The sequence below is a fragment of the Pedobacter africanus genome (genome assembly GCF_040548825.1).
GTDB lineage: Bacteria > Bacteroidota > Bacteroidia > Sphingobacteriales > Sphingobacteriaceae > Pedobacter > Pedobacter africanus_A.
Genome location: NZ_JBEPSL010000002.1, coordinates 865,074 through 922,744, shown reverse-complemented (window position 1 = coordinate 922,744; position 57,671 = coordinate 865,074). Strand labels below are relative to the sequence as shown.

Annotated in this window: 45 protein-coding genes and 1 tRNA gene (2 of these 46 cut by a window edge); 32 read left to right on the top strand and 14 right to left on the bottom strand. The window is 43.7% G+C overall.

The features are described from left to right. The 5 genes from ABIE26_RS13945 to ABIE26_RS13925 form a co-directional block, all read left to right on the top strand. A protein-coding gene (locus tag ABIE26_RS13945) for an Rpn family recombination-promoting nuclease/putative transposase (RefSeq protein WP_310142024.1) crosses the window boundary here: on the top strand, positions 1–639 show its 3' portion. It extends 309 nt beyond the left edge of the window; 639 of the gene's 948 nt are visible here — the last part of the coding sequence; its start codon lies off the left edge, out of view; the stop codon is at positions 637–639. A 255-nt stretch (positions 640–894) separates the two neighbouring features. Beyond that, complete coding sequence (locus ABIE26_RS13940; RefSeq protein WP_310142025.1) at positions 895–1,110, top strand: DUF2683 family protein; 216 nt, start codon at positions 895–897, stop codon at positions 1,108–1,110. 80 nt (positions 1,111–1,190) lie between these two features. Next, on the top strand, positions 1,191–1,550 hold the full coding sequence (locus ABIE26_RS13935) for a DUF1016 N-terminal domain-containing protein (RefSeq protein ID WP_310142026.1): 360 nt from the start codon (positions 1,191–1,193) through the stop codon (positions 1,548–1,550). 6 nt (positions 1,551–1,556) lie between these two features. Further along, the gene (locus ABIE26_RS13930; protein ID WP_310142027.1) at positions 1,557–1,853 is read left to right on the top strand and encodes a GIY-YIG nuclease family protein; all 297 of its coding nucleotides are present in this window, start codon (positions 1,557–1,559) and stop codon (positions 1,851–1,853) included. A 39-nt stretch (positions 1,854–1,892) separates the two neighbouring features. Continuing rightward, a complete protein-coding gene (locus ABIE26_RS13925; RefSeq protein WP_436410405.1) occupies positions 1,893–2,048 on the top strand; it encodes a hypothetical protein in 156 nt (51 codons plus the stop codon). 39 nt (positions 2,049–2,087) lie between these two features. Here the strand turns inward: ABIE26_RS13925 and ABIE26_RS13920 are convergent, their stop codons facing one another. The 3 genes from ABIE26_RS13920 to ABIE26_RS13910 form a co-directional block, all read right to left on the bottom strand. After that, complete coding sequence (locus ABIE26_RS13920; RefSeq protein ID WP_310142029.1) at positions 2,088–3,149, bottom strand: DUF418 domain-containing protein; 1,062 nt, start codon at positions 3,147–3,149, stop codon at positions 2,088–2,090. A 68-nt stretch (positions 3,150–3,217) separates the two neighbouring features. After that, entirely contained in the window at positions 3,218–3,784 is a 567-nt protein-coding gene (locus ABIE26_RS13915; protein ID WP_310142030.1) for a Crp/Fnr family transcriptional regulator, read from the bottom strand. Between the two features lie 11 nt (positions 3,785–3,795). Beyond that, positions 3,796–4,542 (bottom strand): DeoR/GlpR family DNA-binding transcription regulator, encoded by a 747-nt coding sequence (locus tag ABIE26_RS13910; RefSeq protein WP_310142031.1) that lies wholly within the window; start codon positions 4,540–4,542, stop codon positions 3,796–3,798. Between the two features lie 280 nt (positions 4,543–4,822). Between ABIE26_RS13910 and ABIE26_RS13905 the strand changes: the two genes are divergently transcribed. The 14 genes from ABIE26_RS13905 to ABIE26_RS13840 all read left to right on the top strand — a co-directional run bounded on the left by ABIE26_RS13905 (position 4,823) and on the right by ABIE26_RS13840 (position 27,011). After that, positions 4,823–7,903 (top strand): SusC/RagA family TonB-linked outer membrane protein, encoded by a 3,081-nt coding sequence (locus tag ABIE26_RS13905; protein ID WP_310142032.1) that lies wholly within the window; start codon positions 4,823–4,825, stop codon positions 7,901–7,903. A gap of 12 nt (positions 7,904–7,915) precedes the next feature. After that, positions 7,916–9,559 carry a SusD/RagB family nutrient-binding outer membrane lipoprotein gene (locus ABIE26_RS13900; RefSeq protein ID WP_310142033.1) on the top strand — a complete coding sequence of 548 codons (1,644 nt, stop codon included), beginning with the start codon at positions 7,916–7,918 and terminating at the stop codon, positions 9,557–9,559. Between the two features lie 25 nt (positions 9,560–9,584). After that, positions 9,585–10,385: a DUF4397 domain-containing protein gene (locus tag ABIE26_RS13895; protein ID WP_310142034.1), complete on the top strand. Its 801-nt coding sequence runs from the start codon at positions 9,585–9,587 to the stop codon at positions 10,383–10,385. A gap of 40 nt (positions 10,386–10,425) precedes the next feature. Continuing rightward, positions 10,426–11,382, top strand: coding sequence for a phosphodiester glycosidase family protein (locus ABIE26_RS13890; RefSeq protein ID WP_310142035.1), 957 nt, complete (start codon positions 10,426–10,428; stop codon positions 11,380–11,382). A 267-nt stretch (positions 11,383–11,649) separates the two neighbouring features. After that, a complete protein-coding gene (locus ABIE26_RS13885) occupies positions 11,650–14,667 on the top strand; it encodes a SusC/RagA family TonB-linked outer membrane protein (RefSeq protein WP_310142036.1) in 3,018 nt (1,005 codons plus the stop codon). An 11-nt stretch (positions 14,668–14,678) separates the two neighbouring features. After that, entirely contained in the window at positions 14,679–16,220 is a 1,542-nt protein-coding gene (locus tag ABIE26_RS13880; RefSeq protein WP_310142037.1) for a SusD/RagB family nutrient-binding outer membrane lipoprotein, read from the top strand. Positions 16,221–16,224: 4 nt separating this feature from the next. Beyond that, positions 16,225–16,998 (top strand): hypothetical protein, encoded by a 774-nt coding sequence (locus tag ABIE26_RS13875; protein WP_310142038.1) that lies wholly within the window; start codon positions 16,225–16,227, stop codon positions 16,996–16,998. Positions 16,999–17,002: 4 nt separating this feature from the next. Then, positions 17,003–18,625 (top strand): PKD domain-containing protein, encoded by a 1,623-nt coding sequence (locus ABIE26_RS13870; protein WP_310142039.1) that lies wholly within the window; start codon positions 17,003–17,005, stop codon positions 18,623–18,625. A gap of 53 nt (positions 18,626–18,678) precedes the next feature. After that, positions 18,679–19,707: a glycosyl hydrolase family 18 protein gene (locus tag ABIE26_RS13865; protein WP_310142040.1), complete on the top strand. Its 1,029-nt coding sequence runs from the start codon at positions 18,679–18,681 to the stop codon at positions 19,705–19,707. Between the two features lie 243 nt (positions 19,708–19,950). Next, complete coding sequence (locus tag ABIE26_RS13860; protein ID WP_310142041.1) at positions 19,951–22,998, top strand: SusC/RagA family TonB-linked outer membrane protein; 3,048 nt, start codon at positions 19,951–19,953, stop codon at positions 22,996–22,998. Position 22,999: 1 nt separating this feature from the next. Next, a complete protein-coding gene (locus tag ABIE26_RS13855) occupies positions 23,000–24,460 on the top strand; it encodes a SusD/RagB family nutrient-binding outer membrane lipoprotein (protein WP_310142042.1) in 1,461 nt (486 codons plus the stop codon). 12 nt (positions 24,461–24,472) lie between these two features. Then, positions 24,473–24,922: a hypothetical protein gene (locus ABIE26_RS13850; RefSeq protein WP_310142044.1), complete on the top strand. Its 450-nt coding sequence runs from the start codon at positions 24,473–24,475 to the stop codon at positions 24,920–24,922. A gap of 95 nt (positions 24,923–25,017) precedes the next feature. After that, on the top strand, positions 25,018–25,233 hold the full coding sequence (locus ABIE26_RS13845; RefSeq protein WP_310142045.1) for a hypothetical protein: 216 nt from the start codon (positions 25,018–25,020) through the stop codon (positions 25,231–25,233). A 77-nt stretch (positions 25,234–25,310) separates the two neighbouring features. After that, on the top strand, positions 25,311–27,011 hold the full coding sequence (locus ABIE26_RS13840) for a S41 family peptidase (RefSeq protein WP_310142046.1): 1,701 nt from the start codon (positions 25,311–25,313) through the stop codon (positions 27,009–27,011). Between the two features lie 10 nt (positions 27,012–27,021). Here ABIE26_RS13840 and ABIE26_RS13835 read toward each other — a convergent pair whose 3' ends face one another. Further along, entirely contained in the window at positions 27,022–27,351 is a 330-nt protein-coding gene (locus tag ABIE26_RS13835) for a 2Fe-2S iron-sulfur cluster-binding protein (protein ID WP_310142048.1), read from the bottom strand. A gap of 2 nt (positions 27,352–27,353) precedes the next feature. After that, the gene (locus tag ABIE26_RS13830) at positions 27,354–28,364 is read right to left on the bottom strand and encodes an NAD(P)/FAD-dependent oxidoreductase (RefSeq protein ID WP_310142049.1); all 1,011 of its coding nucleotides are present in this window, start codon (positions 28,362–28,364) and stop codon (positions 27,354–27,356) included. A 129-nt stretch (positions 28,365–28,493) separates the two neighbouring features. Between ABIE26_RS13830 and ABIE26_RS13825 the strand changes: the two genes are divergently transcribed. The 3 genes from ABIE26_RS13825 (at position 28,494) to ABIE26_RS13815 (ending at position 30,605) form a co-directional block, all read left to right on the top strand. Further along, a complete protein-coding gene (locus ABIE26_RS13825) occupies positions 28,494–29,240 on the top strand; it encodes a UDP-2,3-diacylglucosamine diphosphatase (RefSeq protein WP_310142051.1) in 747 nt (248 codons plus the stop codon). A 120-nt stretch (positions 29,241–29,360) separates the two neighbouring features. Then, entirely contained in the window at positions 29,361–30,434 is a 1,074-nt protein-coding gene (gene prfA / locus ABIE26_RS13820) for a peptide chain release factor 1 (protein ID WP_084239657.1), read from the top strand. A gap of 97 nt (positions 30,435–30,531) precedes the next feature. Beyond that, positions 30,532–30,605, top strand: a tRNA-Asp gene (locus ABIE26_RS13815). A gap of 56 nt (positions 30,606–30,661) precedes the next feature. Here the strand turns inward: ABIE26_RS13815 and ABIE26_RS13810 are convergent. Genes ABIE26_RS13810 through ABIE26_RS13780 form a run of 7 tightly spaced genes read right to left on the bottom strand, consistent with a single transcriptional unit; the run spans position 30,662 to position 41,861 of the window. Then, complete coding sequence (locus tag ABIE26_RS13810; protein ID WP_310142053.1) at positions 30,662–31,825, bottom strand: AGE family epimerase/isomerase; 1,164 nt, start codon at positions 31,823–31,825, stop codon at positions 30,662–30,664. Beyond that, positions 31,807–32,997, bottom strand: a complete 1,191-nt coding sequence (locus tag ABIE26_RS13805) for a glycoside hydrolase family 130 protein (RefSeq protein WP_310142054.1) — start codon at positions 32,995–32,997, stop codon at positions 31,807–31,809. Before ABIE26_RS13805 ends, ABIE26_RS13810 begins: the two co-directional genes overlap by 19 nt. A 9-nt stretch (positions 32,998–33,006) precedes the next feature. Further along, on the bottom strand, positions 33,007–34,833 hold the full coding sequence (locus ABIE26_RS13800) for a sodium:solute symporter family protein (RefSeq protein ID WP_310142055.1): 1,827 nt from the start codon (positions 34,831–34,833) through the stop codon (positions 33,007–33,009). Between the two features lies 1 nt (position 34,834). After that, entirely contained in the window at positions 34,835–35,965 is a 1,131-nt protein-coding gene (locus ABIE26_RS13795; RefSeq protein WP_310142056.1) for a glycoside hydrolase family 26 protein, read from the bottom strand. After that, positions 35,949–36,983, bottom strand: coding sequence for an IPT/TIG domain-containing protein (locus ABIE26_RS13790; RefSeq protein WP_310142057.1), 1,035 nt, complete (start codon positions 36,981–36,983; stop codon positions 35,949–35,951). Before ABIE26_RS13790 ends, ABIE26_RS13795 begins: the two co-directional genes overlap by 17 nt. A gap of 38 nt (positions 36,984–37,021) precedes the next feature. Further along, positions 37,022–38,671, bottom strand: a complete 1,650-nt coding sequence (locus tag ABIE26_RS13785; RefSeq protein WP_310142058.1) for a RagB/SusD family nutrient uptake outer membrane protein — start codon at positions 38,669–38,671, stop codon at positions 37,022–37,024. A gap of 16 nt (positions 38,672–38,687) precedes the next feature. Next, positions 38,688–41,861: a SusC/RagA family TonB-linked outer membrane protein gene (locus ABIE26_RS13780; protein ID WP_310142059.1), complete on the bottom strand. Its 3,174-nt coding sequence runs from the start codon at positions 41,859–41,861 to the stop codon at positions 38,688–38,690. Between the two features lie 228 nt (positions 41,862–42,089). Between ABIE26_RS13780 and ABIE26_RS13775 the strand changes: the two genes are divergently transcribed. Together ABIE26_RS13775 and ABIE26_RS13770 are read left to right on the top strand one after the other, a co-directional pair. After that, positions 42,090–42,965: a helix-turn-helix domain-containing protein gene (locus tag ABIE26_RS13775; RefSeq protein ID WP_310142060.1), complete on the top strand. Its 876-nt coding sequence runs from the start codon at positions 42,090–42,092 to the stop codon at positions 42,963–42,965. 24 nt (positions 42,966–42,989) lie between these two features. Beyond that, the gene (locus tag ABIE26_RS13770; RefSeq protein ID WP_310142061.1) at positions 42,990–43,643 is read left to right on the top strand and encodes a GDSL-type esterase/lipase family protein; all 654 of its coding nucleotides are present in this window, start codon (positions 42,990–42,992) and stop codon (positions 43,641–43,643) included. Between the two features lie 95 nt (positions 43,644–43,738). On the opposite strand, the gene ABIE26_RS13765 is transcribed toward ABIE26_RS13770, so the two are convergent. Further along, entirely contained in the window at positions 43,739–44,068 is a 330-nt protein-coding gene (locus ABIE26_RS13765) for a hypothetical protein (protein WP_310142062.1), read from the bottom strand. A 27-nt stretch (positions 44,069–44,095) separates the two neighbouring features. Continuing rightward, positions 44,096–44,413: a hypothetical protein gene (locus ABIE26_RS13760; protein ID WP_310142063.1), complete on the bottom strand. Its 318-nt coding sequence runs from the start codon at positions 44,411–44,413 to the stop codon at positions 44,096–44,098. Positions 44,414–45,160: 747 nt separating this feature from the next. Between ABIE26_RS13760 and ABIE26_RS13755 the strand changes: the two genes are divergently transcribed. The 8 genes from ABIE26_RS13755 to ABIE26_RS13720 all read left to right on the top strand — a co-directional run. Beyond that, a complete protein-coding gene (locus ABIE26_RS13755; RefSeq protein ID WP_310142065.1) occupies positions 45,161–45,760 on the top strand; it encodes an RNA polymerase sigma factor in 600 nt (199 codons plus the stop codon). A gap of 67 nt (positions 45,761–45,827) precedes the next feature. Next, positions 45,828–46,964, top strand: a complete 1,137-nt coding sequence (locus ABIE26_RS13750; protein WP_310142066.1) for a FecR family protein — start codon at positions 45,828–45,830, stop codon at positions 46,962–46,964. Positions 46,965–47,201: 237 nt separating this feature from the next. Continuing rightward, entirely contained in the window at positions 47,202–50,570 is a 3,369-nt protein-coding gene (locus tag ABIE26_RS13745) for a SusC/RagA family TonB-linked outer membrane protein (RefSeq protein WP_310142067.1), read from the top strand. 10 nt (positions 50,571–50,580) lie between these two features. Continuing rightward, positions 50,581–52,020, top strand: coding sequence for a RagB/SusD family nutrient uptake outer membrane protein (locus tag ABIE26_RS13740; protein WP_310142070.1), 1,440 nt, complete (start codon positions 50,581–50,583; stop codon positions 52,018–52,020). Positions 52,021–52,050: 30 nt separating this feature from the next. Continuing rightward, positions 52,051–52,809 (top strand): hypothetical protein, encoded by a 759-nt coding sequence (locus ABIE26_RS13735; protein ID WP_310142072.1) that lies wholly within the window; start codon positions 52,051–52,053, stop codon positions 52,807–52,809. 114 nt (positions 52,810–52,923) lie between these two features. Continuing rightward, complete coding sequence (locus ABIE26_RS13730) at positions 52,924–53,847, top strand: ABC transporter ATP-binding protein (protein ID WP_310142073.1); 924 nt, start codon at positions 52,924–52,926, stop codon at positions 53,845–53,847. 15 nt (positions 53,848–53,862) lie between these two features. After that, positions 53,863–56,172: a Gldg family protein gene (locus ABIE26_RS13725; RefSeq protein WP_310142075.1), complete on the top strand. Its 2,310-nt coding sequence runs from the start codon at positions 53,863–53,865 to the stop codon at positions 56,170–56,172. Between the two features lie 2 nt (positions 56,173–56,174). Next, positions 56,175–57,671: the 5' portion of a MutS-related protein gene (locus tag ABIE26_RS13720; RefSeq protein WP_310142078.1), read on the top strand. Its footprint extends 1,173 nt past the window's final position; 1,497 of the gene's 2,670 nt are visible here — the first part of the coding sequence; the start codon lies at positions 56,175–56,177; its stop codon lies off the right edge, out of view.

Genomic DNA, 57,671 nt, shown 5'->3' with positions numbered 1-57,671 from the left:
CAAAGGAACAGGCACCGGAATTTTAAGGAGCGATCTTTATTTTATGCTTCCAGGCTCATTACTGAGCAGGCCCCACATGGCAACCGCAAAGAATGGGGCTATGCGCTTAAAGACGTATATATAATTGCAGTGCTGGAAAATTTTACTGTACAATCCGACAATACAGCGCAGTGGTTACACGATGTAGCGCTAGTTAATACGGCTACAGCAAAGATTTTTAGCGAGCGGCTGCACTTTACTTATATAGAACTGCCCTTCTTTAACAAAAAGGAGGACCAGTTGGAAAACGGACTTGAAAACTGGGTTTATGCCCTCAAAAACTTGAAACGCTTAAAACAAATACCGACAGTCTTTACTGAACCAGATTTAATTCAGTTTTGCCAGGCTGCCAGATACATTAATTTAACAAAGGAGGAGAAGAATATGATTAGTGCAAAAACAAAAGCCAGATGGGATTATTATGCCGCCATTGGAGGTGCAAAAGACGAGGGGGAAGAAATAGGAGAGGCGCGTGGTGAGGCACGTGGAATTTACAAGAAGGCTGTTGAAATGGCGAGTCGGCTTAAAGCTGAAGGTTTCAATATTGATAAAATAGCTGAATATACTGGCCTCAGTGTTAATGAGGTTGAGGACCTGTAAAACGAAGTTTCTTACCTCTATCAGCCCCAAATTTTCCCGGGGTTTTTACTGAATACTCCTGTTGATTTTATTGCGTACTCGGTTTTTTGTTTTCAAAAGTAGTTTATGTAGGTAGCAGGTTCAGATGTATTCGAAGGAATCTTGTAGGTGATGGTAAGGTGATGGTAAGTTGGTTCCTCAAAAAGGAATGCGCAGGGAAGGAAATGGGAAGAAGACCTGATTGACTTTAATTATTATAATATGTATTCTAGTAACATGCAAACATTAATTGTTCAACCGAAAGACCCCAAGGAGCTGGACGCTGTAAAAGCTGCGCTAAAAGCCTTGGATGTTTCCTTTAAGATGAAAGAGGTCGAACCGTACGATCCTGAGTTTGTGGCTAAGATTGAAAGAAGCCGTCAGGAAGTAAAAGGAGGAAAGTTTAGCAGGGTAAAAGAAGAAGCCCTGCAAACTTTCCTTGGCCTTAAATGAGTTTTCAATTAAATTTCTACACCCACCTCATAACGGTTTCCAACAGCCCGTTTTTAGAAACAAAACTAACTTAAGATTTTATGATGTTAAACCCTACCGTCCTGTCGGACATTAAAACAATTATTCATTCAGCACGCGAAAAGGCTATTCGTACGGTAGACACCGAACGTGTACTCATGTACTGGCACATTGGCCAGCGTATTTTCCTGGAAGAACAGGAAGGAAAAGACCGTGCCGATTACGGGAAATTTGTGATTAAAACGCTTTCAGAACAGCTGCAGCCTGAGTTTGGAAGTGGTTATTCAATCCGGCAATTAGAGCGTTACAGGCAGTTTTATCGATTTTTTCCAATTACGTCGACACTGTGGACGCAATTGAGTTGGAGCCATTTTTCTTATCGTCATTGCGAGGAGTCTTTCACGACAAAGCAATCTCATTAAATTACTATGGAAAAAGGTGGATGGGTTTATATTCTAACAAATAAATATCATACTGTACTTTATACAGGTGTTACATCAGATTTAAGGCAAAGGACTTACGACCATCAAAATGGCACGTATCCCGGTAGCTTTACCAGCAGGTACAAAGCCGCAAAATTGGTTTATTACTATTTCTATGATTCAATTGAAGACGCTATAAATGAGGAAAAAAGGATCAAAGCCGGAAGCAGACAAAAAAAGATTCTTCTGATAAACCAGATGAATTTATCATGGCGTGATTTAACACCGGACATACAGGATTGAGATTGCTTCGTCGTACCTTCTCGCAATGACGATAAGGCCATTCTGCTTTGTGCCAGTAAAAACGATGCCGTAGTGAAATTCACTCTACCGGAAAACAATCAAACTATCGTTGCCAGCAAATATCAATTGTACCTGCCAACAGAACAGCAGTTAATTGACGAAATCAACAAAGAGATCAAAAACCGAAATGAGTAAGTTGGATAAGGCCGGAGAACCTCCGGCCTTTAAAATCGTCTACACCCACCTCATAACCGTTTCCAACGGTCCGTTTTTAAAAGCCCGAGACCATATTTTACTAAAGTAGTAACTGAAAACGAAGTAAGCCACAGAAAAGAGCAGAACGAAAACAGGTTTAACTGGCGCTGGATGCCCTGCATAGCCATTAACAGATATAAAACCAAATACCAGCAAGCCAATAGTTAAGTGACTTACATAATGGGTCAGTGTCATCTTGCCGGTTTGCGCCAAATGTTTTGCGAAGGGTATATCAGCAACCTTGTTCCCAATAAACATAAAAGCAGCAATCAGCATAAATCCGGATCCCATCGTGCTGATCAGAAAAGGCAAAAATGGGGGCAGGTAATCTGCAGAGAAGAAAAACAGAATTTCCTGGGATACTGTGAGCCGCTCAACGCAGTATTGCAATAAATTTACTCCCAGAAACAGGCAAAGCCCTAAACTGAACATCTGAAGCTGAACTTTTCTTTGCGTCCAATCCAGCCTCCCCAGGTACATTCCGATGGCAAAGTAGGCCAGCCATGGAAAAATGGAATTCCATCCGTTGTAAAATGTGCTTCTGATAAAACCATTGAATGTCCAGAAATCTTGGTATTCCAGGGTTTCAAAATTCCATCCTGTTTCATAGGGAACAAAGAAAAGGAGCAGATGAAAAACCAATACAGAAAATAGGGCAGCCAGGATATAGTAACGCTTGTCAATAAACAGCAGGCAGGCTGCGAGCAGCATATAACCGCCATAAAAATGAAGGATATCGGCCGGCCACCAGATCGCCAGCAGTAGGCCTGCGGCAAACAGGAAACCGGCGCGTTTGAGCACGGTATTTCTCAGGCCTCGTTTTTCCTCCGGGCTATAACTTGTTCTGTTGCTCATCAGCGCTATTCCCATTCCGGCAAGCATTACAAATACAGTACTGGAATTCCCACTGAAAAGGGAAAGGAAGCCGTTTAGCAAGCTTTGGTCTTGATGGTTGCCAAAAACCATATTGAAATTTACAATGTACATTCCTAAAATGGCATAAGCTCTTGCCAGGTCAAACCCGATGATGCGTTGTTTCATTCTTTGTTTTACTTTGTGCAAAGGTGGGTTAGGGTAATCACAAAGCATTTGACCTAAGGTCAAATAAATCAGATTTTGGCTCTTATCCGGCTTAGTGTTTCCAGCGAAACGTTAAGGTAAGACGCGATATGCGTAAGTGGCACATGTCGGATGATATGGGCAGATTTGGCACACAGGTTTTGGTAGCGCTGTGTTGCGTTTTGGGTATGGAGCTCAAAAACCTTTTCTTCAAGCCATAAGGCGTAAAATTCGGTCATCAGAAAATCGAGTTCCTGGAGTTCGGTGTATTTTTTCTTTAAATCCTGAAATGATGCATAGTCTGTGGTGTTTACCTTAAGTTCAGTGAGCGCCTGAATATACTCGCGGCCAGGCTTTTGTAGGGTATAACTTTCATACGCTATAGCCAGATCGTCTTTGAAGTAAAATTCAGTGGTTATTTCACGGTCTTTATTGGTGTAAAACTTTCGGGCAATACCTTCCTCTATCCAAAAACTCTTGCTGCAAACATCCCCTTCTTTTAATAGAAAGTCGCTCTTGTTGTATGTTTTGGTTATACTTATAGCATTTAAGGCCGCTAATACCGGGGCATCGAGGCTGTTGGTTAATTTTTCGATTTTAAGCTGGTGGGAGGTCATTTGAATTCGACCTATAATATCTGCAACGTTTTTACCCTATAAGCATTCAACGCTGCCGCTTCAGGTTCCAGCTCTGTAATTAAATAATCTATATTTTCCAGGGAAGCCACTTTTAACCTTAACGAGGTATCCAGTTTTTCAGAAATACACAAAATAGCGGCCTTTTTCGAGGAACTCAGCATTGCTTTTTTAAGCTGATTAATCTCCCAGTCGGTATCGGTTAAGCCGTCGGTTGGATGTATGGCACTGGTTCCCAGCAAACACAGATCGGCATTGATCTCTGAGAGTTGGTTGATGACATGCCCGCCATAGGTTACCTGCGAATTTTTGGAGAATAGCCCGCCGATAAGGATTACCTCAACCCTGGCGTATTTGGCCAGTTCTATAGCTACAAAGGGGCTGATGGTAAAAAAGGTTGCATTCAGGTTTTCAGGTAGCTGCTTTGCCAGCTCTATAATAGAGGTTCCACCCCCGGTTAAAACTACCATGCCATCTTTTATTAGCGGAATTGCCTTTCTGGCGATGCCGATCTTGGCATCTTTGGCATATACCTCGCTGTCGTCAAAGGTAGACTGATAAGACTTTGAAAGTGCACCTCCATGTACTTTGGAAAGCTGACCCTTATCGGCCAGCTCCTGAAGGTCGCGGCGAATGGTATCTTCAGAAACATTCAGCAGTTGTACAAGGTCGGAAGTCAGCACACGGTTGTGCAGGTTAATTTGGCGCATTACAAAGTCGTGCCTTTCCTTTTTCAGCATAAAATATTTTTTAGCTAATGTAAATAAAATATCATAAAAACAAAATGCCGGTATTTGCGGATTTGTGCAAGAACGTTAGCGGTAAATTTTAAAAATAGTTAATAATTGTTTGTGTTTTATTAAAAACATTTGTGATATTTACTAAAGGATTATAATTGTGCGGGTTAGTGCGTGTTTTATAATCCTAAAAAACCAAACAAAACCAACCAATAAAACCATTACCTAACAAACCATTACCACCAACCAACACATTTTAGATTTTTATTAAAAATTGGCGTTTATGAAAAAAAAATTACTCCTATTTATTGTAGGTTGTTTTTTTCTGTTTATGCAAACGTTTGCGCAGCAAAAGACAATTACCGGTAAGGTCACCTCTTCCGATGATGGATTGCCTATTCCGGGTGTTTCTGTTAAAGTAAAAGGAACGCAGACAGTAACACAAACAAGGTCGACGGGGCAGTATGTCATTGAGGCCAAAGCGGGTGATATACTCGTTTTTAGCTATATCGGGATGAATCCGCAGGAAAAGAAAGTAGAGGCTGCCGTTGTCAATGTGGTGCTGAAGCCGGATGATAAATCCTTAAACGAGGTTATTGTAACAGCCTACGGTATTGACAGGGACAAAAAAAGTTTGGGTTATTCTACACCGAAAGTAAATGGCGATGAGGTGAGTGATACCCAAAGAGAGTCTTTTTTTGGTGGGCTGCAAGGGCGTGTGCCGGGGCTTTCCATCAACCCATCGAGTGGCGACCCAGGAGCTTCGTCCCAAATCGTTTTGAGAGGCTTTGTCTCTATAAGCGGGAATAACAGTCCACTTATTGTGGTAGACGGCATGCCGATAGATAACTCGGTAATTAACCAGACCAATGACCTTGTTGGTGGAGGGTCCAACAACAACGCCGACTACTCTAACAGGGGTATAGATTTAAACTCTGCTGATATTGAAAGTTATGTAATCATGAAGGGGCCGGAAGCTACTGCACTTTATGGTAACCTGGGGGCCAGTGGTGCTATTTTGATTACGACAAAAAAAGGTAAAGCTGGAAAAGCGTCTATAACCTATAGCAATGCTTTTAACGTCACTACCCAGGTAAACATGCCTGAAATACAGCAGAAGTACAATCAAGGTGCTGCTAATGGAATTTACAGTTCTAATACCTCGCTGTTTTTTGGTCCTGCTTACCCGGCAGGAACGAAGTTATATGACAATTTGAATGAGTTTTTTAGAAATGCTTTTTCGCAAACCCATAATTTAAATTTTGAGGGCGGAACGGAGAAATTTACCTATCGTTGGTCAAACCAGTATGCACAATTTAACAGCCCTATACCCAATACAAGGCTCAATAAATTTTCTACCAAGCTTACTGCAGAGGCAGAGATTTCTCCTTTGCTAAAGCTAACCACCACATTAAACTACCTGAATAACTCCAACTATAAGCCAGCAAGGGGTTTGTCTGGATACTTGCTTTCGCTGATGCGTTTTCCTTCTGCATATGACATTAACGACTGGCAGGATGAGCAGGGAAACAGGGTGTTGCACGTGGGGTCTATTTTTGCCGAATACGACAACCCGTTATGGAGTGTTTATAAAAATACAAGCCGCGATAACACACATCGTTTTATTATGAACAACCATTTTCGTTTTACGCCAAATAAATGGTTAAATGTTCTGGCTATACTTGGTGCGGATATTTATACCACCAACGGCCTTATGGTTTTTCATCCCCAGTCTTATGCGGGTTCGGGTACCGCTCTTGAGCCAACTGGAGGTAGTGTAAGTGTTTATGATAAACTGAACCGCAATCTGGGCGCCTCGATAACCGCTACTGCGAAGCATAAGTTTGGTGATTTTTCGGGTACGTATGTATTGGGTGGGAATGTGGCCGATAATTATTTTACCATCAACTCTATGCGTGGTGAAAAAATGTACGATCCTAATTTCTACAACATCAATAATACCTTGCCTACTACCCAGAGGTCGAGGAACAATATCAATAATTTTAGAACAATCGGTGCCTTTGCGCAGGCAATTATGGGCTACAAATCGATACTCTATTTGACCTTGTCTGGAAGGGTTGATGGTGCATCACGTTTGATGCCGAATGATCCATATTTTGCCTATCCATCTGCCAGTGTGGCTTTCAACTTCTCCGATATGGAGTATTTCAAAAAGTTCAGCTGGCTTAGCGGGGGTAAATTGAGGGCTTCGGCAGGTATTACTGGAAAGGAGCCATGGAGGGTTTACGGTATATTGTCCAACCTGGTGCCCAGACAGTCAAGTGGCGGCGGTTTCTCGTATGACTATTATGGTGGAAACCGCCTGTTGAAACCGGAAACAACCACCAATATTGAAGGTGGGTTTGAAATGCAGTTTCTGGAAAACCGCTTGGGGGTAGATTTTACTTATTACAGTTTGCGCAGTAAAGACCAGATTATACAGCCCCGCACCAGTTATGCTACAGGATACGTTTTGAGACTGATCAATGGAGGCGAGGTAGAGAATAAAGGAACGGAGATTCAGCTGAACGCAAATCCAATCCGGTCAAAAAAAGTAAACTGGGATCTTACGCTCAATTATACCAGGAACAGGGGGACTGTGATTTCCATAGCTGATGAACTGCCGGAGTTGTATGAATCGGATACCTGGCTGGCCCCAGCCAGAAGTGCTGTTTTTCCTGGTAAAAGTACCGGCTCTTTGTCTGGTCAGAAATTAGACCGGAACATCAACGGCGATGTATTGATAGATCCTGCAACAGGACTGCCGTTAACGACTAATGAAGATTATGTATTGATTGGCGACCGTACACCTAATTTTACCCTTGGGGTGGTTAACCGGTTTAAGATATTTGATTTCTCCTTATCGTTTTTGTGGGATTTTAGCTTTGGAGGGGATGTTTTTAATGGTACGGAACGGGCAAAATATGTAAGAGGGATCAGCATGAAAACGCTCGATCGCGAGGAGCCTCGTGTGGTTAAGGGAGTATTGAAAGATGGTCTGGAAAACACAGCAAACCCAACACCTAATGCCATTGCAATTACACCTTACTACAACTCCAGGTTCTATGAAATTACGGTTGCATCAGATATGTTCGTTGAAAAGGATATCAATACCATCAGGCTCAGGGATATTACACTGAGCTATAGGTTCAACGAAAGAATGATGAAAAGGATGCCCTTCCTTAAAAACCTAAGTATATACACTACCCTGACAGACGTGTTTCTGTTTACGAATTATTCCGGGATAGATCCGGAAAGTAACTCAAATACTGCCGCGCTTGGAGGTGTTGGGGGGTATAGAATGGATTTGGGTAATATGGGGAGGCCATTGACCATTAATTTCGGTTTAAATATTAGACTCTAAAAGTTGCGTAAGATGAATACGATAAGAAAAAATATATCAGTATTGTTGTTTATGATGGCATTGCTGACTTTTTCCGGATGTAAAAAGTTTCTGGATATCAATAAAAACCCGTCAAATCCACAGGAGCCTAAGGCAGAGATCATGATCTCGAGGGCTATATTTCAAATGGCCAATGGTACGTCCCAGGATTATATGCAATTGTTTAAGGTAATTCAGTTTTGGACCAGTGCAGTAAAGGACGATACTTTTGAAAAACATGGAATGCCGGGGTCAGGATCTGACGTTACGGGTGTAGTATGGCGCATGAACTATGCTGATCTTGGCCTGAACCTGGAAGCGATTATTGAGGATGGTATTGCAAATAAAAAATATGAATATGTAGGAATTGCCTATGCGATTAAAGCCTGGTCGTTTCAGATGACTACAGATATGTATGGTGAAATTATTCTGGACGAAGCTTTTACAGATCCAAATAAACTTACTTTTCGCTATCAATACCAGCGGGATGTGTACGAGCGTGTGAGAGAATGGAGTAACCTGGCTATAAAGTACCTGGAGATGAAAAGCCCATTAGATTATAGCGCTGCATTGGCTGGCCCTTCGGGAGATTATATGTACAGGGGAGATGTTAACAAGTGGAAGAAATTCGTTTATGGCAACCTTGCGCTTCATTATGGCCATCTGATCAATAAACCCAATTTCTCTTCAACATACGCGGATAGCGTACTGAAGTATGTTGATCTGTCTTTCGCCAGTCCGGCAGAAGATGCAACGGTAAAATTTACCGCTTCCAACTCTGATGACTCTAATGTTTTCGGCCCGGCCACAGGTGATTTCTTTAGCACTTTAAACGCAAATAATGCCAGGATCTCCTCTACCATACTGGCCTTACTTACCGGAGGTGCAAGGGGTGGAATACCCGCTACAGATCCTATGACCTCGTTGGATCCTCGGTTAAGCCGCTTGCTGACGGCAACTGTTACAGGAACTCCACCAACACCGGGTGTTTACAAAGGAAATGTACCTACAAAAGGTACCGTTGCACCAGGTACAACCCCGCACGTTTTTGGCCTGGCAACAGGAGTGGCAACGGAGCCCTATCTTGGGAAATACCTTTTCAGTAATAAAGGAGAGTATGTATTGATGAGTTATTCCCAATTGCAATTTGTTAAAGCCGAAACTTTGTTTATTAAGGGCGATAAGCCGGGGGCGCTTGCAGCTTATCATAACGGGATCCGTTCGCACATGACTTTCGTCAATCTTTATGGTAAGGCGGGAGGGAGCACCGGGAATATTCCAATTACAACTACAGAAACAGAGCTTTATATGGCTTCTCCTGTTGATGTGGCGCAAACAGCGGCCACCCTTACTATTTCCGATATTATGAACCAGAAATATATTGCGCAATGGGGCTGGGCAGGATTGGAACAATGGTGCGACCTGCGTAAATACCATTACAGTCAGGATGTTTTTACGCAATATTATCAGTTGTCGGGTTCAGAGTTTGCAACCAATAATAACGGGAAATACTGTTATCGTTTCCGCCCTCGCTTCAACTCTGAATATGCCTGGAATAGAAAAGAGCTGGAAAAATGGGGCGGTCTGGAACCAGATTACAATACAAAAGAAACCTGGTTTAGCACTGATAAAGAATAAAAGTTAAAACGAAAAAACTATTCTGATGAAAAAAATATTTAGCAGTTTATTGATCTCATTTTGCTCATTGCTGATTTTATCGGGCTGTGGCAAGAATGTTTTGGACTACGGAGACGTAGATAAAATCAGTGATGATGTACCCCTGATCAAAATTAATTATGCTTGTCCGTATGTAGATGACAGGTTTGTTATTGTAAAATTTAACGACAAGCGTGTTACTTCCCGGATTCAGAACCGTACCCCCTTTCCTGGAGGTGGTTACAATACCCGTGGTGATGTGAGGGCCGATTATTTAACGATAGAAACCGGAAATGTGGAAGTAAAGATAGCGTTGCCCTTTAAAAAGGACAATGGCCTGGATTCTTTGACGCTGTATAAAACAACCCTTAATATTGAAAAAGGAAAAAGGTATGTGGTGCACCTGACGGATACCGGATCACTGATTAAATCGGCACTGACAGAAGAAAATTTTTTAATGCCCGACTCCGGCTATGCTACCTATCGTTTTATTAACCTGATGCCCAACGTGCCTGCTATTGACCTGTATTATGGAACGAGTGCTACGGATCATACTGCCGACAGGTTGGTTGCATCGAATGTGAAATATCTGGAAATCAGTACTTATTTTACTTTAAACAGGTATGCTACCAGAACCTGGAAAATCAGACCTGCGGGGGCGGCGCTTACTACTGCTACAATTTTGGCAAGTTACTCTAGTGCGGGGTCTTTGTTAAATCAGCGAACCTATACAGCATATGCCCATGGTTATAGCGGAAAAACAACAGCAGCCCAGAAACCTTACTTGTCGTTCTTCCATATCCGGTAAATGCGAGTTAATCGATGTATAACGAATCATGTTTTATATAATGAATAAGATCTTTAATTTGAAAAAATCAGTGTTGATGCTGGCCTTGGTTGCTGCGCTATTGGCCTGTAAAAAAGACCGGAAAAGTGGTCCTGATGAGGAAGTGCCTGAAGAGGAAGTTGTAGACAATACAATAGAGCCTCTTACTAAAAAGATCATGGACAATAGTACGGTTATTGGGACATTTATGTCGGATGTAAGCCTTCCCGTCGGAAATGGGATTACGCAAACGCAAATCAGGTTTAAGCGGAGGGATAAACTGCCTGTAAAGATGTTTATTCTTGAGGCAGACATGAATACGCCTAAGCTGGAGTTGCTGGGGCTGGCTCCTTATAACGACTGGATCCCCAGTATGCAGACTCTTTCTGAGATGTGCCGGGATAATGAAGTTGCTGGCAGCAATATTATTGCCGCTATCAATGGTGACGTTTTTAATACTACTTCAGGAGTTCCGAGCAGCCTTTTTTACATCAATAGCCGGGTTTATGTAGGTACTGTAGCTACAGGAAGAACTTTTATTGCGGCTTTAAACGATGGCACAATTGCTATAGGGGGTAAGGATACTAAAGGGGTAGAAAGACCTGTTGATAAGACCAAGATCAAAAACGCGGTGGGGGGCAATCAGTGGTTGATAGACAATGGTGTAAAAGCTGTGTTAACGGATCTGGCCATTACCGGCAGAACAGCATTCGGTTATACCGCTGGGAAAGTAGTGTATGCTCTTGTTGTTGACGGCTCGCAGGCTGATTATTCCAATGGATTGACGCTGACTGATCTTAGGGATATTATGGCTGCACTCGGTGTTAAGGATGCGGTTAACATGGATGGCGGAGCCTCTTGTACGCTTGTTGTGAAAGATCAGTCGCAAGGCAAATGGAATGTACAAAATAAACCTCCTTTAGCAGGAAATGCAGAAAGAATGATTGGCAATGGGTTAGGTTTTGTGATTAAAAACTAACGCTGCTTTTAGGAATCGATAAGGGCCGTTGATCATCAGCGGCCTTTTTTATGGCTAAAATGCCATTGGGTTATGCGCTTTTGTGCGGCTTTATGCAACATATTTTTTACAGTTCTTTTAAATATGTTTGCTTTTTGCAGGAAAAACCTGAAAAATATTGCAGATATTTACTAGCGTTTAGCAATTTTGCGGTTATTTGCGTGTTTTGGCAGTGCGGAAATTGCTGAACTAAACGGTAACTTATTATTATTAACCAAATAAGCTTTTATGAAAAGAAAATTACTCATGCTATTCTTGAGTACGTTTTTGTTGGTTGCCCATAGTATGGCTCAGCAATTAACGGTTACGGGGAAAGTAACATCTGCCGAAGACAAGTTGGGCGTTCCTGGAGTCTCCGTCAGGGTTAAAGGTACGTCTACAGCAGTCCAGACCAATATTGATGGTGTGTATTCCATTAAAGTAAATAAAGGTGATGCGCTGGTGTTCTCTTATATTGGCTTTGAAAGCCAGGAAAGAATTGCAGATGCAGCTGTGATTAATGTGTCGCTGAAAAATGATTCAAAAGCCCTTAATGAAGTTGTTGTAACGGCCCTGGGTATTGAAAGGAACAAGCGTACGCTGACCTATTCTGTGCAGACGGTGAAAGGCGATGATCTACGGGAGGCGAATCAGTCGAATATCATTAACGGGCTTCAGGGGCAGATTGCGGGGGCGCAGATCAGTTCTTCAGGTGGTTCGCCAGGCCTCCCCTCCGAGATCATTTTAAGGGGATCGACCACACTATCAGGCGACAATCAGCCTTTAATGATTGTTGACGGTATTAGGGTAAGTAACTCATCTTCGAATGGAACGGTAAACCGTCTGGCTGATTTTAATTCGCAGGATATAGAGAATATATCTATTCTGAAGGGTGCAGCTGCAGCAGCATTGTATGGGATAGATGCAGCATCGGGCGCAATTATCATTACCACCAAACAGGGTAAGGCGGGTTCTTTACAGGTCAATGGTACTTATAAAACTTTTGTGGAAACAATGGGCCGCACGCCTCGTCAGCAAGATATATATTCCATTGGAACCGGCGGAACCTATGATGAGTCTTCTGGCAGCTCATGGGGAAGGAAATTCCGTTATGATGAGAAGATCTATAACAACATTGAGCGCTTTTTTGAAACTGCGGTAACGCACGATGCAAACGTGAATGTAAACGGAGGTTCTGAAAAATTAAACTATTACGTCTCCGCTGGTTACAGGAACGGAGGTTCAATGGTGCCTAATACAGATCAGGAAAAAATCAATCTCCTGGTAAAAGGAACAGCAAAACTGAGTTCCAAAATAGAGCTGACCACCTCTGCAAACTATATTAAAAATAACATCCAGGAAGGTCTTGGTGGCGCATCTGCCGGTGGCTGGATCAACAGTATACTTACCTACCCGCGGATGTACGATATTTTGAGTTATCAGAAACCTAACGGAGATCCTTTGTATGCCTACGTAGAGCCGGGAAGGGAAAACACCGCCAGGATCTCTCCGATGTGGGGTGTAATGAGAAACCCGAGGAATAATGATGTGGAAAGGTTCCTGGTGAACAATAACATTGTCTACAAGCCCAACAACTGGATTACAGTGGCCTACAGGCTTGGTCAGGATTATACCAATTCCAAATACAGGATAGTTACTACTCCCGGTACACCCGGAAGTAACTTTAAAGGCTCCGTTTCTGAAAACAATGGGGTAACGAAATTTATTACTTCCAACCTGACTTCAACATTTGACAGGAAGTTCTTAGAAGATTTCAGGGCGACTTTAATCGCAGGTTTTAGTAGTGAGTATTTTGACAATAAGTCACTTGCCTATGCGGCAGATCAGTTTCTGGTAGGTGATATTTTTTCGCCCAATGTGGTAACTAAAGATAATCTTACCCTGACAGAATCCTGGCAGCGCAGACAACGCTATGCAGCGTTCGGGGATCTGAAACTGGAGTATAAGAATATTGTGGCCCTGGGGATAACCGGACGCAATGACTGGACTTCTACCCTGCCTAAAAATGCACGTACATTTTATTCTCCGTCCTATTCCGGAAGTGTGGCTTTTTCTGAACTGTTTGAAAATAAAGACAGCTGGTTTGGAAAATTACGTGTGAGTTATGCCCGTGTTGGTAAAGATGCACCTATTTACCGGACCAATACCAACCTGGTACAGGCCAATACTGTAGGTGGGGGTTTTGTAACCAGCGCAACAGGAGGAAATCCGGATTTGGGCCCGGAAAAAACAGAAGAGCTGGAACTGGGAACAGAGTTGAGCTTCTTCAAAAGAAGATTAAATATTGACGTAGCTTACTATCAGCGGAAAAGTATAGATATGATCATGACACCAAGGGTGCCTTTGCCTTCCGGTTATGTGATCATGACCTTTAACGCAGGCTCGCTACGCAACCGCGGTATAGAATTTTCTGTTAACGGAACACCTGTTAAGACCGATAATTTTACCTGGACGTCTACCCTTAACGGTTGGAAAAACACGTCCAAAATGCTGCAGTTTGCCGGAGATATCGTAACCTTTAAATATACCAATGCCCAGCTGAATGCAGGAGTAGCGGCTACCTCATTAAATCAACCTGTGCTCGGAATTGTTGGTTCAGATTACAGAAGAAATGAAGATGGATATGTTGTGGTAGATAAAAATGGTTATCCTGTTCTGGACAATAACAATAAGGAACAATACATCGGAAACCGGGAGCCGGAGTTCAATCTTGGCTTCCTCAATAATTTTAAATATAAACAGTTCAGCCTTTCTTTCTTATGGGATTTCAGGTTTGGGGGTGATATCCTGAATGCAAGTCGTCAGGGTATGATGTCTAATGGTATCGCTTACGACATAGGCCAATGGAGGGATAAAGAGTTTGTGTTTAATGGTGTGGTACAGCAAAACGACGGTACTTATGTGAAAAACACAAAGCAGGTGGTACTGGACTATAGCTATTTTGCCAATAACTATTATCAGGTAGGGACCAACTTTGTAGAGAAAGTAAACTGGGCAAGAGTAAGGTATATCACCTTTGGATACCAGCTGCCAAAAACATTTGTAAGCAAGCTGGGAATGAAAAACCTTGGATTGGAGTTGTCGGCCCAAAACCCATTTGTAATTACCAATTATTCAGGTGGCGACCCGGAAGTGAACAGTGCCGGGCCTAATGCGGGTGGATCTGGAGCAAGTACAATGGGCGTAGATAATGGAGCCATTCCGCTGCCACGAACATTCTCTTTTGGTATTAACGTGACGCTTTAAGATTAAGGATTATGAAAAGGATTATAAAAAATATAACACTGGCCCTTGCTGTTATCGGCATGAGTTCGTGCAACAAACTGGATTTAAATGTTAACCCTGTGCAGCCTGTTACAGTGCCTTCAAAACAGCGCTTACCGGCCATTGAAGCAAATCTTGCGTATTCCTTGTATTCGCAAGCCCGGTTTGCTTCCTATCACAGCTATTATTTTACTACACGTACGGGCAACAGCAATGCCATTACCGATACCTGGAATTACAACAGCATCACCAGAATGGGGGCTTGGAGATGGCATTATTTTGATGTGGGCTCAAATGTGAACGGTATGGTCAATAGGGCAACCGAAGATGGGTCGAACAATTACGTGGGCGTAGGTAAGATCATTTTAGCAATGAGTTTCCTTTCTGCTACTGATGTTTTTGGAGATATGCCGCTAAAACAGGCTTATTCAGGGTCTTTTAATCCGGTATATGACACCCAGGAAGAAGTGCTTGCCGGTATTGGAAAAATGCTGGACGATGGTGTGGCCGCGCTGGATAATGTAGGTGGGCAGGCAGAAACCATGGATGGTACTTCTGACCTCGTATATAATGGAAATTTGCAGAAATGGAAAGCCTTTGCCCTTGCAGTTAAAGCAAGATTGAAGTTGCGGACCGCAAATTTTCAGAATGGACATCAGGAGGTCGTAGACCTGGTAAATGCTGCATTGGTTAATTTTGAAGATGCCTTGTTAAGGTACCCTAAAGGAAGTACCGGAGCATGGACGCATAATTTATGGGGGCCAACAGATCCGCCGCCGGCAGGAGAAGCCTTTCAGTTTGCTGATATTAAGAGTGACCTGGTAAACACGCTACCTACCGATTTCCTGATGAATGCACTGACCGTTACGGTAGATCCGGCAGGGAATACTTTTGACCCGAGGTTGTTTAAGCTGACCACTCCTGGGACAAAGAATAAATATCTGGGCGCTAAAATGTCTGAAGGATTAAGGGATGTTGCTTTGCCGACCGGTACTACTTTTCAGGACTTTGCAAACCTGCACAATGGATACTGGACTGCAGACGATTCTCCATATCCAATTATTCTTAAAGAGGAATTGTATTTTATTAAAGCGGAAAGCCAGTTTCATCTGAATCAGAAGGACGCTGCATTTCAGTCTTACCAACAGGGGGTAAGAGCAAATATGGAGCGTTTAGGTATTCCGGAAGGACAGATTATCAACTACATGGGGTCTTTGGCCCCGACGGTTGCAAAGAATGCGGCCGAGTTGGATATTAAACATATCATGATGCAAAAATATATTGCCTTATACCTGCAAGGCGAGACATGGACAGATATGAGAAGATATGGGTACAGTACAAAAGCTTATCCAGGTATGTACTACCCTCGTTATGCCCTGGCGGAATGGGGAGGCAAGTTCATCCAGAGATTCCCTTACGATCCTCAGACCGAATATGTGTTCAATCCTAAAGAGATAGACCGCCTGGGCGCTAAAGTTAGAAACTGGGTGTTTGAACCGGTTTGGTGGGCTAAAAATTCAACTTTAAAGAACTAATAAGATGATGACAGCTGTAAATAAATATATAGGATTTTTGATAGTCTGCCTGTTTATCATATCCTGCAAGAAAAATGATCCGATCAGCGATCTGGGAAGTACAAACAACGAGTTTGCGAGCTCTTTAAGGGTTACCTATAACAATACCAAACCGGTAATTGGAGATACTTTGATTGTTTCTGCTTCAACCTGGCAAAGGGATGATAAGTTTCAGAAAGTGAATATCTACGAAACTGTAGTGGAGGCTTTTGGAATAAAAATGACCTTGAAAAACGGAAGCTCCGTACTAACGAAAACAGCAGATGAATCGACTTTAACTGTCTTGGATTCTATTGCAAAAAAGAATGTGATATTGGAAGTGAAAGCGGCGGATATGGATAAGTATTGGGTTACCGCTACTAATAATTACGTAATTCCGTACAATTATATCATCAAGGTAAAAGATGGTAAATATCCTAATGATGCGGGGATGATCGAAAAACTATCGGATGCTGATTTTAATGTACTGAAGGGTATTTTAGCTTATGCAATAAACAAAAATGATTATTTGCTGTTATTCCCCGGTTCCCCTGCAGATCATTTTGCGACTACCGGAGCTTATGTTTTGTCGCAGACAGGGATGAATAACCTCAAGCAAAACCTGACTAAAGCTGGCTTGAAAGCAGGAGTCCAAAGCATCCAGAAAGTTGGTAGTTATAGCCTGACGATAGATGTTGATGCCATAACGCCAACGAATGCCACAACATCAACTACAAGAACATTTGATATAGCCTTATAAGATCATGAAAAAATTTAAACTTTTATTTGTTTTGATTGGCCTTGTATTTTTAGGCTGTTCAAAGGATGAGATAACACACGCGGAGCAGCAGGGGAACTACCTGGCTAATTTCGATTTTCCTACCCGTGAACTTACAGCACCTGCAAAGGTGGTTTTAACAAACCGGTCAAAAAATGCAGACCGTTTCCATTGGGAGTTTGTGGGCGGTAAAACACTAACAAAAGCCGGGATTACGGATGTGGCTGAGTCTGATAAGCTGGTTCCGGATACAATTCTGTATGAGTTGCCGGGCGAGTATACCGTAAAACTCACAACCTGGCAGGGAGATAAAACAGAGGTAATGACCAAGACCATTAAGTTGCCAAAAATGCAGCCTAAGATTACTGTGCCGGAAAATATTGCGGTATTCCAGGATGCGGTATTTGATGCCAAGGCCTTTAATTATCCTGGAAAAGACGTAACCTACTCCTGGGATTTTGGCGCCGCTGGTACCTTTAATGTGAAAAGGCCTACGGTTAAGTTTACAACAGAAGGTGCACATATTGTAAAATTGAAAGTAAATGATGGTGTGGAAGAGCTGACGGTAGAAGTTGTGGTGCAGGTTAAAGGAGAACTGGCCAAGACTATTTTCTTTACGGATGTCATTACCAAGAAAATATACAGGTATAAACTAACTGTGTTATCACCTTCTCAGGTGGTTGATATGGGGATTGCTACTGGGGTTAGTCCGCTTGGGCTATCTGTTGCGGGAACCAAATTATTTTATAGTGAAACCGGTAACGGTTTAAGGTTTACAGCCACTACAGGACATTACCAGGGAGACGGGTACCTGAAATCTTTCAATTTAGATGGAAGCGGAGAAAAACTGATCACCAAAAACATGGATGTTTCAACTACAGGTTATAATGTTGACCCATGGATGAATATGGTAGACCAGGACGGGAACATCTGGTGGACAACCCGTACAAATGGAATCTTTACGCTTAATGCTACTTCTTCTGAGGCGGTTTATCCTCCATTTAAAATCAGAGGTGGATTTCCGGGGTATGCTACAACAAGCCATTTTTACAGTGCTATCCGGGAAGTCAACGGAGAAGTATGGGCTTCGTTGACCGGTACTTCTGGTTTGGGCATTGCGCGGTATAACAAGACAGGAACTTTCATCGCGTTGCTGCCTGGAGCAATTAAGGATCATGGTATCCGACAGTTTGTGGTAGATAAAGTGAACGGACATATTTATTTCGCCATCAATAAATCGGCTACACGTGAGCCTGGTATTTATCGTTCGGATATGAACGGAGATAACATCACCGCGATTTATAATGATCCTGCGGTAATGGGCTTCACAACTACCGGGTTTAGCGATCAGGGGTATACAGGTGGCAATTCAAATGAAGCCATCTATGTTACAGGAATGGACGTTGATGTAGATGAAAACGGTAAAGGATATTTGTATTTTGGTTATCGGAACAAAGCAGATGCATCGGGTACGAATGCGCCTCAAACAGTTGGTTCAGGTTCTAAATCTGGTATCATGCGTTACAAGTTAGATGGAACGCAGCCGGTAGACTTCCTGTTAAAAGGCTACGCGCCATATGGTTTGGCGATTGACCAGGTTAAACGATAATATTTAATAATTGCTTTCCCTGGTTTTTCCGGGGAAAGCTAAGGACATAGATTATGAAAAGATTTTTGATTTTAAGTATAGCGGCCTTAGCTACACTTGCATCCTGTACCAAGGAGATTGCACAGGTGCCTGATGGTTACGGGGCAAAGGAGTTTGTGAAGCCTAATACACCTTATGAACCTGATGTATCTTTTAAAAGAATTGCTTATTTACCAGCCTACAGGGCCTTAACGGAGATTGATACTACTGCTCTGGATGATTTGACACATGTTATTTTTTCCTTCCTAAAACCTAAAGCAGATGCTTCCCTGGTTTTGGACGATTCAAAGATGACGGTAAAGAATGCGGTTGCCCTGATTAAGCGGCACAAATGCAAGGCTATTATTGCCTTGAATGGTGACAGTAAAATTTACAATACTTTGCTCTCCAATCCTCAAAGCAGACAATTGTTCATTAAAAACATTGTAACCTATATGCTCGAAAATCAGTTTGATGGGGTAGATATGGATTGGGAATATCCTAATGCAAGTAGTGGAGGCGATGTGACCTTCGGAATTTTTATGCAGGAGTTGTCTGCTGAGCTGCACAGCTGGCACCGCACATTAAGTATGGCCGTTACGGCAGGTGTATATGCAGGTCCGGTAAGAGAAGGGATCAACCAGGCTGCAATTGATGCCTGTGACTTTGTGAACCTGATGGCCTATGATGGTATAGGATGGAAATCTAACCCTGACCATTCGCCGGAATCACTGGCCAATGAAGTGTTGGATCTTTGGTTGGGTGAAAAGAAATTGCCCAAAAATAAAGCGGTGCTTGGGCTGCCGGCTTATGGTAAGGGTAGAGCAACAGGCTCTACCACCGACGTTTCCATGTCTTTTAAAGATTTGTTGGTAAAGGGGGCCGCACCTACAGGAACAAGTTTTGTGTCTGGAGGAATTACTTATTATTACAATGGAATTCCTACAATTGAAAATAAAACAATAACAGCGAAGACCAGAGCCAATGGAATTATGTTCTGGGAATTGGGACAAGATGCGGCAGGAGAAAATTCCCTGATCAAGGCTGCGCGCAAAAAGTTGTAGTATTACCATTCAGCGAAAGAACTAGCGTAAACGTCCTGACATATGTTGGGGCGTTTTTTTTGTGCGTATTTATGCAGTATTTTGCGGTTAATTTCTCATGGAAATGTAAATATCTTCGTTTTTTAACATCTTGAAAAGTTGTTTTGGCTAAAAAAAACCGCAAATTAGTGTATTGCGTTTATTTGCAGGTTTGGATTAGAGCGGGTAAATTGCAACAACCTTATTATTAACTAAAATTCCGCTATGAAAAGAAAACTACTCCTGTTATTTATGGGTGTATTCGTGCTTGCCTCACAAGCCATCGCCCAAAAAGTAACTGTTACCGGAAAGGTAACTGGCGCAGACGATGGGTTACCCTTACCCGGCGTTTCCATTAAAATCAAATCAACCACTACCGTGGTGCAAACCAATTCCACAGGTGCCTACAGCATTCAGGCAGCACCAACAGATGTTCTGGTTTTCTCTTTTATTGGTATGGTACCGCAAGAGAAAACAGTAGGTAGCAACACGACCATCAATGTTGTCCTGGCTCCCGAATTGGAGTCGCTGCAGGAAGTGGTAGTTACCGCATTGGGTATCAGACAGCAAAGAAGGTCATTGGGTTATGCAACCCAGGAGATAAAAGCTGCCGATATTGCCAATACCAATCAGTCTAATATGCTGAATGCATTGAAGGCAAAAGCCTCTGGAGTACAGATTACCAGTACTGGTGGTGCTGCCGGGGCAGGTACCAGAATCCAGATCAGGGGGGTTAACTCCTTAAATCCTTCGGCAAATAACCAGCCCTTGTTTGTGGTAGATGGTATTCCAATCTCCAACAACACCGACCAGATTGCTGCTAACAATGACAATTTCCAGAACACCAACCGTGCTGCAGACATTAACCCGGATGATATTGAATCAATGACAATTCTGAAAGGTCCGGCCGCTTCTGTGTTATACGGATTGCGTGCTGCAAACGGTGCGGTAATCATCACCACCAAGTCGGGTAAGGGCGGAAAACCTGCTTTTAGCTTTAAATCATCTTATAGCTTCGACGATGTGGTGACCAAGCCCGACATTCAGACTACCTATGGACAGGGGAACAATGGAGCTGTAGTGGCAAGCGTCAATACCTGGGGGCCTAAAATAGAAGGGCAGCCGGTTTACAATCCTTACGATCTTTTTTTCAAGACCGGCCATCAGGCGCAAAATTCCTTCACCTTTAGCGGTGGGAACGAGAGTGCAACTTATTTTACTTCTATATCCAACGCCGATCAAAAGGGCGTAGTGCCGAATTCTGATTATGGAAAGACCTCCATCAGGCTGTCGGGAACGTTAAAGGCTTCTGAGAAATTTAAATTCGAAGGTTCTGCCAATTACATCAACTCGGGCGGGCAAAACCCACGTACGGGTATTTCATCTGGTACGATCTTTTACCTGATGCGTCATACCAATACCGTTGATCCAAGAGATTACCTGAACCCTGATGGATCAGAGAAAACATACAATGCATCGATCCAGAATCCCTTCTACTTCACTGAAAATGCCTTTATGAAAGACAATGTGAACAGGATACTTGGAAATCTTGGTGCCGAATTTAAGGCCAACGATTGGCTAACCTTTAACTACAAAGCCGGTATAGACCATTACACTGATTTCAGGCAGGTATACAACGAAGTTGGTTTGCTAATCAGTGCCGCTACTCAGGGATCTATGACCGAGCAAAGGATCAGCTACAATGAGATCAACTCCAATTTCTTTGCCAGGGCCAACAAGCAATTTGGAGAGAAATGGAACGTAAACTTTTTGCTGGGCCATTCTTTTACCCATATTAACGGAACCAACCTTTCATTGGCGGGTTCACAAGCCGTAGTGCCAAACGTAGAAAGCATCAACAACTATAGTGTTTTTAATCCAACTACTTTTCCTTCGAAGAAAAACATTATAGGTGTTTTTGGTGACCTGACTGTATCGTACGACAATACCCTGTTCCTGAACGCAACTGCCCGGAACGACTGGTCTTCTACTTTACCAACAGCAAACCGTTCTTTCTTTTACCCATCAACCAGCTTATCGTATGTTTTTACGGAAACTTTGGGTCTTAAAACCAACCCGATATTTAATTATGGTAAGCTAAGGTTGTCTTATGCAGAGGTAGGTAAAGATGCCGAACCTTATCAGATTGGTGAATACTTTTCTACCATCCAGGCCTTTAGTGGTATAACCGGTGTGAGGAGAGATATCAGGGTGGGGTCTGAAACCTTAAGACCGGAAAGAACCAAAGGTCTGGAATTTGGTGGCGAGTTCCATTTTATGAAAAGCAGGATCACCCTGGATGTAAACTATGCCATCCTCAATAGTATTGATCAGATTGTACCGGTTCCCATCAGCTACGCTTCTGGTTTCGATATCTTCGTAACCAATGCAGGCAAGATCAGGAACAGGTCGCTCGAGTTCTTGCTGAATGCAAACATCATCAATAACGACAATTTTAAATGGGACATCAATGCAAACTGGTCCAGAACTGTAGGACGCGTATTGTCTATGCCTCCGGGAGTAAGTGAGATCCAGTTTAACCCGGAAAGCCCTTGGGTAAAACAAATTATAAAAACAGGTGGCAGGCCAGGTGATTGGTACGGATGGCCTTATGTACGTGTTAAAGATGCTGGCGAGTATAATGGGCAGCTGGTTATTGGGGCAGATGGATATCCGATAGTTCCTCAGCCTTTGTCAAATAACTACCTTGTAGGAAATGCTTATCCGGACTGGACCGGCGGATTGGGAAGTACCCTGAAATATAAAGGACTTACTTTCTCTTTCCTGTTTAACTTTAAAAAAGGCGGAGACGTATTCGACATTCCTAAAACGCAACGTTATACCACAGGTATTGGCGCCGAGACACAGTTAAGGAATGCAATGGTGGTATTTAAAGGTGTGAAAAATATAGGTACAGATGCTGCACCGAATTATGTGCCAAATGACAAAGCTGTGCTGATTGATCAGGGTTTTTATAACAATAGCTTTGCCTATCGTCTTTCAAGCGAGAACAACGGTTTCCAGGATGCTTCATGGGTAAGATTGCAGAATGTTTCCCTGGCCTATGAATTACCAAAAGCATGGGTTGCCAAAAGCTTTATCAAATCGGCCTCGGTAAATGTATCTGCCAATAACCTTTGGCTGAGTACACCGTTTAATGGTTTTGATCCTGAGGCAAGTGCTTATGGATCAGGATCAAACTCTGTTGGATATGTAGGAACAGGTATTCCTTCAACCAGGAGTATTTTTGTTGGTTTAAATGTCAATTTCTAAGATGATGAAAACATTAAATATAAAGATGATGGCGGTACTGATGGCGGTAGCTTCGGTATTCAGCGCCTGTAAAGATGCACTCGACATCAACAACGACCCCTCAAAGTTAACACCAGAGCAGGCTAACCTTGCCGGTTTGCTGGGCTCTACCATACAATTTACGGCTACTTCCTTTTTTAACGTAGGGCAATATGGTAACAGCTATCCGCAATACCTGGCAGGTTCAAATACTTATGAGGCGAATATAGACTCCTACAATCCGTACGGATTTGACAACATCTGGGAGTCTGGCTATCGTGATGCGATGCCTAACCTGAAAGAGATGATCACGAGGGCCGAAACCTTGGGTGCCCCGCAGTATGCTGGTATCGGTAAAACGCTGATGGCTTTGCTTTTGATGCAGAGTACCGATATATGGGGTGATCTGCCCTACAGCGAGGCCTTTAAAGGGGCAGCCGTGCCAAGCCCTACTTACGACAAGCAGGAAGATATTTATAATGTTTCCCTGAAAGCGCTTTTAGATGGGGCTATTGCTGATCTGGCCAAGCCGGTTCCAGCCAGTGCATCATTGAAAGTGGGGACTTCTGACCTTATTTTTGGAGGTACCATTGCCAGCTGGCAGAAAGCCGCCTATGGCGCACGTGCCCGGTACTACCTTAACCTCTCCAAAAGAAACCCTGCCGGCCTTGTAAATGCCGCTGCAGATGCGGCGCTTGCGGTAGATGAAGCCCAAAGAAGTGCCATTGATGTACAGCTGAAATACAGCATAGAAAGACCAAGCCCATGGTATACTAACCTGGGGCAGGCGGCACTTACCGTTAAGCAGCACAGACCATCGTACTTTATGGTTAACCTGATGAATGGTACTGGTTATTTTGCAGGTGTTATCGATCCGCGTATGCCAAAACTGTTTGATAACAATGGCGCTGCCACCTACATCGGCAGGCCTGTTGGAGCTTTAGGTAATGAGCAGGGGGCAAACCTGGCCAATTCTGATATCACCGATAAAACCTTTTATGGTGCCCGCACTTCTCCGGTCCCTATACTTACCTACGCGGAAATGCAGTTTGTAAGAGCCGAAGCCCTGATCGCTTCGAACCCAACCGAAGCCTATGCTGCCTATATCAGGGGCATAAAAGGTAATATGGAAAAACTGGGTGTGGATGCGACTGCAATCAATACCTATACTACCAACCCTGCGGTTACTAAATCAGGAAATATCACCATAACCGATATTATGCTGCAAAAATATATTGCCCTGTTCCTGCAGATGGAAACATGGAGCGATATGCGCAGATACCAGTACAGCACAACTGTGTATCCAGGATTGAAAACCCCGTTTAAGAACTTGTTAGGCACTGTTTATGTGCAACGCGCCAAATACCCGGACAATGAGCCCGGCAGGAACCCTAATGTGCCTCAAGTGGCCAATCAGGCAGTGAAACTTTGGTTGTTTAACTAAATTGGAATAGAAATGAAAAAGAAGATATTGACATATGCAGCTTTGCTTTTTGCATCTGCTGGATTGTTTTCCGCATGTAAAAAGAACGATGCCGATCAATGGCTGAAAGATAATGTAGATGTGATTGGCAAAGTGCCCGTAATTGCCGGCTTTACCGTAAAACCACCGCAAACCACCAATGTGGCTGCTGGTAGCACTGTTCAGCTCGACCTCAGGTACTGGTCTGACGATCCGATTGACAAGATCAACTTAAGGTCTACCGTCGGTACAGGTGCCCAGCAAACGGTCTCTACTACGGCCTATCAGAAGGCTTATTCGCAGGTAAGCCGGACAGACTCCCTGTTGCTGCCTTATCCTGTACCTGCAGGCCTTGCCGTAGGAACAGCCATTGTAATGGAAGTAGAGGTGGTAAACAAGAACACGCTTACCAAGAAAACCACGCTGAGCTTAAAGGTTCAGTAGGATTGATTTGAAAACCCCTGGTTGGTATGTACTAACCGGGGGTTTTTGTTGTAACACACGTATTCAGCTCTCGTAATTTTTTCTATTTTTGTGGCATGGCAAATTTTACATTAACCCCTGAAACCTGGCAAAAGGTTAAAATTAAATTTCTTAGAAAATACCGCGAACTGGCACAGGTTGAATTGTCTTTTACACCCGGACAGGAAGACCATCTGGTAGAACAGTTGATGGATCTTGTAAAAAGAGACCGGGCGTATATTGAATTTACCATCAATAAAGCACTGGCCGATCCTGCAGGAAACAGACTTTAATTTGTTCTCCTGTTATTGATATACAGGGCTTTTTTGTAAATTTACTCTGATAGATTGATGAACCCCATCTGCTTACGATGAAAATATATAAAATTGCCGCAGCCGCTCTTCTTCTTGCCTTTGCATCTTTATCCTGGTCTTTCAGGGAAGACTTGTTCCAGGTATCTAAAAATCTGGATATTTTTGCCTCCCTGTATAAGGAGGTAAACATCAATTATGTAGAGGAAACCAATGCTTCCAGCCTGATGCGCAGCAGTATTGATGCCATGCTCGAAAAACTGGACCCTTATACAGAATATGTACCCGAATCGGAAGTAGAAGACTACAAACTGAAATACGTAAGTACCCAGTATGGCGGCATTGGGGCAAGCACCATCTTTATTGAAGGTAAACTGTTTGTAAACGAGGTTAGTGAAGGATACCCGGCCGATAAGCAAGGGCTGAAACCAGGCGATCAGCTGGTAAAGATCAATGGCAACGAGGTAAAAGGCAAGGAGCGGGCACAGGTAAGCCAGCTGCTGCGTGGGCCACGCGGGTCTGCAGTCGAATTGCTGATCATCAGAGATGGCAGCGTAATGACCAAAAGCCTGATCCGTGATGAAATTAAACAGCCTAACGTGTCTTACTCAGGTATGACAGCAGATAATATTGCCTACATCCGTCTAGATAAGTTCCTGGAAAATTCTGCCCAGGAAGTGAAAGATGCTGCAGTTACACTGGGTAAACTGCAGCCCAAAGGCATGGTACTCGACCTGCGTTACAACGGCGGAGGAATATTGCAGGAGGCCGTTAAGATCGTAAACATCTTTGTAAATAAGGACGTGCTGATTGTGACCCAGAAAGGGCGTAACCCGCAGAAGACCATCAGCTATAAAACCCAGAACCAGCCACTTTTTCCTGATATCCCATTGGTGGTGCTGATCAGTGGTTCTTCTGCATCCGCATCGGAAATTGTTGCAGGGGCACTCCAGGACCTCGACAGGGCAATTATTGTAGGTCAGCGGAGCTTTGGCAAGGGCCTGGTACAGCAAACCTTTAACCTGCCTTACAACAGCCTGGTAAAGGTTACCGTAGCCAAATACTTTACCCCTTCGGGCAGATGCATCCAGGCCATGGACTATGCCCATAAAGATGCCAACGGCAAAACCCCGAAAATAGCGGATTCACTGATGACCAGATTCAACACAAAAATTGGCCGCAGTGTTTATGATGGAAATGGTGTTTACCCGGATGTAGTGGTCAATACGCCTAAATATAGCCCGATAACCATATCCCTGCTCAACAAGAACCTGTTCTTCGATTACGCGAACAGTTATAAAAAGAACAATAAAACAATTGCAGCAGCAGGTTCCTTCCAGATTACGGATGCCGATTATACTGCTTTTGTGAGTTCGCTGGCCGGAAAGGATTATTCCTACACCTCCCGCACGGAGCGCCTGTTGTCTGATTTAAGGGCAGAGGCTGAAAAGGAAAATAAACTTCCTGCAGTAAAGGCCGATCTGGACGATTTAAAAGAGAAAATGCTGGGTGCCAAAAAGACTGATCTGATCACATTTAAACCAGAAATAAAAAGGGCGCTGGAAACACAGATTGTGAGCCGTTACTACTACGAAAGAGGTAAGGTAGAACAGGCTTTTCAGTACGATAAGGAGTTGAACGCAGCCAGGGGCTTGCTAAACAACAATGCCAAAATGTTAGCTATCCTGAAGGGCGAAGGAGAATATAAAACAATTGGCAGCCCTATTAAAACAATAGCAGCTGCCGTAGATCATGATTGATATTTCTTAATTACTCTGCGTGGTGCAGTTTAACAACCAGGCCATCCATGGCAGGGTTTAACTGCAGCTGGCAGGCCAGCCTTGAGTTGGGTAATACATCCGGTAGGGTATCCAGCATGGCGTATTCATCATCGCTCATTTCATTGAGCTTATCTTCGCCTTCCAGCACATCTACACAACAGGTAGCACAAAGTGCCATACCCCCGCAGGTGGCTAAAATATCATATTCACAGGCTTTGAGGTATTCCATAAGACTCAGGCCCATATCTGTAGGTGCTTCCAGGGCAACCCGGCTTCCGTCCGGATTTTGTACGTGTACGGTAATGTTTTGTTCTTCCATGTTTAAAACTCTGATACACCGTTTACAGTGGTGTATTTCATGGTGTATTTAATTCCAGGGTTCATGTATTGGTAAGCACTGTGGCTCATCAGGGCAGCTTCGTGGAAACCGCAAAGGATCAGCTTTAGCTTATTGGTGTAAGTATTGATGTCGCCAATGGCATACACACCCGGGATATTTGTTGAATAATCGTCTGTATTTACTTCGATGGCGCTTTTGCTGATGTTCAGGTTCCATTGTTCGATAGGGCCTAATTTAGGGCTTAAACCAAATAGGGGGATCAGGTGATCGGCAGCAACGGTGGTAGTTTCCAGGCTCTTGTTATGGATCAGTTCCACGCTTTCCAGTTTACCGTTTCCACTTACAGAGTTCAGGTTGCTGTTTAATACCAGGTTGATGCGTCCGCTTTCGGCCAGTTCCATTACTTTGTTTACCGAATCTGGTGCGCCACGGAAACTCTCGCTGCGGTGAACCAGGGTAAGCTCCTCTACCACATCGGCTAAAAAGATGGTCCAATCCAGGGCAGAATCACCACCTCCGGCAATCACCATTTTTTGTCCGCGGTATTTTTCAGGATCAAGGATCATGTAATTCACGCCTCTGCCGTTCTCGAACTGCTCCAGTCCGGCTACTGCAGGTTTACGCGGCTCAAAACAGCCTAAACCTCCGGCAATAACCACAACCTTTGCTTCTATAATGGTACCCATATTGGTGGTTAGCACGAAATCGGCCTCGCCACGTTTTTCTAGTCCTTCAATGCGCTCACCTAAGGTGAAGCCGGGATGGAAAGGCTTGGCCTGCTCCATCAGGTTATCGATTAACTCCTGAGCCAGAACAGTAGGGTAGCCAGGGATGTCGTAAATAGGTTTTTTTGGATATATTTCAGAAAGCTGTCCGCCTACCTGTGGAAGGTAATCTATTAAATGACAACGCATTTTTAATAAACCTGCTTCGAAAATCGCAAATAAACCAACGGGTCCGGCGCCAATGATGGCTATGTCAGTAGAAATCATAGTTTAAAATTTGTGCGAATTTACGAACTTTTGTTATCAATAACGATTCTATTTTATAAAATCTACAAAGCCTGTAGGATTTATTTAGACTGAAGGGCTCATAATATTCTTTATCTTTGCCCGGTATTCATGAAAAAGAACATTTATTTCGCTTCAGATTTTCATCTTGGTTCGCCTGATCATACCCAGAGCAGGCTACGGGAAGACCGTGTTGTAAGGTGGCTAAATTCCATAGAATCAACCTGTAGTGAATTGTTTTTGATGGGCGATATTTTTGACTTCTGGTTTGAATACCATACGGTTGTGCCCAAAGGTTTCATCAGACTGCAGGGCAAACTGGCTGCGATGACAGACGCTGGAATAAAGATTTATTTCTTTAAGGGGAACCATGATATGTGGGTTAAAACCTATTTCACAGAGGAGATGGGTATTGAAATTGTGAGCGATGAAATGGTAATGGAAAGGTCGGGAAAACGCTTCTTTTTACATCATGGTGACGGTTTAGGGCCAGGCGATAACAAGTATAAAATATTAAGAAAGATTTTCAGGAACCCGGTTTGCCAGTGGTTGTTTGCATTGGTGCCACCCCGCATCGGATTGGGCATTGCCACCTGGTGGTCGGGTAAAAGCCGGCTTGCAAGCAGCAAAGAAGAGGTATTTGAAAGTGTAGAAAAGGAATGGCTTGCCGTATATGCTAAGGAATTGCTGCAAAAACAGCATTACGACTATTTCATTTTTGGTCACCGGCACCTGCCTTTGAGCATCGATCTGGATGGTAAAAGCAAATACATCAATATCGGGGAATGGATCAACTTCAACTCTTACGCGGTATTCGACGGCAATGATTTAAGTCTGAATTACTTCGAAAAAAATTAAACGAAAAAGCCTATTTTTGTTGTCCGAAATAAAAACCGCCTGCCCGGACCGGATCAGATCCTGGAATGATTCTGATTTTTTAAGGCCAGGCAGTATGAAATATTTTCTGAAAGAAAGCATATGTTAGATAAATTAGAAGCCATTAAACTGCGTTGGGAAGATGTAGAGGAGCAGTTGAGTAATCCTGATACGGTGCAGGACATGAAGCGTTTTGCAGCTTTAAACAAGGAGTATAAGGATTTAGGGAAGATTGTAGAGGAATATAAAGTTTACAAAAATGTAATGAGTAACATCGACGCCAATAAAGACATCCTGGTTAATGAAAAGGATGCCGAATTGCGTGAGATGGCGAAAGAGGAACTGGAACTGCTGTTGAAACAGCAGGAAGAAATGGAAGAAAGGGTTCGCCTGATGTTGATCCCTAAAGATCCGGAAGATGCCAAAAATGCGGTATTCGAGATCAGGGGCGGTACAGGTGGCGATGAAGCCGCATTGTTTGCCGGCGACCTTTACCGGATGTACAGCCGTTTCTTTGAGCAGAAAGGCTGGACTGTTGAAACCATTGATGTGACTGAAGGTACTGCCGGAGGTTACAAAGAGGTGATCCTTAAAGTAAGTGGAGATGATGTGTACGGACAGCTTAAATACGAATCTGGTGTACACCGGGTACAACGTGTGCCTGATACCGAAACCCAGGGCCGTGTGCATACATCGGCAGCATCGGTAGCGGTATTGCCGGAAGCGGAAGAGATCGATCTTTACATTAACCCGGCCGATATTGACCTGCAGACTTCACGTTCAGGTGGCGCAGGTGGGCAGAACGTAAATAAGGTGGAAACTAAAGTGCAACTTACCCACAGGCCTTCGGGTATTGTGGTGGTTTGCCAGAAAGAGCGCTCGCAGTTGGGCAACAGGATCATCGCCATGGAGATGCTGAGGAGTAAGCTTTATGATATAGAACTGCAGAAGAAAAATGGCGACATCGCTGCAAAACGTAAAACCATGGTATCTACCGGCGACCGCTCTGCAAAGATCCGTACTTATAATTATCCGCAGGGAAGGGTTACCGATCACCGCATTGGATTGACACTTTATAACCTGAACGGTATTATGGATGGCGGTGTACAGGAGCTGATAGATGCGCTACAGTTTGCGGAGAATGCAGAGAAGTTAAAAGAAGGTGCTGTAATTTAAGGACTTGCAATTATTTTAAAATAAATGTTGCAAAGTTAAATAAACACCCTATATTTGCAATCCCGAAACGAAACAACGATACGAAAACGGGAAAAACGGACCGGTAGTTCAGCTGGTTAGAATGCCGCCCTGTCACGGCGGAGGTCGCGGGTTCGAGTCCCGTCCGGTCCGCAAAAAGCCTGCTATCTTAACGATAGCAGGCTTTTTTGTTTTAGCATGAAAATGCGCTATGCACTTAATCTTTTGATAATTTCTATGCAGGCCCTGCCATTATGGTATGGGCATTTCCAAAAGCCAGCCTTGTCTTCCCCCGCCATTGGCGTGTAATCGCGATGAACACCCCAATGCCATTCCCCTTTGTCATTTTTAAGGTGCCTTTTGATAAAGGACCAGCTTTGAACAGATTGCTGGAAGTACCTGATATCAGCACTATTTTGCCAGGCATTCAAAAAACCTACCATGGCCTCGGCCTGCGGCCACCAATGAGCCTCTTCTTCCCATAGGCCACCGTCTTCTGCTAAGCCTTCTGCTGCTGCCTCGGTTAATTGTAAGGCCAGTTTCTGGAAAGCTCTGATCTCTCCCTCGTCTTTAAGGACAGTTGCCGATTCCAGCAGCAGCCAGGCTGCTTCAATATCGTGGCCAAAGGAAAATGTATTTGACCTTACTTCCCAGTTTTCTGCAAAAAACAACTGCAGGTGGTAGCTGCTTTTATCTATAATGTGGTCTTTAAAATTCGAAAGCAGTTTTTTGATGGCTTGTTTTAGCTTGTTATCTGGCCAAACCGTGTACAGATTGGTATAGGCTTCGATCACATGCAGGTGCGTGTTCATGGATTTTTTTTCGTTCCGGTCTTTGTCGCTCAACCGCAGGTCTTCCAGCGCTTCCCAGGTTCTGCTTAATGCTTCTACATAGCCGGTGTTGACCGGGTCAAAGCTGTACTGTTCCAGCAATTCAAAGGTGTTTTTGGCCAGGTCCAGGGCTTTTTCGTTGGGTGCTATCTTGATGTACTCTGCCAGGGCATAGATTACAAAGGCCTGGCCGTATACCTGTTTTTTGGATGCTGATGGCTTACCTGTAAAATCTACCGCCCAGTAGAACCCTCCGTATTCAGTGTCCAGAAAATGGGTAATTAAATAATCAAATGCTCTTTGGGCAATGGTTAAGTATGCTTTTTTGCCATTTAACGAATAAGCCGAAGAAAAGGTATAAAGGATCCTTGCGTTTAATACCAGGCCTTTTTCTGCCTGTGTATCGGCAATATTGTCATTGTCTACCTTTCCATAGAATCCGCCATGCTCCTGGTCAACAGTGTAAGTCATCCACCAGTCCAAGATTCCGGATAGCTCAGTAGTGAGTTCTGCTCTAAAAGTGGCTAAAGGTGCTGGATCCATGCTAAGTTCTTGTTCTGGTCTATAATGCTGATGATGGTTTCTACGGAGGTGGCAGACCTTAGCCGGTCTTCAGGATTGTGCTTCACATAATCCAGCAATTGCTGAATAGTTGTAGTTGCTACGTGCAGCCTGCTGTCGGAAGAGGCGTAGTAAATGTACACAGTCCCATCCTCATCTGCAATCCAGCCATTGCAGAAAACCACATTGGATACATCGCCCACTCTTTCCTCGCCTTCCGGGGCCAGAAAATAGCCGCCCGGTTTATGTGTTACTTTGGTAAGGTCATTCAGATCGGTCATAAACATATACAGTACGTACCTTAGCCCTGCTGCAGTGTTCCGCACACCATGGGCAAGGTGCAGCCAGCCTTCGGATGTTTTAATAGGAGCAGGGCCCTGTCCGTTTTTTGCCTCGTAAACGGTGTGGTATATCTTTTTGTCAATTACAATTTCTTCTTCAATGCTTGCATTTTCCAGGGATGAGGACAAGCCAAATCCGATGCCCCCGCCATTGCCTGCTTCAATAAAGCTGTCCTGAGGGCGGGTGTAGAAAGCGTATTTCCCATTTACAAATTCCGGGTGTAAGACTACATTGCGCTGCTGGGCGGATTTTGTTTGCAGATCGGGCAGCCTTTCCCAGTTGGTCAGGTTTTTTGTCCTGGCAATTCCGCATTGGGCTATAGCAGCCGATTGATCTCCTTCAGGCGCCGAGGGGTCTCTTCTTTCGGTGCAGAACAATCCATAAATCCAGCCGTCTTCATGCTGTACCAGCCTGGTGTCGTAAACATTGGTATCGGGTTCATCTGTTTCGGGCATCACTACCGGATATTCCCAGAACCTAAAATTGTCAATCCCGTTAGGGCTTTCCGCAATGGCGAAAAATGATTTTCTATCGGTCCCTTCAACGCGGGCCATCAGGATGTATTTACCCCGCCATTTGATGGCCCCGGCATTGAATACCGCATTGATGCCAAAACGCTCTATTAAATAGGGATTGGTTGCCGGGTTAAGATCATATTTCCACGTAAAGGGTACATGTGCTGCTGTTAACACCGGGTTTTTATACCTGTCGAACAGGCCATTTATTGCTTCAGCTTTTTGATTTGGGGCTTTGAGTAATTCGTTTTGTTTCGAAGCCAGTTGTGTAATATGTTGTTTGAAATTCGTTTTCATCTTATTCTCTTAATCTTCTAATCTATTCCACCAGGTTCTTTTTAAAATGAGGCTGATTACGGTTAAAATGCCTATTGTTATCCATAGAGGGGTGTACATCCCTGTGATCAGGTACATTGGGAAAATGGTAAGGCAAAGCTGTGCAGTGATACCCAGCACCACATTGAACATATCCAGTTTAAAATTCTTGTTGGTCTGAAAAGCAGGATCGTCCTGAATGACCAGCTCGTGTACCGGACCCCAGAACCCCCAGGGACGTACATTTCTGTAAAAGGATTTTAATACCCCAATATCAGTTGGGGGCGCAGTATAGGTGCCTATAAAGCAGCCAATGAGGGATAATACGAAAAGCAGTGGCCACCAGTACAGGGGTAGGCCGGTTGTGATGTAAGGCATAGACAGGGCGGCCACAACACCAACGGTCATTCCCCAGAAAAAGCCATTGGCATTGAATCGCCACCAGTACCATTTGAGGCAGTTGGCCGCAACATAACCCCCGTACAGCCCTCCGACAATCCATTGCAAAATGTCGTTGACATTATTGGCCATGAAGCCGAAGAAGATGCCTGTTACCACCACCATTACACCTACGGCGTAGTTCATGGACATGATCTTTTTGGTACTGGCCTGCGGGTTAACATACTTCAGGTAGATGTCGTTCACAATATAGGCTTGTGCTGCATTAAGTGTTCCGCTGAAAGTACCCATAAATGCACCCAGCAGGCCAGTCAATACCAGACCTAAAACACCTACCGGCAAAAAGTTGTTGATGGTTGCAGGCAAAATCCTCTCAAAATCTGTTACCCCGTCAGGGCCTTTCAGGTAAAGCTGATTGTAGTACAAAAGGGCCAGAACGGTTAAACCTGTGATCATGGAATAACGGATGGGCAGCAATATGATACTTACAAACCCGGTCATTTTGCTGGCCTCTTTAGGGCTGCGGGTGCTGAGTACTTTTTGCATGTCGTAGTTTGGCGTTGGCCCTGCAAGGGAGGCAAAAACACCCTTCATCAGCATCATCATAAAGAAAATGCCGAACAGGCTGAAGCCATCATCTGCAATCTTTTTATTGGCATCTGCAGCAATTTTACTCCAATCCAGGTTCAACTCCCAGCTAAAAAATGGGTTGTCCCATCCTTTGGGTACGTTCAATGTCTGTCCATGCAGGTGCTGAACCGCAATTACCCCTATAGCAATACAGGCTATGGTCATGATCAGGTATTTAATGGCATCTCCAAGTACAATACTGTGCAGCCCGCCAATGATGGAATAGAACATAGCAAACAGGGTAAATACAATGCCATAAAAATGAGGGACATATTTGTCGGCCACGGTAAAGGGAATGTAGTCCTTAACTACCTCCCAGGGGATGAAAACCTGGACGAATTTGCCTAGGCCTACAAAGCCATAGGCCAGAAAGCCCAGGCAGCTGATCAGCGCAAAGGCAATTACAATGATGTGCGAGCTTTTGACTCCTTTTCCTGTTAAACCAAATCTGGTTTTCAGCCATTCGGCGCCGGTTGTAGCATTCGACCTCCTGAGCCATTTGGAGAGAAACATCATCATGAAAACCTGGTTGAAAACGGGCCACAACCAGGGAATCCAGATGCTTTTAAAGCCATATACAAAACAAAGGGCTACCATCCACATGGTGCCGCTGATGTCGAACATATCACTGGCGTCGCTTAGGCCGAGCATGTACCAGGGTAATTTCTTGCTGCCCATCAGGTAGCTTTCTTTATCCTGTTTTGCTTTGTTCCTCATGTAAATGCCAATGAGGACCATAGTGAGCAGGTAGGCAAGGAGGATTAAAATATCTATCAGCTGTAATTTCATATCAATTGGTATCGTATATTTTTTTAGCGCCTAAAGCCTTTTCAAACAACATTCTTTTGTTTTGATAGAATTTCTTAAAATCAGGGGCTGAAACCTGACCTTCGAAAGGAGCGTAATAGTGCATTTTCTTCATTGAGGGCATGTAACCCGCGTTGCGCCACACCAAAACGTAGGATAAAGGATAGTCTTTAATGGCGGGCCATAAAGTGCCGGTCCACCAGTTTGCATCAGGTATTGCCTCATATCCGGTTTCGGCAAAGGCGCTTAGCTTGCCGCGTTCTTTTGCAATCTTGCTGAGGATGGCCAGGTTGTTCTGTACGGCTGTGGTAAATGCGTTTTTGTCCTGGTTTTTGAACTGATACAGGTCGAAGCTCAGCACGTCCACCACATCGTCGCCCGGATAGTATTTCAGGAATTCCTGCTCGCTGGCTACGCCATTGGTATTGTAAACAAAAATGAGGTTGTGCAATTTGCTGTTGTTGTTCAGGTAATCCACAGTAAACCGCCATGCTTTTTTAATTTCAGCCGGACTTGCAACATTTCTTCCCCACCAGAACCAGTTCCCGGATATTTCATGAAAAGGCCGGAAAAGTATCGGAATGGGTTCTCCCTTGCTTCCTTTTAAACTGGAAATAAATTTTGCGGCCTTGTTTAGCCAGGAAATGTAAAGCTGGTGTTTTGCGCCTCCGGGTAAAATTGAGGCTACCGAATTTCTGGTGGTGTCCCAGGAGGATCCCCCGGTTAAAGGATTGTCGAAATGCCAGCTTAGGGTAATGACCGCGCCTTTTCCGTACCCATCCTGGATATACTTTCGCATTTTGCTGAAGGGAATGCCATCGATGTTCCTCAAAGAGTCATGTTCAATACGTCCGAGGTCCCAGCCGTAAATGCCGGGATAATCGTTTACCACCTCTTTAATATCACTCTTGCCAGCTATGTATTTCCAGTTTACGCCATAGGCCAGGTCATCCTGGTGGCCAAATATGATGTGTTTTTGGCTCAGTTTATGGAGGTTTTTATAGAGGGTTTGAGTTTCTTTGTCCGCCGCTTTATCGCTTAGCGGCTGAGCCTCTGCCTGTAATGTGGTTAACAGGCAGAGGCATAAAAATATAGCGTTAATAGAAGCCCACATCGTCTACGTAAATTTGTGAGGTAAGTCCACTGAACTCCTGGAAGGTGATGGCAGTTATTGTGGCAGGGTTACCAAGATTTGTAAATGGCACCTGGTAGTCTGTCCAGGCCCCTTCGGTCAGGATGAGCTCGAAAGTACTGGCAGCGGGGGTCAATGAGATCCTTACTTTTTTGCCGGCCGTGCCCGCACCTCCGTAAATAGAGATTTTAACCCCGGTATAACCACTGGTGCTAAATGCAGGTGCCGCTTTTGTAAAACGTACCGCACCGAAACCAACGGTAAATTTATTTACAATGGCTTTTGTTCCTCTTCTTACAATAGCAGTCTGGTTCATGTCGTAGGTGTTGCTGTAGGAGGTGTTAGACCAGCCGCTGGCCATGGCATCGTCAAATATGGTAGCCTTTAACCCAAATACTTTCGCCGATTTTACCGTTCCTACAGGGGTGGTAACGAAGATGTACCCGGAAACAAAGCCGGCAGGTACTTTTACTTTGATCTCAGTTTGCGTGCTGGAAACGATAGTTGCCGCAGTGGTTTCGAATTTGACCTCCGTTACACCTTTAAAGTAATTTCCCTTTATGCTGATCTCGTCATTCGGTAAGCCTGCCCCCGGGTCGAAGCCGGTGATTGTCGGTGCCGGTTGTTTGATCTGAAAATTTAAACTGGCCGAACCATATTTTGTGCTTACCGTAATTGGATTGTTAAGCGGGTCTGTAAGCTGTGCGGGTATTTTAACGGTTACTGTGTTGTCGTCCCCATAAATCAGGGAGTCTGCCGCTAATGTGCCATTAAAATCGACCTTATAAGTGCTGCTCAGGTTTGTACCCTTGATAGAGATCCATTCTCCATAATCTACAGATGCTAACAGGACATCTCTGTTTACCAGATTGCTGACCCCTGTTATGGTAGGAGGGGCAGTATTTACCGTACTCTCCTTTTTACAGGCATTGAAAGCGTTGAAAAGAAAAAGCAGTACCGCAATCAGTGCATAGCTGCTTATTGATGGCGTTTGTTTCATAATTGCATGATTTAAATTAATCATTAAATAAATATCTTTTACCAATCCGGGTTATTTGATGGGATGGCTTTATTGGAATTCAATTCGTTTAGTGGAAGCGGAAGTAATAGGTTTCTTCGGGCCCTCACTTTCGAAATGTTGTTCTGGCCGGTAGAAATCTTGTTCATCACCTGCAGATAGATGCCCCAGCGCATGAGGTCGAAACGCCTGATGCCTTCCAGGTTAAACTCACGCGCCCTTTCTGCCAGAACAAAACTGCGGAATTGTTCGGCCGTCATGTTGGCAGGGGCATATGCTGCGGGCACAGGTGTTGCGAGTGTCCCGGTTGTAGGGTAACAGCGGAACCTTACCGTATTTAATGCATTATAGGCAAGGGTGGTTGCGCCGTTGACCTCATTTTCGGCCTCAGCATACATCAGTAATACCTCCGAATAACGCAGCAGCGGATAAAAGGCGTCGCTGTTTGCTACGCTGGGATCGGCAACAGCGCTGTATTTGATGGTATAAGCCCTTTCTGCGGTGGTGCTGTTGGTATTGTTGTAGGTGATGCCGTTAACCACTTTGTACAAGGCGGCCTGGGCAAAAGGATAAAAAATATTTGTTCCCTGTAAAGTGGTATAATTGTGCGTGATGCCGTCCAGAACCCGGGCGTCCGCCTCGTCGTAATCTTTATAGTGGTTGTTGGTAGTCCATACGGCCCCTTGTCCGAAGGTAGACCGGGCCGAGAAATACGCGCCGAGGTTATTTACAAAGGCTGTTCCGGCAAGCGATTGCAGTTCCCACATTTGTTCTTTATTGTTCCTGCCTGCAATGCTCCACAGATCTTTCCAGCTTGGTGTTAAGGTGTAAAGCTTACTGTCGATAACCTCTGCCGCCTTGTCTCTTGCCAGTGCATAATAAGCTTTAGAATCCATTCCTTCGTAGCCGGCAACCAGGGTTTTAGCATAGGTGTAATAGCCATTGTCGGTACCGCCCCGAACGGTTACATTGCCTGTTGCTGCGCCCGAGGCCATGGTAAGGTATGTTTTGGCCAGAAATGCTTTTGCAACGCCCTGGTTTACCCTGCCGGTTTCCCCGGCTTTTGGGTGGCCCAAGGGCAGCAGCCTGGTTTCGGCATTTTTAAAATCACTGATCACCACGTCATAGGTTTCTTTAACGGTGGCGCGCGGAATATTGGTTTCGGGCTCGGCGGCCGACAGGGATTTTAGACGAATAGGTACGCCACCATATAACTGTACCAGCTGAAAATAAGCCCAGCCCCTTAAAAAGTAAGCCTCGCCCAGGATCCTGTTTTTGATCTCCTCATCCATGGTGTTGATATTGACTACATTTTCCAGAACGGTATTTGCCCTGGCAATAATGGCGTAGCAGCCTACCCAGGGTTTTTCCCAGCCAAAGTAGGCCTGAGGGTTCCCCGCCCCGGTAGTGCCTAAAAACCAATCGGCACCCGAAACATGGTCATCGTCAAGGATGGTCATATTCCAGAAGGGCTGCAGGTACAGGTCATAAGTATAAAGTTCTGCATATACCCCATTGATGGCGGCCCTGGCATCGCTTTCATTTTTGTAAAAGTTCTCTGGTGAATAAAAGGAATAAGGGGTTTCTTCCAATGCTTTTTTGCAGGAACCGGTACCCAGAAAAAGCAGCCCGGTAGCAAATGCGGTAAAGTATTTTGAAAATGCTTTCATGTTCTGTTTTTAAAGGTTAAAAATTACAACGTAAGGAAAGGTGATAGGTTCTGGCGTTAGGATAGCCCCCCAGGTCGACCCCAAAAAGTGCAGGGTTATCGCCATAGCTGTTGATTTCCGGATCGTAGCCCGAATAATTGGTAAACGTGTAAAGGTTGCTTACTGCCAGGGAAACCCTGAGGCTATTAATGATTTTGGAGTTGAGTGGAAGCTGATAGCTGCAAGTCACGTTTTTGATCCTTACAAAACTTCCGTCTTCAACAAATCTTCTACTGAACAGCTGGTTCCTGAAAAACTGGCGCATCACCTTAGGCCCGGTGGCATTGGTATTGTCGCTTCCCTCGGCCCAGGCGCCATCCAGCGTCTCCTGGGTGATGTTCTTATTGGTACCCAGGTTTCCATTAAAACGGGTATTCATATTGATGATGTCGTTGCCCTGGACGCCGTTGATGAACACGCTCAGGTCAAACCTTTTGTACCTGAAATTATTGGTGAAACCGAAAGTGTAATCTGGATTTACATTGCCGATAAAGGTTCTGTCGGTTTGCGAAATGTTGGTTCTGTCGTTATCCAGATTCTTATATTTGATCTCACCAATGGTTCTCAGGATGATTGCTGTGCCCTGTCCGCTATAGGCCGGGTCGCTTCTTACTTCGGCTTCATTGTCGTAATAGCCATCTTCAACATAACCATACAGCGCGCCGATTGGCTTGCCTACGGTTTGGATGAAAGGTGCATCACCGGTAGAAATATTCCTTCCGTATTGCTCAGTTACATCCGGACTTAAACTTAAGATTTTGTTGCGGTTGAAGGCAATGTTGAAGCTGGAATTCCATTCAAAGTCCTTGTTCTTTAAAACAATTCCGCCAAGTGTAACTTCCAGCCCTTTGTTTTCTATGGAGCCCGAGTTTACCAGTTTGGTTGGGAATCCTGTAGAGGAAGGGATGATGAGGTTTTGTAAGAGGTCGTCGGTTATTTTTTTATACAGGTCGACCTGCAGATTGAACCTTTTGTTAAACATACTCAGGTCTAGCCCGGCGTTATAGGAAGTTGTAGTTTCCCATTTCAGCTTTTCATTAGGAGGCCCTGAGTAGAGGTCGTTGGCAAGGCCGGTTTGCACGGCACCACCAAATACATAATTGTAAACACTTAATTTGGCCAGGGAAGCGTAGGAGCCAATTCCCTGGTTGCCGGTTTGTCCGTAGCTCAAACGTAGTTTTAAATCGTTAATCACCTTCAGGTCTTTCATGAAGGCCTCATTGGATACCCGCCATGCGGCGGCGGCAGACGAAAATCCGGCCCATTTGTTATCCTTGCCAAATTTGCTGGAACCATCCTGGCGATAAGAGAAGGTGAGCAGGTACCGGTCGTCATAGTTGTAGTTTGCCCGACCTAAAAAAGAGATCAGCGTAGATTGATAACGTGAAGTGATGATCGGGAGGGCAGCTTCTGCTGCAGCCATATTCTCGTTTTGCAGCGCATCATTTGGAAAAGTTTTGGCTTCGGCCCTTTTGCTGTTGCCGTTTGTGCGTTCAAAGGTGCCCGCCCCAACAACGTTTAAACTGTGTTTATCTATTTTTTTGTTATAGGTAAGGATACTTTCGGCAACACCACTGTTCCATATGTTGTCAGACTTCAGGCCCCAGCCTTTAACAGCAAAGCCTTCATAAACACTTCTTGGGTAATACTGGTCCCGTGTGCTGGATGCGTAGCTAAAGCCAACGTTTTGTCTGAACTTGAAGTCTTTCAAAAAGGTTGCTTCCAGGTAATTTGAAGTAAAGATGTTAATTCCTTTTACACGATTTAAAACATCATTTACGTAGATGTAGGGGTTGGTGATAAATGCATCACCCACACCGTCGTAATCAATTGGTTCTGACTGGGTGGAAGGGAAGGTGATGGCAGAGCGGATTACCCCGGCGCTTGCCGCATCCGATTTGTCGGTGCCGGTTTTTACACCGTTTGTACGTGAACTTGCCAGAGTTGTGCTGGTACCCACCTTAAAGGTCTTGCTGATGTTCCTGTTCAGGTTTATGCCGAGTCCGAATTTGTTGTAATCGGAATTTGAAATGGTACCTTTCTGATTTAAATAGTTGAAGGAAATGCTGTGGCTGCCCGCATTGCCGCCCCCGGAAACGTTGACGGTGTAGTTTTGAAGGCTGCCTGTACGAAAAATCCGGTCTTGCCAATTGTTGTTATTGCCGATATAGTCTTGTGGTCCTTTGGCGTAATAGGTGCTCCCCGGGTTTAAAGGATCGGGCAGGTTGGTGCCTGGATAAGGCAGGGTATACGCCGTCCCGGTATATTTGTTGGAGTTCAGGTAAGCCAGGTTCTGATAGGCGGCATACTCAGCAGCATTTAAAACATCCAGTTTTCTGGATACCTGTGCCTGGCCTACGGTGAGGTTAAATTCGACTTTGTCTTTTCCTGATTTTCCTTTTCTGGTGGTAATTAAAACTACGCCGTTTGCGCCGCGTGAACCGTAAATTGCAGTTGCAGAGGCATCTTTTAAAATGTCGATGCTTTCAATGTCGCTGGGGTTCAGGAAGGCCATGGCATTTAAAGTCTGCTTTTCGTCTTCACCGATAGACTGCGGGGTGGTACCGGAGCTGCTGTTGTTGAACGGCACTCCATCTATCACATACAGGGGTTCTGTACCGCCAAGAAAGGAATTGGAGCCCCTTACCCTGATGCTCAGGCCTGCTCCGGGGGCACCATCGTTCTGTGTCACATTTACCCCGGCAATTTTTCCCTGTAGTGCCTGCAGTACATTTGTGGGTGCGTCCTTAATCAGATCGTCCCGTTCAATTCTGCTGATCGCGCCCGTCAGATCGGATTTTTTTGCTGTACCGTAACCTACTACAATAACATCCGAAAGCGTATTGCTTGTAGGTTTCAACATGATGTTGAAGGTAGTCCTGCTGCCAATGGCGACCTGCTGTTCTTCCATCCCAAGATAGGAGATGGCTATAGTCTGGGCTGTAGCCGGAATGGCAAGTACAAAGTTCCCCTGCCCATCTGTAATGGTTGCTGTTTTTGTGTTTTTTATACTAACTGAAGCACCTGGAAGGGGGCTGCCGTTTTCATCTGTTACCCTGCCGGATACTTTTTTGTCCTGGGCGAAAGTATGGGTTACAGATAACAGGCATGCAAGTATTGCCAATAAATTAATGGATAGTTTATTAAGCATAAGCGGTTTATTTGGTTAATATCAAAAGTAGCCTTCGATATGTCCTGAAAAATAATACTATTTTATCCATTTGTGATATTTTTATCGCAGTTGTCGTCGTTATTTTTAAAATTAGGGCATTGTATTATTTGCTTAACCTATTTTTGTTGCTAAATAGGAGCTCTTACGCCTATATTTGAATGTTGATATTATTTTATCCATATCATTGGTGTTATTTATACATTTATTGTGCAGAAGGACATGTTAAAAGAAATTACCCCCCTAACCAACAGCGATTGTTTCACTATTTTTGAACGGAAGAAACAGTATTTCGATTTTCCGTTGCATTATCATGAAGAGATGGAGCTGAACTTTATTTCCAATGCCAGCGGAGCAAGAAGGGTAGTCGGCGATCATATTGAAGAGATCGGGGATGTGGAACTGGTATTGGTCGGTTCTAATCTTCCGCATGTGTGGGAAACCCATAAGCTGGATGGAAGGGAAATCCATGAAGTGACCATTCAGTTCCATAAGGATCTTTTTGACGAGAGGTTTTTGCGCAGAAACCAGCTGCGGGTTATCAGGGACCTATTCGAAAAATCAAAATGCGGCATTCTGTTTTCTAAAGAAACAGCACAATTCATAGGGCCAAGACTGGTAAAGCTGAATAAAAAACATGGGTTTGATTCTGTTTTGGAGTTGATGTCCATTCTGCACGATTTATCAAGTTCCAGAAATATGCGTACGTTGTCCGATTCAACTTTTAGTCAGGCCGAATTTTCCTACAATAGCCGGAGAATAGAAAAGGTGATGGAGTACATCAATTTAAATTTTGATAAACAGGTGAACCTAGCCGAAGTAGCCAAAATTGCCAATATGACGGAAGTTTCTTTCAGTCGTTTTTTTAAAAGCAGGACGGGGACTAACTTTACCGATAGTCTTACTGACATCAGGCTGGGGCATGCCTCCAGAAAGCTGATTGATACGACAGAAGCAGTGGCTGAGGTGGCCTACAATTGCGGGTTTAACAATATTTCCAATTTTAACCGCATCTTTAAAAAGAAGAAAGGCTGTACGCCTAAAGAATTCAGGGAGAACCTGTCGGGCAACCGGGTTTTTGTATAACTTAAAAAAATAAACGATATCCAGATGAAAAAGCCAGCGCTGATTTTATTGCTCTTAACTGCCTTTGTTATAGTAAAAGGACAAAATACCCCATTTTATAAAGACATACAGCATTTTAAAAAGCAAGACAGTATCAATTTTCCGCCCAAAAAAGCCATACTTTTTATTGGAAGTTCCACTTTTACCAACTGGAAAGATGTGAATGCCTATTTTCCGGCGCAGACCATCATTAACCGGGGTTTCGGAGGTTCATCGCTACCAGATGTGATCCGCTATGTTGAAGATATTGTTTATCCTTATCATCCGCGGCAGGTGGTGATTTATTGTGGTGAGAATGATTTTACAGGTGGAGCTTCGGCGGATGCTGTGGTGGAACGGGTTGCGCAGCTGCTCAAATTAATAAGGAAAAAATACCCCAGGATTCAGGTTACCTATATTTCTATTAAGCCGAGCCCTTCCAGGGAAAAATACTGGTCTTTAATGCAGGAGGCAAATGCAAAGATCGCCGCAATGATTTCGAAAATGAAACGGACCAGTTACATCAATACCTACGATGCGATGTTCAATACAGATGGTAAAATTATGACCGATATCTTTTTGTCGGACAACCTGCATATGAATGCAAAAGGATATGCCATCTGGGCAAAAATTATGGAACCTTACCTTATTAACAGATAAAAAGAAACGTGATGTCAGATTTTATTAATGTGCTGTCCCGGGCCGATGTTTGTTAAGGGAAAAGCTTCCGGTGATAAGCCGGAAGCTTTTCTGTATTATGGGTTTGGTGCGACCCCTATATCATATTGAAATACTTCTACTGAATTGTCGCTTTTGGTAACAGTACAATAAAGATGGCAATAACCAGCCCATGAAAATGTCAGGTCAACAACCTTGTCATTCCATGGCATAAGCCAAATTACCGCACCGGCATCACCGTCAACAGACCATTCATACGAAACGGCTCCAGGTATTTCATCAATGTAATACCCGTAAGATTCCCCATTGGCGGTTTCTGGTATGCTGGGCGCGTTTGCTCTTATCTGCGCATAGATGCTTGACGAGGCAAATGAAAGAAATAAAATAAACAATAACTTTTTCATCATTAATTAGGTTTAATTTTCAGATTTAAACTACTCTTCGTCAACTATCAGGTACAGATAATTGATGACCTCTGTATAGTCGCTCTTGGTTACAACACAGATTATGTCATAAGCGCCCGGATCATAGAAAATAATATCCAGAAACCTGTCGCCTGCGGGAAAAAGGACGGTTTGCCCTGACCCCTGGACAAACCATTCGTAAGATACGGCCCCTGGTACATTATCTACATAATAGCCATAGGAATCTCCATTGGCATAAGTTGGCTGACCGCCATTCGTTTCCCTTACCTGAGCGTAAATTGTTGAGCAGGCAAAAGACAGGAACAATACTATAAGCAGTTTTTTCATAATTAAGAGGTTTAAATTAATTTTTAAGACAAATGTTGATTTCTTCACGTTATTGTCCGTGAAAATAGGGGAGCGCATAGCGCTTTGGGGGGTGAGTGTTTCGATAGGCGTTAATTTAAGTTGTTCCTACTCTTTTAAAGATTTTCGGATGCTCTTTTAAGGCAAGGGGTTGTCTTTACAGCTGCGTTCTTTAAAACTAGATTTATTTTTTCTCTTATCTGTCAAGCAGATTGGCCGAGTATTAAGCGATTTTATCATGAGGGTTTAAAAGAGATTTTTTAAAACACAAAAGCCCGCAGGACATCAGACCTGCAGGCTTTTAACGGCGAGGTTAATTAACGAGTAGTTCAGTTTTAACCTGCTGTTTCTGGTGTAGCAAGACTGGCATTGGAAGCAAAGACGAAGCGTCCGATTCAACGATTCCATAAGCTACGGCTTGGGTCGCGTTAACAGATTCTCCTATTTTCAGTACCTTTCCCTGATCGTTCAATTTGTAGGGAATAATTGGGTCCAAAGTTTCCTCTTTTTAGAGGTATTTGCCGTACAGTTGCTGCTGTATTACACACATTCTAACCAAAGTATGTGCACAAACAGGACTTAATGCTTATTTACTGACTTCGAAGCTGTAAGTTGCACCCTGCCATGCCGCATTGATGGAAAAACACCAGTGATGAGGATAATATTTTTAAGAGGCATTATTTCCGGCGTAATTTGCTAACATTGTTTTAAAATTTGTATTACCTAAGAATGAGTGGGCAAGGCATAGTTGATTATAGTAAATTACCGGATACAGAACTGGCCGTCTTATTAACACGTGGCGACCAGGCTGCGTTCACGGAGATTTATGACAGGTACTGGAAGCTGATTTATACACATGTCTATAAAATGCTGAGGGATGAGGAAGATGCAAAAGATATTGTTCAGGAAGTTTTTGGTAACCTTTGGATCAGGGCAGCATCCATAAAAAACAACGCCAATATTTCTGGGCTGCTGTATATTGCTGCGAGGAATAAGGTTTTTGATCTGATTGAGAGAAATAAAGTCAGGAGCGATTATATCGGCGAAATTGCCAGTTTTATTTCGGAGAGAGGAAACGACCAGGTAGATACCATTGATGAAAAAAGGATCATTGAAATTCTGGAAAGAGAAATTCAAAAGCTACCTCCGAAGATGAGGGAAATCTTTGAATTGAGCCGTAAGGATAACCTGTCGCATAAAGAAATTGCAGCTAAATTGAACATTTCGGAACAAACGGTAAAAAAGCAGGTACAGAATGCCCTAAAGGCCATTAAGCCAAAACTGAATGACATGGGTGTAAGCATTGTCATGCTGCTGTTGATGCGTTAAATGCATACTATGCAAATATTTTAAAGTTTTTCTACCCCCAGATTTACTTTCACCCGTTTAGCTGTAAATGAACTCCAAAAGAATATATAGGCAAAGGGCAAGAGCATTGGTTAAAAAGTATAACCGCGGACTGGCAACAGCTGAAGAAAAGGCAGTGCTGGAAAACTGGTACATGGAAAAACTGGACAGTCTTTTTCTTGACGATGATGAAATAGATTTCGACCAGGTTGGACCGGAACTTAAAGGCCGCGTGCTTAACCATGCCGGAATTGCTGCCCCGATTATTCAAACCAGGAGCTTTAAGTTATGGCCGCGTATTGCATCTGCGGCAGCTATTATTATAGTTGCCGGAGCTGGCTTATTTTATTATGTTAAGGGTCCTTCAAATGAAATAGCAGGTCTTTCGAGACACAACGATATTGCTCCTGGATCCAATAAAGCTGTTTTAACACTTGCCAGTGGCAAGCAGGTTGCCCTGGCCGATGCGCAAAACGGAGCCCTGGCTACTGAAGATGGGGCCCTCATCAGAAAAACCGCCGATGGACAGCTGGTATATCGCGGAGCTGCTGCAAATGATACCACAACTTTATACAATACGATTTCGATTCCGAAAGGTGGCCAATATACTTTATTGCTTTCAGACGGGACAAAGGTAGTCTTGAATGCAGCCTCTTCACTGAAATATCCGATCCGTTTTAAAGGGACCAGCCGAACCGTTGAATTAGCCGGCGAGGGGTATTTTGAAGTGGCCCATAACCGAGCAAAGCCTTTTAAGGTTATTAGCAGAGGGCAAACTGTGGAAGTGCTGGGCACACACTTTAATGTGAACGCTTATTTGGATGAACCAGGCGTTAAAACCACGCTGCTGGAGGGTAGTGTGGATGTGAATGGTACAATACTTAAACCTGACCAGCAATCGGTGCTATTGGATGATAAGACAATTCGTGTGAGAACAGTTGATGTGGACGATGTTGTGGCATGGAAGGATGGCTTATTTAAATTTGATCATACTGATATTAAGACCCTCATGCGCCAAATTTCACGCTGGTATGATGTGGAAGTAGCTTATGAACCCGGCATTAAAGATGAACAGTTTTATGGAAAAATTGAAAGAAGTTATACGCTCTCTGAAGTATTAAAAGTGCTGGAACTCGGAAAAGTGCATTTCCGGGTAGAGGGGAGAAAAATAATAGTCATGCCGTAATACGGAAAAATAAATACACCTAAAATCAACTCATAATTAACTAAAACTAAACCAACCAGAATGAAAAAATCTATACAACAAAGCGGCTAAGCCAGTTAGGAGGTTAGCGGTATACAAAAAAGCCCGGAGAAGGCTTCGACACTTTTCTCCGGACCTACGTTTGGGCTAACCTGATCCGATAAATCGGAATGATGAATAATTCTTGAAAATTAATCCAAACCCAAACAATACAAACGTATGAATTTATACTCATATGCGAAAGTTTCCCATAAACCAGGGGGGCAGCTGCGTAAAATCATTATGGTAATGAAACTGATTTTTTTCATAATCACCATCGCTTGTGTGCAGGTATCTGCAATTGGATACGCGCAAAAAGTAAGCATCAATCAAAAAGATGTTATGCTTACCAAAGTTTTTTCTGACATAGAAAGCCAGACAGGCTATAGTTTCTTTTGGAAGAATGATGACCTGACAAAGATTAAGATAGATGTAAAGCTTCAGAATGTGTCTTTGGAAGATGCATTGAAAGAGATTTTCCAGGGTTTGCCACTAACTTATTCCATCTCCAAAAAATCAATTGTAGTGCAGCCAAAAGTACCTTCCTTACTGGATAAACTTACCGAGGTTTTTAAAGATACAGATGTCCGTGGTGTTGTTGCAGACGCAAAAGGTGAACCGCTTCCCGGTGCAACAGTTTCTGTTAAAGATGGTAAGGCCAGGACAATAACGAATGCCCGTGGTGAATTTGTATTGAAAAATGTAGCCGATGACGCCATTTTGCAGGTATCTTTTATGGGTTATGTAACTAAAGAAGTCCCCGTTGGAAACCGCATCATAGGCATCAGACTGGAATTGAGTAACTCTAAACTGGATGAAATTCAGGTGATGGCTTACGGCCAAACCAGTCGTCGTTTTTCTACAGGGAATATCACTACTGTTACCGCCGAGGAAATTGCGAAACAGCCGGTAATGAACCCTTTGCTGACTTTGGTAGGCAAGGTTCCGGGAATGACGGTAACGCCTAACACCGGGTATGCAAGTGGAACCATTAAGGTGGAAATCCGTGGCCGGAGCACCATCAGCTCAAAATTTCCTTCAGATCCTTTGTATATTATCGATGGGGTGCCACTTACTTATTTAGATATCGGTGGAAATTCCAGTTATGAAGCAGGTTCTCCAGGAATTATACAGAACGGAAGTTACACAGCAGGCTGGGGCCAGAGCCCATTGTTTAATATCAATCCTGCCAGCATATCTAGTATAGAAGTATTAAAAGATGCCGATGCGACGGCAATCTATGGCTCCAGAGGAGCTAATGGTGTGATCCTGATCACTACCAAAAAGGGAATACAGGGCCCAACGAGTATTTCTGCAAATGTTTCTCAGGGAATTAATGTGGTTACCCGCTATTGGGATCTGTTAAATACAAAAGATTATGTAAAAATGAGAAAGGAGGCCTTTAAGAATGATGGCATCACACCCACCTTGCTCAACGCTCCTGATCTTATCGCCTGGGATACCACCAGATATACCAACTGGCAAAAGGAACTTTGGGGAAATACAGGAAAAATCACAACTGTCAATTTAAGTATTTCGGGGGGCAATGAAAACACCCAGTTTAACATTAATCCGGGATATAGCAGGACAACGGATATCATGACAAACAGTGGATCCAATAAAAGTGCCAACATGGGGTTTAGCATCAGCAATGCTGCCTTCAATAAGAAGTTGAAAACTAATTTTCAGGGGGCCTATACTTATACCAATGTCAATACAAATAGTACACCATCGGTAGCCGGACTTGCACCTAACGCACCACCAATATTCGACAGCATGGGACAGTTGAATTATAAAGAATGGAATGATGCGGGATTACCAAATTCCTATCCCTTTGGCTCGCTCAAAGCTTTGGCCTACTCAAAGACATCCTTAATATTGGGGAGCCTGGATATTTCTTATGAGTTGTTTACCGGACTGCAGCTAAGTAGCCGTTTTGGTTACAATACCAGTCACAATACGGGTGGCGGGGCACAGCCGATTTCATCGCAAAATCCTGCGACCAGTCCGACCGGTAGCATGATGGTTGGAACTAACGAAAACCAAAACTGGAATATTGATCCGCAATTGAACTATCAGCGAACTATAGGCAAAGGTAATTTATCTGTACTCCTGGCGGCTACATTGTCGGGCAGTATTGCTTCGGGTCAGAATATTATGGGCTTTGGATTTGAAGATGATAACCTGCTGGGTTCTATATCCTTTGCTCCATTTAAGCTGATTAACGATACCTATGGCCAATATAAATATGCGGCGCTATCTGGCCGGATCACCTACAACTGGGATAGTAAATATTTTGTGAACATCAGTGGACGACGGGATGGATCTTCACGTTTTGGCCCGGGAAAACAATATGGAAATTTTGGTGCTGTAGGCCTGGCATGGATCGCATCGCAGGAAACCTGGGCTAAAAATGTCCTCCCCTCCTTTATGAGCTTTTTAAAATTCAGAGGCAGTTACGGATTAACGGGCAGTGACGGTGTAGGGGATTACCAATACATTAGCCAATGGTCAAGTCAGCCAGGTGGTACACCATTGTACACTTATGGTGGAATTACACCGCTGGTAAGTCTGCATGCTGTAAATCCGGATTACCAATGGCAGGTAAACAAAAAGCTGGAAGCCGCAATGGAGACGGGGCTCTTTAATGATAGAATAACACTTAGCGCTGTTTACTATCAAAACCGATGTGGAAATCAGTTAACCAGCTACCCAACCCCTCGTTATACAGGGTTTGATGGGGTAACTGCCAACTGGGCAGCTACCGTTCAAAATAGCGGGTGGGAGTTTGCTATGAATAGCAGTATCATCGCTGAACGGGATTTTAGCTGGGACATGGGCTTAAACGGGGGAACCAATAAGAACATCCTGCTCAAGTACCCGGATCTTAAACTCTCACCATATGCAACCCAATATGTTATCGGCAAGTCTGTAAATGATAAATATCTTTTACACTATATCGGTATTGATCCAATGACTGGCCAATATGCTTTCGAAGATCGCAACAAAGACGGCGTGATTAATGTAAATCCATTTGAACAGCCTGGACAGAAAGATGACCGCTATATCGTGATCAATTCTGACCCGAAATTTACCGGGAGTATTGAAAACCGGTTCCGTTATAAAAATATGGCATTGAGTTTTTCCCTGTATTATAAAAATCAAATGGGCATCAGCGCTTTTTATAGTGGTATGCCAGCAGGGAATTTTGGGAACATACCAACAGAAATTTTTGAAAACCGTTGGCAATATCCCGGACAGCAGGCTAAATATGCGATCCTGACCACTACTTCGGGCGGACCGCAAAATGGATATGTTTCATCATCCGATCTGTATTATACTGATGCATCTTACCTGCGGCTGCAAAATGTTGCATTTTCTTATGTCGTTCCGGAGAAAGTGCTGAAAAATAAGAAGCTTAGCTTTTCTGTAAATGCACAGAATTTATTGGTGTTTACAAAATATAAAGGTATCGATCCTGATACACAGAATTTTACGGCAATGCCTACTGCTAAAATAATTACTGCTGGACTTAATCTTACATTTTAAACTAATGATTATGCTTAACCATCATACAAATAAATTATTACTGTTTATATCCGCCTTTTTATTGGTTTCCTGTGGTAAACTCCTCGAGATTCCGGAGCCTAAAAACAGCCTCACTACTGAAAAAGTGTTTAACAACGAAACACAGGCAAAAGGTGCGATGGCCGGTGTGCTTACCCAGATGATCAATACCAGTGCTTACGCGTCTTTTAGTTCCGGACTCAGCAGTTTGCTGGGACGTAGTTCGGCCGATGAACTGGATAACGTATTGAATCCGGGAGATAACTATTATAGAAACGCACTTACCGCTCAGGATGGTCAGAGTAATGGCATCTGGAACTCTGCCTATCAGACCATATATGGTGCCAATGGCGTGATAGAAGGTATTGCCGAATCAAAGTCGCCTTTATTGGGCGAAAAGCTCAGAAAAGAGCTGACGGCTGAAGCTAAGTTTATCCGCGCTTTTTGTTATTTCTACCTGGTAAATACTTACGGAGACGTACCATTAGTACTCACCATTAACCTGGCTAAAAATACAAATATGGAACGCACGCCAACAACAAAGGTGTATGAACAGATCGTTACTGACCTTAAAGATGCGGCAAATATATTGCCTGCAGATTATTCCAGCGGTAACGGAGAAAGGATCAGGGCCAATAAATGGGCGGCAAAAGCCTTGCTGGCCAGGGTTTATCTTTACACAGGGAATTACGGGGATGCCATTCTGGAAGCAACAGATGTAATTGGTCAAACCAACCTTTATCAGCTGGAGCTTGTTGACCTGAACAAGGTTTTTTTGAAAAACAGTTCAGAAACCATCTGGCAGCTGCAACAAAGTACACAAGTGGATTTTTCTGGTAATGCCGTGCCTGAAGCGATATATTTGATGCCAAGCCCGCTCCATACCGGGGTTTCCAGTGATCTTTCTGCCAACCTGCTCCGTGCTTTTGACGAAGGAGATCTCCGAAAAGCAGCCTGGATAGATAGTACGGATTTCGTTTCGGGGAGTAATATGGTCCATGCAAGGTTCGTGTATAAGTATAAAACAGGTCTGCACAACAAGGTCGTTAATGCCGAGGCTTCCGAATATTATATGGTATTGAGGCTGGCCGAAATGTATCTGGTGAGGGGCGAAGCAAGGGTATTGAATGGACCAATCAGCACAGGCATTGCGGACCTCAATGTATTGCGCCTTCGTGCAGGCGTAAATCCATTACCTACATCACTTGGAAAAGAAGAGGCTCTGGCCGCCGTTGCAAAAGAAAGGCAGGCAGAACTTTTTGGAGAATGGGGACACCGTTGGTTCGACTTAAAAAGAACAGGAAAAGCAGAAGCAGTACTGTCTGCAATTCCGGCCAAACAGCCCTGGAGAGGCAATTACCAGTTGTTGTATCCAATTCCTAAAGACGAATTGGAAAGAAATCATTTCCTCAAGCAAAATCCAAACTATTAGAAACAGTCTTATCATTAAAAATTGAACATCATGAAAAAACTGATTTTCCTATATATTCAGGCCGGGTTATTTTTATCGCTTATGGTTTCCTGTAAAAAGGAGCTGGTGCCCCAGGCTACTGCGGCTTTTACCATTGTAAATGCAGTATCAGGTTCCGATAATTTAGTAGTCAACTTTAATACCAACTATACAACTGATGGGATTTATCCTATAGGGATGTATGTTAAATATAGGGTATATACCCCCCAGAATCATTTGACGATTCCGGCCGGCGAACAACCTTTGTTAATTTACAGGTTTCCCGCCGCTGCCGAACAAAATAAACCTGTTTACCAGCTCAGTGTTAATCCTAATGCCGGAGAAGCAAGTACTTTATTCCTCACAGGAACGCTGGAGCAGCCGGAAACGCTGCTGATTACAAAAATGCCGCCGTTTCATGCCTTTGCGGATAGCGTGCTTGGCTTGCGTTTTGTAAATCTTGCACCAGCAAAAACTCCTGTGCGCATCCGCATTTCCGGAGAAGGAACCGATTTGCTGATTAATAATCTGGTCTATAAAGCGGCTACAGATTATCTGTCTGTAAAAGCCAATGCCAAAGTTGGTGATGTACTTGTCGAATTCTTTGACCAGGTTTCGGGTAAACTTTTACAAACCTATACCCTGAAGGATGTGGGTACAACCACCCTTGAAAAAAATAAATGGCGTTACCGGAACTATACGCTGGCATGGTTGCCTGATGATGCAAAAGGAGTACTTGCGGGAGAGCCCTTTCTAATTGATGATTTTTAACTAAAAACTGCCATCCTGAATCTCATTTGCTCCTCAGTAACTGTGGGGTAAGGGGTGGCTACTGCTTTTTTACACGGTTTTCTAACACATAAACTATCTAATTCAATAAAAACTATGGAACCAATCGTTCGTATCAGCGGACTGTCGCACCGTTATAGTACCAGCTGGGCTATAAGAGACATCAATATTGAAATCCCCCGGAGTGGAATTGTTGGACTGCTTGGCTCTAATGGTGCCGGTAAGTCCACAACCATGAACATCCTTTGTGGCGTACTAACACCAACAGCAGGATCGGTAACCATCAATGGCATTGATCTGAGCAAAGAACCTGAACGCGCCAAACAGGAAATCGGATTTTTACCACAAACCCCGCCGCTTTACATGGACTTAACGGTAGATGAATACCTGGTACACACAGCAATCCTGCGTTCAGTAGAAAAAAGCCGGTTAAAACCAGCGCTTGAAGAGGTAAAGGAACGCTGTGGCCTTACCCATATCAATAAAAGACTGATTAAAAATTTATCAGGAGGCTATAAACAACGGGTAGGTATCGCCCAGGCCATAATTCACCATCCCAAGCTGGTGGTGTTTGATGAACCAACCAATGGCCTTGATCCAAACCAGATCATTGAAGTAAGGTCACTGATCAAAGATATTGCTGCAGAAAGAGCCGTAATCCTCTCTACGCACATCCTTACCGAAGTGCAGTACCTGTGCAAAGATATTGTGATGATTGAAAGCGGAAGGATTGTCTTTTCCGATACGATGGAAGCTTTTGATAATTATATCGCTCCGCACAGCATGCTGGTAATCATGGAAAATGCGCCTCCTGCAGAGGCATTAATGGTCATAGAGGGCATAATTAGAATTGAAACACTTACCGAGAAGCAATTACGGATTTATTTTAACGGGGATCGCAGCATTTCGGAAGCTGTTATCCTGGAAAGTGCAAAACAGGGATGGCGGCTACGGGAGTTAAACATGGAAAAGAATTCACTGGATGAAACCTTTGCCCAATTATCCAGAATCTCAAATTAGAATTTCTTCACACAAATGAAATTAAAAAAAATAATACAGATAGCCAGACTGGAACTCAGCCTGCTATTTTATTCCCCGATTGCCTGGTTGCTCATTATGGTTTTTTTTGTGCAAATGGCCCTGGACTTCGTCTCCGCCGTAAGGACCACCCAACATTTGCAGCAGTTCGGTTTGGAGTTTCCTTTTTTGACAAATATATTGTTCACCTCAAGCTCTGGCCGAACGCATGGTATTTATTTCTTGATACTTAAAAGTCTGTACCTTTATACTCCCCTGATCACAATGGGGATCATCAGCAGGGAAACCAGTAGCGGCAGTATTAAACTGCTATATTCTTCACCGGTCAAAATCAGTGAGATCATTTATGGGAAATTTATTTCTATGCTGGCGTATAACCTCGTTATCGTTGGTGTAACAGGTCTTTTTTTCGTTTTTGGTCCGTTGTTTATAGAAAACTTCGATTACCCCCATCCTTTGGTTGCGGTGCTTGCTTGTTTCCTGTTACTGAGCGCTTATTCTGCCATCGGGATTTTTATGTCCAGTTTAACTACTTACCAGGTGGTAGCTGCCATCAGTACATTTGTTGTGCTGGCTTTTCTAAATTATATCGGCGGATTTGGACAAGGAATCGATTATGTGCGGGATCTTACTTACAGCCTTTCCATGCCAAGTCGTGCCGAGCGTATGGTTGGAGGTTTGCTGACCAGTCGTGATGTAATCTATTACCTCGTTATTTCCGGAATTTTCCTGGCTTTTACCATTACAAGGCTTGAAATGGCCAGGACATCCCGAACATTCTGGTACCAGGGTAGCCGTTATATGCTGATTGTGATTGTAGGATTATCAGTGGCATATATCAGTTCCAGGCAGCCGCTAATTGCATATTATGATGCTACAGATACAGATGTAAATACGATTGTTAAGGCTACCCAGAAAATATTGAAGGATATGGGTGATGAGCCTGTTCAAATGACCGAATACATCAATGGTATGCACGAAAGTTATTCCTGGGGCGATCCAGTTGCCCGACTCGGTTCTATTGCCCGTTGGGAGCCATTCCTGCGCTTTAAATCAAACATCAGGCTGAAGTGGGTTTATTATTATGACAGTATTCCTTATCCACAGTTTTATGCAGCAAATCCGGGAAAGAGTTTGAAAACACTGTTTAAGGAAAGGGCAAAGACTATGGAACTGGATACCGCTGATTTTATAGAGCCGGAAGCGATCCGTAAAATGGCAGATCTGCGGGGGGAAGATGGACGTTTGGTAATGCAATTGAAATACAAAGATAAGACTACTTTCCTAAGGACATTTAGTGATGGAGGTTTTTGGCCAGAAGAAGCTGAGATAGCTGCCGCATTAAAACGTCTCATTGTGACGCCTCCAAAGATTGTTTTTGCAACCGATGGTTACCAGCGCAGTGTAGATAAAGTGGGCGACCGTGATTATAAAATGCTGATGAATGTGAAAGGCGCCCGCAAATCATTGATCAACCAGGGATTTGATATTGATAGTGTTGCTTTAGAATATAATGAAATACCGAAAGGCATCGCTGCCCTGGTGATTGGTGATCCAAGAGTAGCCTATAGTCCGGCCGTATTGGCTAAACTTCAGCAATATATACAGGCTGGTGGGAACCTGATGATTGCAGGTGAACCCGGAAAACAAGGTATTGTTAATCCTTTACTGGATGCATTGGGTGTTAAAATGCTCGATGGGACGCTTGTTCAGCGGAGCAGGGATTATTCTTACGGCCTGGTTACACCAGGATTGACTGAAGGTGCGGTGATCATGAGCCCTGCGTTGATGAAGCCTTATAAGGAAAAAATTCCGGTATCTATGTCAGGGGCGGCAGCATTAAGTTCTGAAAGTAAAGAGGATTTTAAAATCCAGTCATTGCTAATGACGGATGGCAGGACAAGCTGGATTAAAAAAGGCTCGTTTGTGCTGGATTCAGCAGCGCTTGTTTTTGAAGCAAAAAATGGTGACCAGCAGGGACCTTTTCCCGGGGCATTGATGCTTACCCGCAAAATAAATAATAAAGAACAAAGGATCCTGGTGTCTGGAGATGCCGATTTCTTTAGCAACAAAGAACTGGGAAGAAATAATATACAAACGGCTAACAGCTCTTTTGCGATTTCCGTTTTCAGTTGGTTTTCTCATGAAGAATTCCCTATTGATATGTCGCGCCCCGACCCGAAAGACACGAAACTTAAGTTGAACAAGGCCGGGGTTAAAACTGTGCAAATATTGTATTATGGAATAATTCCAGCCACGATAATCCTGTTGGGCATGATCCTGTTGATCCGTAGAAAACGTAAATAATTATGAGCTTTATAACCGATAAACAAACGATCGATGATTTAAATGTTTTCTCCAAATCCGGGAGTGATTCGATCTACCATATTTTTAATAAAAACTATACTCAGGGTGGTGCTTCTCTATTGGAAGACCTATTCCGGAGCCCTCTTTCAGATGAGAAAGCCATTAACGAAAGGGTAGCCATGTTGCGGTATTTCCAGGAAAGTAAAACAGCTTTCCCTTTGCAGGGTAACCGTTTTGAAGAAGCGGAAAGATATTTGTCGAATACAGACCCACGTAGCCGTCTGTCCAACCAGGGCTTTAGCATGGCAGATTTTAAGGCAGCCGGACAAAGTGTAACCGCACTGATTGAGATTTTGAAGGGATTAAAGGCTTTTATGCTAGAGATTCAGGGCAAAGTGGCGGGTAATCCTTATGCTAAACAGGTAGAACTCGTTTTAGGTTTATTGAAAACCAAAGAGCTGGAACTCATCTTTGCCGATCATGGTAAAGGAAAGATCTCTTCAGGAAAAATAGTAGAATATGATAATATTTTAAGGTTCCAGCAGCGTGCGCTGATGGAAAAGATCTTACAGCATATTTATCAGCTGGATGTATACATTTCTATTGCAGGGGTTGCCACTGAGCGGGGATATGTTTTTGCAACTGCATTAAAGCGGGATGCCAACCGCTTGCAGCTGCAGGGTGTATACCATCCGCTACTGCATAAACCGGTAGCCAACAATCTGGAAATGACGCCGGAGAGCAATATCGTGTTCCTGACGGGTGCCAATATGGGTGGTAAATCTACCTTTATGAAATCACTGAGTATCGCGATGTACCTGGCGCATCTGGGTTTCCCTGTTGCGGCAAAGCAAATGGAGTTTTCGGTTTGTGATGGAATGTATACAACCATCAATTTGCCGGATAACCTGGCTATGGGGGCCAGCCATTTTTATGCTGAGGTGCTGCGTGTAAAAAAGGTAGCTACCGAACTGGGTGCAGGCAAAAACCTGTTCGTGGTATTTGATGAGCTGTTTCGTGGTACCAATGTAAAGGATGCCTACGAAGGTACGATAGCCATCATGGAAGCCTTTGCCCGTAAACCCCATTCCTTGTTCGTCATCTCTACCCACATCATGGAAGCTGGGGAGGTGCTAAGGGAAAGATGCAGCAACATGATCTTCCGTTACCTGCCTACACGCATGGAAAACGGGAAGCCGGTTTATACCTACACACTTACAGAAGGGATTACCGACGACCGTCACGGGATGATTATCATTAATAATGAGGGTGTAATTGAGCTGATTAAAGATAAAAAACAAGCCAGACAACAACACCCACATTTCCTTGCTGATAAGCAAACGGGAGAAGACCTGAACCTGCAAGGCAAGTTTAAACAACAATCTATTTACAGCTTGTTTAACCACCTGCAAACCCGTGGGGGCGAGAAAGAACTTGAAGGCATGTTTGCCCGGCCACTAAATAATCCGGAACAGATCAATAAACGAAGTGCCTTGTTT

What these genes read in the sequence shown, in the direction of transcription:
- ABIE26_RS13940 (WP_310142025.1), top strand. Translation starts at nt 895, where the DNA reads ATGCAAACATTAATTGTTCAACCGAAAGACCCCAAGGAGCTGGACGCT.
- ABIE26_RS13935 (WP_310142026.1), top strand. Translation starts at nt 1,191, where the DNA reads ATGATGTTAAACCCTACCGTCCTGTCGGACATTAAAACAATTATTCAT.
- ABIE26_RS13930 (WP_310142027.1), top strand. Translation starts at nt 1,557, where the DNA reads ATGGAAAAAGGTGGATGGGTTTATATTCTAACAAATAAATATCATACT.
- ABIE26_RS13920 (WP_310142029.1), bottom strand. Translation starts at nt 3,149, where the DNA reads ATGAAACAACGCATCATCGGGTTTGACCTGGCAAGAGCTTATGCCATT.
- ABIE26_RS13915 (WP_310142030.1), bottom strand. Translation starts at nt 3,784, where the DNA reads ATGACCTCCCACCAGCTTAAAATCGAAAAATTAACCAACAGCCTCGAT.
- ABIE26_RS13910 (WP_310142031.1), bottom strand. Translation starts at nt 4,542, where the DNA reads ATGCTGAAAAAGGAAAGGCACGACTTTGTAATGCGCCAAATTAACCTG.
- ABIE26_RS13905 (WP_310142032.1), top strand. Translation starts at nt 4,823, where the DNA reads ATGAAAAAAAAATTACTCCTATTTATTGTAGGTTGTTTTTTTCTGTTT.
- ABIE26_RS13900 (WP_310142033.1), top strand. Translation starts at nt 7,916, where the DNA reads ATGAATACGATAAGAAAAAATATATCAGTATTGTTGTTTATGATGGCA.
- ABIE26_RS13895 (WP_310142034.1), top strand. Translation starts at nt 9,585, where the DNA reads ATGAAAAAAATATTTAGCAGTTTATTGATCTCATTTTGCTCATTGCTG.
- ABIE26_RS13890 (WP_310142035.1), top strand. Translation starts at nt 10,426, where the DNA reads ATGAATAAGATCTTTAATTTGAAAAAATCAGTGTTGATGCTGGCCTTG.
- ABIE26_RS13885 (WP_310142036.1), top strand. Translation starts at nt 11,650, where the DNA reads ATGAAAAGAAAATTACTCATGCTATTCTTGAGTACGTTTTTGTTGGTT.
- ABIE26_RS13880 (WP_310142037.1), top strand. Translation starts at nt 14,679, where the DNA reads ATGAAAAGGATTATAAAAAATATAACACTGGCCCTTGCTGTTATCGGC.
- ABIE26_RS13875 (WP_310142038.1), top strand. Translation starts at nt 16,225, where the DNA reads ATGATGACAGCTGTAAATAAATATATAGGATTTTTGATAGTCTGCCTG.
- ABIE26_RS13870 (WP_310142039.1), top strand. Translation starts at nt 17,003, where the DNA reads ATGAAAAAATTTAAACTTTTATTTGTTTTGATTGGCCTTGTATTTTTA.
- ABIE26_RS13865 (WP_310142040.1), top strand. Translation starts at nt 18,679, where the DNA reads ATGAAAAGATTTTTGATTTTAAGTATAGCGGCCTTAGCTACACTTGCA.
- ABIE26_RS13860 (WP_310142041.1), top strand. Translation starts at nt 19,951, where the DNA reads ATGAAAAGAAAACTACTCCTGTTATTTATGGGTGTATTCGTGCTTGCC.
- ABIE26_RS13855 (WP_310142042.1), top strand. Translation starts at nt 23,000, where the DNA reads ATGATGAAAACATTAAATATAAAGATGATGGCGGTACTGATGGCGGTA.
- ABIE26_RS13850 (WP_310142044.1), top strand. Translation starts at nt 24,473, where the DNA reads ATGAAAAAGAAGATATTGACATATGCAGCTTTGCTTTTTGCATCTGCT.
- ABIE26_RS13845 (WP_310142045.1), top strand. Translation starts at nt 25,018, where the DNA reads ATGGCAAATTTTACATTAACCCCTGAAACCTGGCAAAAGGTTAAAATT.
- ABIE26_RS13840 (WP_310142046.1), top strand. Translation starts at nt 25,311, where the DNA reads ATGAAAATATATAAAATTGCCGCAGCCGCTCTTCTTCTTGCCTTTGCA.
- ABIE26_RS13835 (WP_310142048.1), bottom strand. Translation starts at nt 27,351, where the DNA reads ATGGAAGAACAAAACATTACCGTACACGTACAAAATCCGGACGGAAGC.
- ABIE26_RS13830 (WP_310142049.1), bottom strand. Translation starts at nt 28,364, where the DNA reads ATGATTTCTACTGACATAGCCATCATTGGCGCCGGACCCGTTGGTTTA.
- ABIE26_RS13825 (WP_310142051.1), top strand. Translation starts at nt 28,494, where the DNA reads ATGAAAAAGAACATTTATTTCGCTTCAGATTTTCATCTTGGTTCGCCT.
- prfA (WP_084239657.1), top strand. Translation starts at nt 29,361, where the DNA reads ATGTTAGATAAATTAGAAGCCATTAAACTGCGTTGGGAAGATGTAGAG.
- ABIE26_RS13810 (WP_310142053.1), bottom strand. Translation starts at nt 31,825, where the DNA reads ATGGATCCAGCACCTTTAGCCACTTTTAGAGCAGAACTCACTACTGAG.
- ABIE26_RS13805 (WP_310142054.1), bottom strand. Translation starts at nt 32,997, where the DNA reads ATGAAAACGAATTTCAAACAACATATTACACAACTGGCTTCGAAACAA.
- ABIE26_RS13800 (WP_310142055.1), bottom strand. Translation starts at nt 34,833, where the DNA reads ATGAAATTACAGCTGATAGATATTTTAATCCTCCTTGCCTACCTGCTC.
- ABIE26_RS13795 (WP_310142056.1), bottom strand. Translation starts at nt 35,965, where the DNA reads ATGTGGGCTTCTATTAACGCTATATTTTTATGCCTCTGCCTGTTAACC.
- ABIE26_RS13790 (WP_310142057.1), bottom strand. Translation starts at nt 36,983, where the DNA reads ATGAAACAAACGCCATCAATAAGCAGCTATGCACTGATTGCGGTACTG.
- ABIE26_RS13785 (WP_310142058.1), bottom strand. Translation starts at nt 38,671, where the DNA reads ATGAAAGCATTTTCAAAATACTTTACCGCATTTGCTACCGGGCTGCTT.
- ABIE26_RS13780 (WP_310142059.1), bottom strand. Translation starts at nt 41,861, where the DNA reads ATGCTTAATAAACTATCCATTAATTTATTGGCAATACTTGCATGCCTG.
- ABIE26_RS13770 (WP_310142061.1), top strand. Translation starts at nt 42,990, where the DNA reads ATGAAAAAGCCAGCGCTGATTTTATTGCTCTTAACTGCCTTTGTTATA.
- ABIE26_RS13765 (WP_310142062.1), bottom strand. Translation starts at nt 44,068, where the DNA reads ATGATGAAAAAGTTATTGTTTATTTTATTTCTTTCATTTGCCTCGTCA.
- ABIE26_RS13760 (WP_310142063.1), bottom strand. Translation starts at nt 44,413, where the DNA reads ATGAAAAAACTGCTTATAGTATTGTTCCTGTCTTTTGCCTGCTCAACA.
- ABIE26_RS13755 (WP_310142065.1), top strand. Translation starts at nt 45,161, where the DNA reads ATGAGTGGGCAAGGCATAGTTGATTATAGTAAATTACCGGATACAGAA.
- ABIE26_RS13750 (WP_310142066.1), top strand. Translation starts at nt 45,828, where the DNA reads ATGAACTCCAAAAGAATATATAGGCAAAGGGCAAGAGCATTGGTTAAA.
- ABIE26_RS13745 (WP_310142067.1), top strand. Translation starts at nt 47,202, where the DNA reads ATGAATTTATACTCATATGCGAAAGTTTCCCATAAACCAGGGGGGCAG.
- ABIE26_RS13740 (WP_310142070.1), top strand. Translation starts at nt 50,581, where the DNA reads ATGCTTAACCATCATACAAATAAATTATTACTGTTTATATCCGCCTTT.
- ABIE26_RS13735 (WP_310142072.1), top strand. Translation starts at nt 52,051, where the DNA reads ATGAAAAAACTGATTTTCCTATATATTCAGGCCGGGTTATTTTTATCG.
- ABIE26_RS13730 (WP_310142073.1), top strand. Translation starts at nt 52,924, where the DNA reads ATGGAACCAATCGTTCGTATCAGCGGACTGTCGCACCGTTATAGTACC.
- ABIE26_RS13725 (WP_310142075.1), top strand. Translation starts at nt 53,863, where the DNA reads ATGAAATTAAAAAAAATAATACAGATAGCCAGACTGGAACTCAGCCTG.